General features: G+C 65.3%; 49 protein-coding genes and 1 pseudogene (2 of these 50 cut by a window edge). 16 read left to right on the top strand and 34 right to left on the bottom strand.

Translation table 11 applies throughout. The annotated features are described in order from the left end of the window. Nucleotides 1-701, top strand: partial view of a serine/threonine-protein phosphatase gene (locus tag JY451_13250; protein QZH74611.1) — the 3' portion only. 61 nt of this gene lie to the left of the window's left edge; only the last 701 of its 762 coding nucleotides appear in the window; its start codon lies off the left edge, out of view; it ends in the stop codon at nt 699-701. Next, nucleotides 698-2,956: a serine/threonine protein kinase gene (locus JY451_13245; GenBank protein QZH74610.1), complete on the top strand. Its 2,259-nt coding sequence runs from the start codon at nt 698-700 to the stop codon at nt 2,954-2,956. The genes JY451_13250 and JY451_13245 overlap by 4 nt, the downstream gene beginning before the upstream one ends. Nucleotides 2,957-3,027: 71 nt before the next feature. On the opposite strand, the gene JY451_13240 is transcribed toward JY451_13245, so the two are convergent. The 7 genes from JY451_13240 to JY451_13210 all read right to left on the bottom strand — a co-directional run bounded on the left by JY451_13240 (nt 3,028) and on the right by JY451_13210 (nt 11,213). Further along, nucleotides 3,028-4,041, bottom strand: a complete 1,014-nt coding sequence (locus JY451_13240; GenBank protein ID QZH74609.1) for a YncE family protein — start codon at nt 4,039-4,041, stop codon at nt 3,028-3,030. A gap of 41 nt (nt 4,042-4,082) precedes the next feature. Next, complete coding sequence (locus tag JY451_13235; GenBank protein QZH74608.1) at nt 4,083-4,901, bottom strand: alpha/beta fold hydrolase; 819 nt, start codon at nt 4,899-4,901, stop codon at nt 4,083-4,085. Further along, the gene (locus JY451_13230; protein QZH74607.1) at nt 4,852-5,400 is read right to left on the bottom strand and encodes a hypothetical protein; all 549 of its coding nucleotides are present in this window, start codon (nt 5,398-5,400) and stop codon (nt 4,852-4,854) included. Before JY451_13230 ends, JY451_13235 begins: the two co-directional genes overlap by 50 nt. Before the next feature lie 5 nt (nt 5,401-5,405). Further along, on the bottom strand, nt 5,406-6,431 hold the full coding sequence (locus JY451_13225; protein QZH74606.1) for an aspartate-semialdehyde dehydrogenase: 1,026 nt from the start codon (nt 6,429-6,431) through the stop codon (nt 5,406-5,408). Between the two features lie 117 nt (nt 6,432-6,548). Next, nucleotides 6,549-7,676, bottom strand: coding sequence for a peptide chain release factor 2 (gene prfB, locus JY451_13220; protein QZH74605.1), 1,128 nt, complete (start codon nt 7,674-7,676; stop codon nt 6,549-6,551). A 67-nt stretch (nt 7,677-7,743) separates the two neighbouring features. After that, nucleotides 7,744-10,302, bottom strand: a complete 2,559-nt coding sequence (locus tag JY451_13215; protein ID QZH74604.1) for a transglycosylase domain-containing protein — start codon at nt 10,300-10,302, stop codon at nt 7,744-7,746. A gap of 38 nt (nt 10,303-10,340) precedes the next feature. Then, nucleotides 10,341-11,213 carry an N-acetylmuramoyl-L-alanine amidase gene (locus JY451_13210; protein QZH74603.1) on the bottom strand — a complete coding sequence of 291 codons (873 nt, stop codon included), beginning with the start codon at nt 11,211-11,213 and terminating at the stop codon, nt 10,341-10,343. Nucleotides 11,214-11,685: 472 nt separating this feature from the next. Here JY451_13210 and JY451_13205 point away from each other — a divergent pair, with 472 nt between their 5' ends. Then, nucleotides 11,686-14,529, top strand: a complete 2,844-nt coding sequence (locus JY451_13205) for a ribonuclease E/G (GenBank protein QZH74602.1) — start codon at nt 11,686-11,688, stop codon at nt 14,527-14,529. A 29-nt stretch (nt 14,530-14,558) separates the two neighbouring features. Then, a complete protein-coding gene (locus tag JY451_13200; protein QZH74601.1) occupies nt 14,559-15,401 on the top strand; it encodes a nucleotidyltransferase family protein in 843 nt (280 codons plus the stop codon). Here the strand turns inward: JY451_13200 and JY451_13195 are convergent, their stop codons facing one another. After that, nucleotides 15,402-16,829 carry a hypothetical protein gene (locus JY451_13195; protein ID QZH74600.1) on the bottom strand — a complete coding sequence of 476 codons (1,428 nt, stop codon included), beginning with the start codon at nt 16,827-16,829 and terminating at the stop codon, nt 15,402-15,404. It abuts the gene before it with no gap. A 116-nt stretch (nt 16,830-16,945) separates the two neighbouring features. On the opposite strand from JY451_13195, the gene JY451_13190 reads away from it, so the two are divergent. Further along, entirely contained in the window at nt 16,946-17,947 is a 1,002-nt protein-coding gene (locus JY451_13190; GenBank protein QZH74599.1) for a phosphoribosylglycinamide synthetase, read from the top strand. A 111-nt stretch (nt 17,948-18,058) separates the two neighbouring features. Here JY451_13190 and JY451_13185 read toward each other — a convergent pair whose 3' ends face one another. From JY451_13185 to JY451_13175, 3 genes and pseudogenes are all read right to left on the bottom strand, one after another. Further along, nucleotides 18,059-18,445, bottom strand: a complete 387-nt coding sequence (locus JY451_13185) for a hypothetical protein (protein QZH74598.1) — start codon at nt 18,443-18,445, stop codon at nt 18,059-18,061. An 8-nt stretch (nt 18,446-18,453) separates the two neighbouring features. Beyond that, nucleotides 18,454-18,654 (bottom strand): annotated as a pseudogene (locus JY451_13180) (site-specific DNA-methyltransferase). 244 nt (nt 18,655-18,898) lie between these two features. Then, nucleotides 18,899-19,615 carry an SDR family NAD(P)-dependent oxidoreductase gene (locus tag JY451_13175; GenBank protein QZH74597.1) on the bottom strand — a complete coding sequence of 239 codons (717 nt, stop codon included), beginning with the start codon at nt 19,613-19,615 and terminating at the stop codon, nt 18,899-18,901. 276 nt (nt 19,616-19,891) lie between these two features. Here JY451_13175 and JY451_13170 point away from each other — a divergent pair, with 276 nt between their 5' ends. Together JY451_13170 and JY451_13165 are read left to right on the top strand one after the other, a co-directional pair. Beyond that, nucleotides 19,892-20,674: a succinate dehydrogenase iron-sulfur subunit gene (locus JY451_13170; protein QZH74596.1), complete on the top strand. Its 783-nt coding sequence runs from the start codon at nt 19,892-19,894 to the stop codon at nt 20,672-20,674. Further along, nucleotides 20,671-21,786, top strand: a complete 1,116-nt coding sequence (locus JY451_13165; protein QZH76730.1) for an AFG1 family ATPase — start codon at nt 20,671-20,673, stop codon at nt 21,784-21,786. The genes JY451_13170 and JY451_13165 overlap by 4 nt, the downstream gene beginning before the upstream one ends. Here the strand turns inward: JY451_13165 and JY451_13160 are convergent. The 12 genes from JY451_13160 to JY451_13105 all read right to left on the bottom strand — a co-directional run bounded on the left by JY451_13160 (nt 21,783) and on the right by JY451_13105 (nt 37,472). Continuing rightward, nucleotides 21,783-23,678 (bottom strand): amidotransferase 1, exosortase A system-associated, encoded by a 1,896-nt coding sequence (locus JY451_13160; protein QZH74595.1) that lies wholly within the window; start codon nt 23,676-23,678, stop codon nt 21,783-21,785. The two genes, JY451_13165 and JY451_13160, sit on opposite strands and share 4 nt — an antisense overlap. A 9-nt stretch (nt 23,679-23,687) precedes the next feature. Further along, nucleotides 23,688-25,244 carry an exosortase A gene (gene xrtA / locus JY451_13155; GenBank protein QZH74594.1) on the bottom strand — a complete coding sequence of 519 codons (1,557 nt, stop codon included), beginning with the start codon at nt 25,242-25,244 and terminating at the stop codon, nt 23,688-23,690. After that, nucleotides 25,234-26,457, bottom strand: coding sequence for a TIGR03087 family PEP-CTERM/XrtA system glycosyltransferase (locus tag JY451_13150; protein ID QZH74593.1), 1,224 nt, complete (start codon nt 26,455-26,457; stop codon nt 25,234-25,236). Before JY451_13150 ends, xrtA begins: the two co-directional genes overlap by 11 nt. Beyond that, the gene (locus JY451_13145; protein ID QZH74592.1) at nt 26,454-27,524 is read right to left on the bottom strand and encodes a FemAB family PEP-CTERM system-associated protein; all 1,071 of its coding nucleotides are present in this window, start codon (nt 27,522-27,524) and stop codon (nt 26,454-26,456) included. Before JY451_13145 ends, JY451_13150 begins: the two co-directional genes overlap by 4 nt. Next, entirely contained in the window at nt 27,521-28,465 is a 945-nt protein-coding gene (locus tag JY451_13140) for a DUF3473 domain-containing protein (GenBank protein QZH76729.1), read from the bottom strand. Before JY451_13140 ends, JY451_13145 begins: the two co-directional genes overlap by 4 nt. Nucleotides 28,466-28,512: 47 nt before the next feature. Further along, nucleotides 28,513-29,667 (bottom strand): AAA family ATPase, encoded by a 1,155-nt coding sequence (locus JY451_13135; protein ID QZH74591.1) that lies wholly within the window; start codon nt 29,665-29,667, stop codon nt 28,513-28,515. Between the two features lie 21 nt (nt 29,668-29,688). Continuing rightward, nucleotides 29,689-31,326, bottom strand: coding sequence for a preprotein translocase subunit YajC (locus tag JY451_13130; GenBank protein QZH74590.1), 1,638 nt, complete (start codon nt 31,324-31,326; stop codon nt 29,689-29,691). Nucleotides 31,327-31,331: 5 nt separating this feature from the next. After that, nucleotides 31,332-32,348, bottom strand: a complete 1,017-nt coding sequence (locus JY451_13125; GenBank protein ID QZH74589.1) for a capsular biosynthesis protein — start codon at nt 32,346-32,348, stop codon at nt 31,332-31,334. An 11-nt stretch (nt 32,349-32,359) separates the two neighbouring features. Further along, nucleotides 32,360-33,883, bottom strand: coding sequence for a chain-length determining protein (locus JY451_13120; protein QZH74588.1), 1,524 nt, complete (start codon nt 33,881-33,883; stop codon nt 32,360-32,362). Nucleotides 33,884-33,896: 13 nt separating this feature from the next. After that, nucleotides 33,897-34,553, bottom strand: coding sequence for a polysaccharide export protein (locus JY451_13115; GenBank protein QZH74587.1), 657 nt, complete (start codon nt 34,551-34,553; stop codon nt 33,897-33,899). A 193-nt stretch (nt 34,554-34,746) separates the two neighbouring features. Beyond that, complete coding sequence (locus tag JY451_13110; protein QZH74586.1) at nt 34,747-35,973, bottom strand: pyridoxal-dependent decarboxylase, exosortase A system-associated; 1,227 nt, start codon at nt 35,971-35,973, stop codon at nt 34,747-34,749. After that, the gene (locus JY451_13105) at nt 35,970-37,472 is read right to left on the bottom strand and encodes an acyl-CoA ligase (AMP-forming), exosortase A system-associated (protein QZH74585.1); all 1,503 of its coding nucleotides are present in this window, start codon (nt 37,470-37,472) and stop codon (nt 35,970-35,972) included. The genes JY451_13110 and JY451_13105 overlap by 4 nt, the downstream gene beginning before the upstream one ends. A 113-nt stretch (nt 37,473-37,585) precedes the next feature. On the opposite strand from JY451_13105, the gene JY451_13100 reads away from it, so the two are divergent. The 4 genes from JY451_13100 to JY451_13085 are packed head-to-tail and all read left to right on the top strand — an operon-like array spanning nt 37,586 to nt 40,266. Next, nucleotides 37,586-38,515: a GNAT family N-acetyltransferase gene (locus JY451_13100; protein QZH76728.1), complete on the top strand. Its 930-nt coding sequence runs from the start codon at nt 37,586-37,588 to the stop codon at nt 38,513-38,515. Between the two features lie 12 nt (nt 38,516-38,527). Next, entirely contained in the window at nt 38,528-38,821 is a 294-nt protein-coding gene (locus JY451_13095) for an acyl carrier protein (GenBank protein QZH74584.1), read from the top strand. A 6-nt stretch (nt 38,822-38,827) separates the two neighbouring features. Further along, nucleotides 38,828-39,487 (top strand): hypothetical protein, encoded by a 660-nt coding sequence (locus JY451_13090; GenBank protein QZH74583.1) that lies wholly within the window; start codon nt 38,828-38,830, stop codon nt 39,485-39,487. Beyond that, nucleotides 39,484-40,266, top strand: a complete 783-nt coding sequence (locus tag JY451_13085) for a hydrolase 1, exosortase A system-associated (GenBank protein ID QZH74582.1) — start codon at nt 39,484-39,486, stop codon at nt 40,264-40,266. Before JY451_13090 ends, JY451_13085 begins: the two co-directional genes overlap by 4 nt. A gap of 173 nt (nt 40,267-40,439) precedes the next feature. Here JY451_13085 and JY451_13080 read toward each other — a convergent pair whose 3' ends face one another. The 8 genes from JY451_13080 to JY451_13045 all read right to left on the bottom strand — a co-directional run bounded on the left by JY451_13080 (nt 40,440) and on the right by JY451_13045 (nt 48,794). Continuing rightward, on the bottom strand, nt 40,440-41,642 hold the full coding sequence (locus tag JY451_13080; protein ID QZH74581.1) for a class I SAM-dependent RNA methyltransferase: 1,203 nt from the start codon (nt 41,640-41,642) through the stop codon (nt 40,440-40,442). Then, entirely contained in the window at nt 41,639-43,033 is a 1,395-nt protein-coding gene (locus tag JY451_13075) for an NAD(P)H-hydrate dehydratase (protein QZH74580.1), read from the bottom strand. The genes JY451_13080 and JY451_13075 overlap by 4 nt, the downstream gene beginning before the upstream one ends. A 4-nt stretch (nt 43,034-43,037) precedes the next feature. Continuing rightward, the gene (locus tag JY451_13070; GenBank protein QZH74579.1) at nt 43,038-43,364 is read right to left on the bottom strand and encodes a hypothetical protein; all 327 of its coding nucleotides are present in this window, start codon (nt 43,362-43,364) and stop codon (nt 43,038-43,040) included. Continuing rightward, entirely contained in the window at nt 43,361-45,217 is a 1,857-nt protein-coding gene (gene ilvD / locus JY451_13065) for a dihydroxy-acid dehydratase (protein ID QZH74578.1), read from the bottom strand. Before ilvD ends, JY451_13070 begins: the two co-directional genes overlap by 4 nt. Nucleotides 45,218-45,279: 62 nt before the next feature. Next, on the bottom strand, nt 45,280-45,984 hold the full coding sequence (locus tag JY451_13060; GenBank protein QZH76727.1) for an N-formylglutamate amidohydrolase: 705 nt from the start codon (nt 45,982-45,984) through the stop codon (nt 45,280-45,282). Continuing rightward, nucleotides 45,984-46,793: a 4-(cytidine 5'-diphospho)-2-C-methyl-D-erythritol kinase gene (locus JY451_13055; protein ID QZH74577.1), complete on the bottom strand. Its 810-nt coding sequence runs from the start codon at nt 46,791-46,793 to the stop codon at nt 45,984-45,986. The genes JY451_13060 and JY451_13055 overlap by 1 nt, the downstream gene beginning before the upstream one ends. 39 nt (nt 46,794-46,832) lie before the next feature. Continuing rightward, entirely contained in the window at nt 46,833-47,081 is a 249-nt protein-coding gene (locus JY451_13050; GenBank protein ID QZH74576.1) for a hypothetical protein, read from the bottom strand. Between the two features lie 66 nt (nt 47,082-47,147). Then, a complete protein-coding gene (locus JY451_13045) occupies nt 47,148-48,794 on the bottom strand; it encodes an electron transfer flavoprotein-ubiquinone oxidoreductase (protein QZH74575.1) in 1,647 nt (548 codons plus the stop codon). Nucleotides 48,795-48,876: 82 nt separating this feature from the next. Here JY451_13045 and JY451_13040 point away from each other — a divergent pair, with 82 nt between their 5' ends. The 3 genes from JY451_13040 to moaB are packed head-to-tail and all read left to right on the top strand — an operon-like array spanning nt 48,877 to nt 51,907. Continuing rightward, complete coding sequence (locus tag JY451_13040; protein ID QZH74574.1) at nt 48,877-49,611, top strand: hypothetical protein; 735 nt, start codon at nt 48,877-48,879, stop codon at nt 49,609-49,611. Then, a complete protein-coding gene (locus JY451_13035) occupies nt 49,599-51,368 on the top strand; it encodes a lytic transglycosylase domain-containing protein (protein QZH74573.1) in 1,770 nt (589 codons plus the stop codon). Before JY451_13040 ends, JY451_13035 begins: the two co-directional genes overlap by 13 nt. Next, entirely contained in the window at nt 51,368-51,907 is a 540-nt protein-coding gene (gene moaB, locus JY451_13030; protein QZH74572.1) for a molybdenum cofactor biosynthesis protein B, read from the top strand. The genes JY451_13035 and moaB overlap by 1 nt, the downstream gene beginning before the upstream one ends. Here the strand turns inward: moaB and JY451_13025 are convergent. Further along, the gene (locus JY451_13025; protein QZH74571.1) at nt 51,904-52,248 is read right to left on the bottom strand and encodes a VOC family protein; all 345 of its coding nucleotides are present in this window, start codon (nt 52,246-52,248) and stop codon (nt 51,904-51,906) included. The genes moaB and JY451_13025 overlap by 4 nt on opposite strands. Nucleotides 52,249-52,298: 50 nt before the next feature. Here JY451_13025 and JY451_13020 point away from each other — a divergent pair, with 50 nt between their 5' ends. Continuing rightward, nucleotides 52,299-53,381 carry a PA0069 family radical SAM protein gene (locus tag JY451_13020; protein QZH74570.1) on the top strand — a complete coding sequence of 361 codons (1,083 nt, stop codon included), beginning with the start codon at nt 52,299-52,301 and terminating at the stop codon, nt 53,379-53,381. 103 nt (nt 53,382-53,484) lie between these two features. Next, nucleotides 53,485-54,618 carry an OmpA family protein gene (locus tag JY451_13015; protein ID QZH74569.1) on the top strand — a complete coding sequence of 378 codons (1,134 nt, stop codon included), beginning with the start codon at nt 53,485-53,487 and terminating at the stop codon, nt 54,616-54,618. A gap of 105 nt (nt 54,619-54,723) precedes the next feature. Here JY451_13015 and JY451_13010 read toward each other — a convergent pair whose 3' ends face one another. Both JY451_13010 and tssM read right to left on the bottom strand, forming a co-directional pair. Next, nucleotides 54,724-55,575 (bottom strand): FHA domain-containing protein, encoded by an 852-nt coding sequence (locus JY451_13010; protein QZH74568.1) that lies wholly within the window; start codon nt 55,573-55,575, stop codon nt 54,724-54,726. A 27-nt stretch (nt 55,576-55,602) separates the two neighbouring features. After that, nucleotides 55,603-57,671: the 3' portion of a type VI secretion system membrane subunit TssM gene (gene tssM / locus JY451_13005; protein QZH74567.1), read on the bottom strand. It continues 1,465 nt past the right edge of the window; the window shows 2,069 of its 3,534 coding nt (coding positions 1,466-3,534); the start codon falls outside the window, past its right edge; it ends in the stop codon at nt 55,603-55,605.

Here is a 57,671-nt window from a genome sequence, read left to right as displayed (position 1 = left end):
AGGACCGGTATTTTTCGGATGACGAGCAGCGCCTGTGGGCGGTGGCAGACGGCATGGGTGGCATGGCGCGCGGCGACTGGGCCGCAGAGAAAATCGCCGAAACCCTGCGCTCGCTGACCTTACAGGGCGACCTGGAACAAGCCGTCACCCAGTTGGGCCAGGCCATTGAGTCGGCCAATTCCGCCATTGCCCGCCAGTCCGAGCAAACCGGCGAGCAAATGGGCAGTACGATTGTTTCCCTCCTGGTCCGGGACGGCATTTTTGGTGTGCTATGGGTGGGGGACAGCCGCGCCTACCTGTGGCGGGACGGCAGCTTGCACCGCCTGAGCAAGGATCACAGCCAAGTGCAGGAAATGGTCGATAGCGGCCTGCTGAGCGAGGCCGATGCCGAGACCCATAAACTGCGCAACGTGCTGACCCGCGCGGTCGGGATCGAGAACAATTTCGGAATCGGCATGGTGCAAGACCAGGTGCAGAGCGACGATGTCTTCCTGCTGTGCAGCGATGGACTTTACGGCCCGGTCAAGGAACCCGAAATAGCCCGGTGTCTCGAAGAGGCCGACGACCTCGAAGAAGCCGCCGAGACACTGGTGAAAATGTGCCTTGAACGCGGCGCGCCGGATAACGTTACGCTAGTGCTTGTGCAGGCGCAGGAGACGACCATCCTGAAGATCGGCGACAAGCCGGGAGACTGGCTGTGAACGCTGGCGAAAAGGATACCGATGACGAGAAGGAGCATATCGAAGCGCCGGATGACGATCCAGCGGTTGAGATTCCTGACAAAATCGAGCCCGAAACCGTAGATGCCATTCCCGAGCAGTCCTTCGGCGAGATTGAGAGCGAAAATGAGGGCACGCCAGAGGAAGCAGTCGGTGCGGATGACGATGACGATGACGATGGTCGTACTGTAATTCGCCCCGGTCCCGCTGCAGCAGTTACATCGCAAGACGACGATGAGGGGGACGAAGAGGACGAGCGCACCGTGTTCGCGCCGATCGCCGCGCCCGCATCAGACCGGGCTGACGACGATACTGAAGACGAGCGCACCGTCATTGCCCCCGGCCCGCAAATCTCGGCCTCGGATGGTGAAGGGTTCGACCGTACCATCATCGATCCCGGTGCTGGCCTTGCCAAGCCCGCCCCGCCCCCGCCCCCACCTTCACCTGCGCCCAGCGAACCGCCGCCCAAGCTCCTGTCGGGCATCAGCATCGGGCAAGTCCTGAACCATACCTATGAAATCAAACGCTTCATTGCGCGCGGCGGCATGGGTGAGGTGTTCGAAGGCTTCAACGTCACCAATGCACAGCGCGTGGCGGTGAAGGTTATCCTGCCATCGCTTGCCAGCGATCCGAACGTTATCGAGATGTTCGTCAAGGAAGCCACCGTACTCGAACGGCTCGTGCATCCTGCGCTTGTCAATTACCGCACCCAAGCGCGCGATCCCGAAGCGGGCGTGTTCTACATCGTCACCAATTTCATCGACGGCAATAGCCTCGAAAGCGTGATCGGCAAGGTGCAGCCGACCGATGCGCAGATCATCTCGATGGCCCGCCGCCTTGCCGAGGGCCTTGGCGCAGCCCATGCGCTGGGCGCGATCCACCGGGACATCGCGCCGGACAACATCCTGCTCGAAGGCGGCGATCTGGATCGCGCGCAGATCATCGATTTCGGCATCGCCCGCGATATCGATCCCGGTTCGAAAACCGTGATCGGCACCGGCTTCGCGGGCAAGCTGAGCTTTGTCGCGCCGGAACAACTGGGCGCATTCGAAGGCGATGTCGGGCCGTGGACCGATGTCTACAGCCTTGGCCTCGTGTTGCTCGGACTGGCACAGGGCGAGACGCTGAAACTTGGCAAGTCGATGTTCGAAGCGATGGAGAAGCGCAAGGAGGGGGTCGACACCTCGCGTTCTCCACCGGGACTAAGGCCGCTGTTCGATGCCATGCTTACCTACGATCCGGCCAAGCGCCTGCGATCGATGAAGGACGTGGTGGCCATGCTCGACACGATGAGTGCCGGGGGCAGAATTGCCGCGAAAAACCAGCGCGGCGGAGACAAGCAGGATACCAGTAAAGCCGGCGGCGGCCTGGCCGGGATGCTCGACGGTATCGGCGGCGGATCGATCCCGCGCCCCGCACTCATAGGCGGCGGTGCGCTGCTGGGGGTGCTGTTGCTGGCGGGCCTTGGCTACATCGCCTTCGGCGGTGGTGGGGCGCCCGGTAGCGGCGAAAACGAAAGTAATGGTGCAGTGGCAGCGAGTGCGCTCGATGCTGCGACTGCCCTTCAGCGCGCCGAAGCCGCTCTTTCCGGTCTGGATTGCCATTGGCTCGATCTCTCCACCACCGGCGCTCCGGGAGCACTGGTCCTGAATGCGAGCGGGATTGCAGGGCAACCAGCCGTGATTGAACCAGCGGTGTTCGAAGCATTGCAAGGCGGAGGGGTGAGCACCAGCTTCTCTGGCGTCGAACCGGTGTCGCAAGGCAATTGCCCTTACATCAACGCCCTGCACCCCCTTCGCGTAACCGACAGCACCGTGCTGACTCAGACACTTCGCCAATCGGAATTGCAGCGCTTTCCTGCTGACGATCCCGAAACCACCCTGGCAGGGCAAATCGGCGCACGGTTCACTTTCGAGATCCGCCTCGACGATACAGCGCAAATAGGTCTGATGTTTCTCGGCGAGGAGGAAGTGACCTTCCAGGCGGCGGATCAGCTCCAGGCCGTTCTCCCGCCGCGATTCCGTCAGTCTCCCGGCTATTATAAGGTCGATGCCGGGTGGCAACTGGATCGCGAGAGTTGGGTGGCCATCGTCCTTCTCGAAGGGGAAGGTGACATCGCCGGAGCAACCGCGGCCTTCTCAGCTGGCGACTACGCGCGCTTCAGCGAAATCACCAGCTCCTCGGGCATCCGGGCGCATGTGGTCTGGCATCACTTCGTGGACGAAGAGCCGAATTAGTTCCGCACCCCAATATTACGGGTACCAATCGAGCCCTGCGACTTCCTTCTGGGCCGGCTTTGCCGCTATGTTCAGTCCACGACCGCCAGCCCGTCCCCTCCGGGACCTGTCGGCAGGCGGCGGAGCACTGCTCCTGATGCGAAGTCCACCTCGGCAATCGTATCGGTAGCGGTTTCGGCGGCGTAGAGACGGGAGCCGTCCTCGCTGAACACCAGCGTCACCTGCGCGGTATCGCGGCTGCCGGAAACGGGAATGGTGCGAGCCACGGTGTTGATCGCGGTATCGATCACCGTCAGATCGCCGCCGCCAAAATTGGAACTGACCACCCAGCGACCGGAAGGGTGCATGGCAAGGCGGATCGGCACTTGCCCGGTGGGCACTTCCGCCTGCACTTCCAGCGTCATTGGATCGAGTCTGTAGGCCACACTGGCAGCGTTGGAGGAGACCCACAGGCTCTGCCCGTCAGGAGAAATCGCGACGGCCTCAATCATTTCCCCGATCTGGCGGCGCGCGGCTTCCTCGCCGCGCTCCAGATCGTAGCGCACCACTTCGCCTGCTTCGATGAAAGTGCCCCAGGCAGTGCGTGCATCGGGCGAGACGGCGAGAAGGTGCGGGCCGCGCGCTGCCCCTTCCCCGCCGCCGATTTCCCGCCAGGGGAACAGCGGAGGCACGCGCCCGTCCTGCATTTGCACCTCGAAACTGTAGAGCGAACCACGCCCTTCCGCACCCGCGATGACACGATTGTCGGCCAACCACAAAGCGCTGTGAACCCGCGCATTCTCGCCAAGGAAGAGCGTTCCGGCCTCGGCAAGACTGTCAGTCGAAAAGACCTCCACCGACCGGCCCGAATAGCATGCCACCATGACAAAGCGTTCGTCGGGAGATACGGTCAGCTCGTGCGGGTTCTCGCAGGTCTCAGCCCGGTGCGTTTCCTCGCCAGTGCCCAGATCGATCCGCGACAGGCTCGCCCCGCGCTTGTTGGCGACGAACACGGTGCCGGATGTATCTGCGATCTGGTCGGGCACCTCCGAAGTGGCGCAAGCCGAGAGTAGAAACGATGCGGCAAGGATGAGTGAGCGGCGCATTCTGTTCTCCAACCAGTTGCGAAGCCCAGTCTGACGCAACCTCAGGCCGAAAGGAAGCCCACGATGGCCCGGCCGAATTCCGGCCTGGTCACGCAGGTCATATGGTTGCCCGGAATTTCCTCTACCCGCGCATCGGGCAGCGCATCGGCGAGCCGCCAGGGGGAACCGTTGTCGCGGTCCTCGTCGCCGATCAGCACCAGCGTGGGCATGGTGAGGCGGTCCAGTTCCGCCACCTCGATCGAATCCACCCCCTGCGTCAGCAGCAGCCTTGCCGCCACCCGGTCGATCCCCTGTGTCGCCATGAAGCTCTTGGCGAAGAAGGCGGGATCGCCGCGTTCGATGCTGTTGTAACGGTCGATCATGTCGATGAAGAAGGCGGTCCGCTTGCGCCAGTTGGTCAGCCCTTCGAGCCCCATGCCCGAAAGCACCAGCCGTCGCGGTGCCAACCCCGCGATCACCGCGCTGATCGCGGTGCGGCTGCCGAGCGAGAAGCCGACCAGATCGTAATCCACCAGCTCCAGCGCCTCCACGATCGCCAGCGCATCCCGCACCAGCACGCTCGCCGGGAAGGCGGCGGGATCGGTAGGGGAATCGCTGTGGCCATGCACCCGCCAGTCAAGCATGATCGCCTCGAACCCCGCATCGGCCAGCATCTGCGCGGTGCCGAACTTGATCCAATTGACCTCTGCATTGGAAAACAGCCCATGCAGCAGCAGCACCGGGCGGCCTGCACCGAGGCGGTGGACGGCCATGCGCGTGCCGTCGAAGCTGTCGATGAAGGTGGTGCCCGGCTCTGTCACAACGACGACCTTAGCGGAAGGTGCAGACTTCGCCCGCCCACAGCGACTCCACCGCAGCATCGTCGCCCTCGCCAGCGAAGATGCCGGAAATGATCGCTTCACCGCTGCCGATGGTAAATTCCTCGCCCAGCGTGCTGTCTTCCACCAGCGCCACACCGGGATCGGCCAGCATTTCGGACCGGGAGAGTTCCGGCACATAGGGTGCCTCGGCCGAATAGCCGACAAACAGATCGTCCTTGAACTGGAGCGATAGGCCTTCGTACTGGGTCGATTCCAGCCAGCAGTCGCCTTGGCCATCGTAGCTGCCGGTGACTTCGCCCAGGACATTGCCCAACGTCGCCTCGGTCGCCGCGCGCATCGAGCCAAACGGGACGGTGAGTTCCTCGAACCCGCCCTGCGGCGGCACGACGATCCCGGTTGCCTGCAGGTCCAGTGTGGCATTCTCGGCCGGAGCAGCGGCTTCCTCGACCGGCGCTTCCGCCTCATCGGCAGCTTCCTGCGAACAGGCGGCAAGCAACAGCGGCAGGGCAGAAATCGCGGCGAGGACAGCAAGGCGCATCAGGATCATCCCTTCTTCAGGTGGCGGCGTCCGAGCAGTTCGGCGATCTGCACCGCGTTCAGTGCTGCACCCTTACGCAAATTGTCCGCAACGCACCACAGGGTGATCCCGTAATCGACAGTCGGATCGTCACGCACCCGGCTGATGTAGGTCGCCCCGTCCCCGGCGGCTTCGACGGGAGTGACGTATCCGCCGTCCTCGCGCTTATCGATCAGCATGATCCCCGGGGCTTCGCGCAGGATATCCATCGCGTCGGCCGCAGAAAGCTCGTTCTCGAATTCGATGTTCACCGCTTCGGAATGGCCGACGAACACCGGCACCCGCACGCAGGTGGCGTTGAGCTTGATCCTGGGATCGAGGATCTTCTTCGTCTCGACCACCATCTTCCACTCTTCCTTGGTGGAACCGTCATCCATAAAGCTGTCGATGTGGGGGATGACATTGAAGGCGATCGGCTTGGTGAACACGCGCGGCTCCACCGGATCACCGACGAAGATCGCCCGGCTCTGTTCGAACAGCTCGTCCATCCCCGCCTTGCCCGCGCCGGAGACCGACTGGTATGTGGAAACCACCACCCGCTTGATCGTGGCGACATCGTGGAGCGGCTTCAGCGCCACCACCAATTGCGCGGTGGAACAGTTGGGGTTGGCGATGATGTTGCGCTTGGTATAGCCGTCAATCGCTTCCGGGTTCACTTCCGGCACGATCAGCGGAACGTCCGGGTCCATCCGGTAGAGGCTGGAGTTGTCGATCACCACGCAGCCCGCCGCTGCGGCAATGGGCGCGTAGATCTTGGTCGCTGCGCTGCCGCAGGCGAACAGGGCGATGTCCCAGCCGGCGAAATCGAAATGCTCGATGTTCTTGCACTTTACTACCTTGCCAGAGTCGCCCACGTCGACATCCATGTTGGTCGAGCGCGAGGAGGCGACCGCCGCCACCTCGTCCATCGGGAATTCGCGCTCTGCCAGAATGGCGAGCATTTCGCGCCCGACATTCCCCGTCGCCCCGACCACTGCCACCCGGTAACCCATGATACTTTCGCTCCGTCAGAAGATGAGCGCGCTGCCTAACGCCCCTGTTCGCACTTGCAACAGCAAAGGCGGTTTCAGGCGATACCGAGGGCGGCGCAGGAAGCAGTCCGCCTGCCGCTACTCCACATCTTCCACAACCACCTTCTCGCCGGTCACCTTCTGCGCCAGCGCGGCGGCAATAAAGGCGTCGAGGTCGCCGTCGAGCACGTCGTCGGGCGTGGGGCTGGTATGGCCGGTGCGCAGGTCCTTCACCATCTGGTAGGGCTGCAAGACATAGCTGCGGATCTGGTGGCCCCAGCCGATTTCGGTCTTCTCGGCATATTCGCCCGCCGCCGCCGCTTCGCGCATTGCCATTTCGCGTTCGAAGAGACGCGCCTTCAGCATGTTCATCGCGGTGGCGCGGTTCTTGTGCTGGCTGCGATCGTGCTGGCTCGCCACCACCACCCCGGTGGGCATATGGGTGATGCGCACCGCGGAATCGGTGGTGTTGATGTGCTGCCCGCCCGCGCCCGATGCGCGATAGGTGTCGATCTTGAGGTCGCCTTCGTTGATCTCGATATCGATGTTGTCGTCGATCACCGGATAGACCCAGACCGAGCTGAACGAAGTGTGCCGCCGCGCCGAGCTGTCATAGGGGCTGATCCGCACCAAACGGTGCACGCCGCTTTCGGTCTTGGCATAGCCGTAGGCGTTCTCGCCCTTGATCAGCAGCGTGGCGCTCTTGATCCCGGCCTGCTCGCCCGCCTGGTATTCCACCGTCTCCACCTTGTAGCCGCGCCGTTCGGCCCAGCGGCCGTACATGCGGAAGAGCATTTCTGCCCAGTCCTGGCTCTCGGTGCCGCCCGCGCCTGCATTGATCTGGAGATAGGTGTCATAGCCATCGGCCTCGCCCGAAAGCAGCGCCTTGACCTTGTCACGGTCCGCGCGGGTGGCGAGCGCGGCGAGGCTGGCCAAGCCATCTGCCACTACCTCGTCATCGCCCTCGGCCTCGCCCATCTCGACGAATTCGACGGCATCAGCCATTTCGGCGGTGATTTCCTGCACCGTTTCCACCGCGTCCTTCAACTGCCGGTGTTCACGGCTGGTCGCCTGCGCGGCCTTGGGATCGTTCCACAGGTTCGGATCCTGCACCCGCGCTTCCAGCTCATCGAGCTTGCGCAGCGCGCGCTCCCAGTCGAGCGACTTCTTCACCAGCGCGAGCGCTGCCCCGATCCGGTCGATATAGGCCTGCCCTTCGGCACGCATGACGGTCTTCTCCGATTAGTGTGAGCGGCGCGCCTAGCGCAGCGCTGCGATGAACGGAAGGGCGGGGTCAGTAAATCCCGCCCTGGTCCTCGGCGAAATCGACCGGTTCATCCGGCCCCGTCGCGCTGCCACTATCACCGCCCGACTGAACCGGTCCACGCTCCCGACGGCGCAATTGGGCAAGGATCATCTCGCGCATCGCATCGATCTCGTCCTGCCGCTGGGTGCGGCGTGGTTCGGTATCGGGCTTGAATGCTTCCCAGATGATCGAAGCGGTCGGCTCATCTGTCGGCCAGCCATCGAACACGCGGCTTCCGGTACGCCGGTCCACACGGACCATTCGCACGCCCGCAGGGGCGGTGAACGGTCGTCCGGTCCAGTGCCCTTCGCTCTCGGTCACGAACTGGCGGAAGATCGGCACGGCTGTGTTGCCGCCCTGCACGTAGCCGCCCATATTGCGCGGCTGATCGAAGCCGAGATACATGCCCGCAACGATATCGGGCGACCCGCCGACGAACCACGCATTGGTGGGACCGGAGCTGGTGCCGGTCTTGCCGAACAGCGGGAAATCGAGATCGCGCAGCCGGGTGGCGGTGCCGCGCTGGATCACGCCGGTGAGCATGTGGACGGTCTGGAATGCGGTGCGCGCATCCATCACCTGTCGCCCGGTGCGACCGAAGCGCGGCATCGGGCCGCCGTCCCATTCGGCCATGTTGCAGCCGGTACATTCGCGTTCGTCCGCGCGGTAGATCACCTTGCCGTCCCGGTCCTGCACGTAATCGATCACCGTCGGTTGGTTGAGCCGGCCGTGATTGACCATCATCGCATAACCGGCGGTGATCCGTTCCACCGTCGTGTCGCCCGCACCCAGCGCGAAGGCGGGATAGGGCTCATATTCGATCCCCGGCGGCTCGAGACCGGAATCGCGGAAGGTCTGGATGACATTTTCAATCCCCGAATCCATCGCGATATGCACGGTCATCAGGTTTTTCGACTGTTCGAGCCCGTAGCGCATCGGATATTCGCCACCGCCGCGCCCGCCGCCGAAGTTGGTGAAGCACTTCTCGCCCAGGTTGGCACCCTGATAATAGCAATACTGCGCATCGGGGACCATCGTGGCGGGGGTCATCCCGTTATCCAGCCCGGTGGCGTAGACAAAAGGTTTCACCGTCGATCCCGGTTGGCGATTGGCCTGCGTTGCACGGTTGAAGGCGCCCAGGCGGCTGTCGAACCCGCCCTGCATCGCCAGAATCCGTCCGGTTTCAGGCTGCATGGCCAGGAAGCCGCCCGACACTTCTGGCACGTTGCGCAGCACCCACGAATTTCCGCTCGGCGCAACGGCGATGACATTGCCAAGTGCCAGCGCATCGGGGAAGCTCGTCAGCGGTGCTTCTTCGCCGGTAGCAAAGCCGATGGTGGCCGAATCGCCATCGCGCGCGGTGACGACGGCGATACGCCAGTTTTCGTACGATATCCCGAGATAGGAGCTACGCAATTGCTCGGTCAGGTCGCCATTGTCAGGATCGAGCAATGCAAGCGGCCCGGCCCAACCGCGATTGCCGTGATAGCGCAGCATCGCATCGCGCAGCGAGTTGCGGGCGGCTTCCTGCAATTCGGTGTCGAGCGAGGTGCGCACCCACAGGCCACCGGCATAGACACTGTTGCGCCCGTCCTCTGCTTCCTCACCGAAGCGTTCGATCAGCTGGCGGCGCACTTCCTCGAAGAAATAGCCCGCATCGGCAGAGCGTTCTTCGCGCTGCCCTTCGACAATGCCCAGCGGAAGCGCCTGCGCGGCGGACATTTCGGCCGCGGTGATGAAGCCGTTGTCCTCCATCCTCGCGAGCACCAGATTGCGCCGCTGGCGGGTAGCATCGGCGTTGGCGGCGCGGCTGTAATACTCGGGCGCTTGCGGCAGGCTGGCGAGGAAGGCCATTTCGTGCAGCGCCAGATCGTCCACATCCTTGTCGAAATAGGCCCGCGCCGCCGCCTGCACACCGAAACTGCGGCGACCGAGCGGGATTTCGTTGAGATAGAGCGTGATGATGTCCTGCTTTTCCAGCACCCCTTCGATGCGGGTCGCGAGGATCATTTCACGCAGCTTGCGGGTTACCGAATATTCGTTGCCGACAAGGATGTTCTTGGCCACCTGCTGGGTGATGGTGGAACCACCCACCGCCCGCTCGTCCGATCCCATCTTGGACAGGTAATCGAACACCGCGTTGACGAAGCCGCCCGCATCCACGCCGCCGTGGGTCCAGAAGGTTTCGTCCTCGATCGCGATATAGGCGTTGAGCAACTGCGGCGGCAGGTCGCGGAATTGCAGTTCCACACGCCGCTCGCGTTCATACCGGTGGACGATTTCGCCGTCGATCCCGCGGACCACGGTGGGCAGATTCGGCTCGTAATCGAGCAGCGTTTCCGCGTCGGGAAGGTCGCTTGCCAGCCAGAACCATCCGGCAATCGCCAGCAGTAGCCCGCCCCCAAGCGCATAAAACACGACCCGGAACCAGCGCCGGGTCTGCCAGGCGTTACGCACATTGTCCCAGGCGCCCTGCCCGCCTCGCGAAATACGCCGGGTGAAGCCGTTGTTGCCGGTATCGGCTTCGGCGGAAAAATCGTCACTCATGCGCTGCGCTCTAAACCCAGTTTGGGCGAGTTGGAAGCCTATTGCGCCCCGGACTGCCGAGCGAAGTAGATGCGGATGGCGCGGGCCATCACTTCGGCAAATTGCTCCTGCCCCTCTGGCGATGCCAGCGCGCGAGCCTCCTCAGGATTGGAAATGAAGCCCGCCTCGTAAAGTACCGCAGGCACGTCGGGCGCGCGCAAGACCGCCAGCGCGGCAGAGCGGCGCGCCTGCGGGTGAAAGCGCAGCACGCCCTCCCCCTCGCGCTCGATCAGCGCGGCAAATGCGGCCGAGTTGCCCGATGTCTGTCGCTGTGACAGCTCAACCAGAATGGCATTAACCGCCGCGTCGTTGCCCGACAGGTCCACTCCGTTGACCACATCGGCGCTATTTTCGCGCTCAGCGAAGCGTGCGGCGGCTTCGGAGGATGCGGTTTCGGACAGAGTATAGATGCTCGCGCCTTCTACCCCCGACCGGTCTCCCGCCGAATCGGCATGGATAGAAATGAACAGGTCAGCTCCCAGCGCCCTCGCGATCTCGGCGCGCTCGCCCAACACGATCAGCGAATCGTCATCCCGCGTCATCGCCACGCGGATGCCGCCCTCGGCCAGCAACCGGTCTCGCAGAGCGCGCGCGAGCCCAAGCACCACGGTCTTCTCCCGATAGTCCTCCCCCGATGCGCCGGGATCAGGGCCGCCGTGCCCGGCATCGATCACTACCAGGGGCCGCGTTGGATCCTGTGGGCCCTGTATCTCCGGCAGGCCGCGCGGCGCTGCCACTTCGGGTATCGGCATGGAAATGACATAGGATCGACCAAGAACCGGCACCGGAATTGACAGGCCCCACGCATAGAGCGCGCCGAGCAGCAGCACCGGGAAGGCGAACAGCAAGGCAATCTGGATACGTATCGACACAGGCTTGGCGAACTCCCCCTTCCCGCAGAAAAGTGTCGGTATTCCTTAGTCTGAACACAAGGGATATTTACCCAAACGCGCAACAAGGTTGCCGAGCCTTTCCCCGGCTGCTAGCAATTGAGTGCCGGTGCAACTATCTCCCGGCCAACCGGAACGGCGCTTCGCCCTGACCGGATCAGATTACAGGTTGATGCCCCGATGCAAAGCAAATGCCAGTCAGCAAACCCGCACCCGCAAGGGCGCGTGGATGCTGCGGCATCGATTGCGCAGACGCAATTCCTGCGCCTTTGCATTGCGGCAAACACGTTTCGCAAGCCCGCTTTCCACGCCCCGGTTCGGGTGCATGGCAGCGGCGCGATAATTCCCTCCCGGCGCCGTGGCGCGGGGTTTCACACATATCGGCAGCAACCCGCCAGCGGACCGGCTTCAACCGGCCTGTCCGCCGCATCGGGGCCTGCCCGGAGAATATTAAATGGCAACCCGCATGTTGATCGATGCGCGCCACCCGGAAGAAACACGGGTGGCAGTACTCAAGGGCAACCGGATTGAGGAGTTCGACTTTGAATCGGCTGAACACAAGCAGATCAAGGGCAATATCTATCTCGCCAAAGTAACGCGGGTCGAACCTTCGCTGCAGGCGGCATTCGTCGATTTCGGCGGCAACCGGCACGGCTTCCTCGCTTTCAGCGAAATTCACCCCGACTATTACCAGATCCCCGCCGCAGACCGCGCCCGCTTGCTGGCCGATGAAGCGGCTGCTGCCGAGGAAGAAGCTGCATTGCGCGCCGAGGAAGACGGCGAGGACGACAGTGCGGACTGGGGCGAAAGCGCGCAGGACCGCATGGCCGACGACGATGATGACGACGATCATCATCATGGCGAGAACGGCGGCAACGGCGGCGTGACCGAAATCGACACGTTCGAGAAAGACGAAGTCGCGACCATCGAGGAGGGTCAGATCGAAGACGGCGACGATGAAGACGACGCCGACGACGATAATGACGAAGATGAAACCGAAGGCAGCGAAAACGATGGCGAGAACCGCCGTAGTCGCGGTCGCGGTCGGCAACAGGGTCGCGGTCGGCGGCAAGGCCAAGGCAATGGCCGTGGCGGACAGCGCGGTGGAAGCCGCGCCAAGGAAATCGACGAGGCCCGCGCCCGTCGGCAGGCGCTCCGCCGTCGCTACAAGATCCAGGACGTTATCCAGCGCCGCCAGGTGCTGCTAGTGCAAGTCGTGAAGGAAGAACGCGGCAACAAGGGTGCCGCGCTCACCACTTATCTCAGCCTCGCGGGTCGCTATTGCGTGCTGATGCCCAATTCCAGCCACGGCGGCGGGATTTCGCGCAAGATTTCCAGCGGCACCGATCGCAAGCGGTTGAAGACCATCGTTTCCGATCTCGCGCTACCCAAGAGCATGGGCCTGATCGTCCGCACCGCCGGGCTCTCGCGCACCAAGCCGGAAATCAAGCGCGACTTCGACTACCTAGCCCGGCTGTGGGACGAAATCCGCGAACGCACGATGGCGTCCAGTGCACCGAGCGTGATCCATTCCGATTCGGACCTGATCAAGCGCGCCATCCGTGACATCTACAATCGCGAAATCGAGGAAGTGGTGGTCGAAGGCGAGCAGGGCTTCAAGGCCGCTCGCGAGTTCATGAAGCTGCTGATGCCCAGCCACGCCCGGCGGGTGAAGGCCTATTCCGATCCGGTGCCGCTGTTCCAGCGCTACGGCGCGGAAGACCAGCTTTCGGCGATGTACGAACCCGTAGTGCAGCTCAAATCGGGCGGCTACCTGGTCATCAATCCGACCGAGGCGCTGGTTTCCATCGACATCAACTCAGGGAGGTCCACCAAGGAACACGGCATCGAGGCGACCGCGTTGCACACCAATCTGGAAGCCGCGCGCGAAATCGCCCGCCAGTTGCGCCTGCGCGACATGGCCGGGCTGGTGGTGATCGATTTCATCGACATGGATCACAGCTCCAACATCCGCAAGGTCGAGCGGGCGATGAAGGACGCGCTCAAGAACGACCGGGCGCGGATCCAGGTCGGCCGGATTTCCGGCTTCGGGCTGATGGAAATGAGCCGCCAGCGGCTGCGCACCGGGGTGCTCGAAGCCTCCACCCGCGAATGCCCGCATTGCGACGGCACGGGCCTCGTTCGCACCGCTTCCAGCGCCGGGCTTTCCGCGCTGCGACTGATCGAGGACGAAGCGGCCAAGGGCAAGGGCACGATCATTACGCTCTATGCTTCCACCGAAGCGGCAGTGTACCTGCTCAATGCCAAGCGCGCCGATCTCTCGGAAATCGAAAGCCGCTATGGTGTCACCGTGGAAGTGCGGCCCGAAGGTGAGGACGAAGGCGCGAAGATGCGCGTCGGCTCCTCCGGTCCCAAACCCACTGTCGCGCCAAGGTTCGAACCGATCGTGTTTGACGAAGAGGAGGAAGACCTTCCCGAGGAAGAGGACGACTTCGACGACGAGGCGGAAGAAGCCGAGGAAAGCCGTCCTGAACCGCGTGCCGCGCGCAAGGAACCGCGCGAAGAGCGTGGCGAGGCTGGTGACGATAGCGACGACGCACGCAAGAAGCGCCGCCGCCGCCGCCGTGGTGGCCGTGGCCGCAACAAGCTGCGTCAGGAAGGCGACGAGCAGGATGAAAGCGGCTCAGCTTCCGACGACGAGGATGGTGAAGCTGGCGAAGTCGAGGTTTCGACCGAGGAACGCACCGAGGACGAAGGCGAGCGCAAGCCGCGCCGGGGTCGCCGCGGCGGCCGTGGTCGCAATCGCAAGCGCGATGACGAGGGCACAGCGGAGGACGCTGAGGCGGTAGCGGATGATTCGGCTACGGAAGAGTTGACTGCGGAGCCTGCCGTCGAAGCCGAGGCCGAAGAAGCGCCCAAGCCGAAGCGCCGTTCGCGGAGCAAGAAGGTGGTCGAGGAAGCTGCTGTCGAGGCTGCGCCCGAAGCCGAAGCCGAAGCCGAAGCTGCTCCGGAAGCCGAGGAAGCGCCCAAGCCCAAGGCCAGGCGCGCTCCGCGCAAGAAGGCGATTGCCGAAGAGGCGCCTGTCGAAACTGCACCGGAAACCGAAGCTGCACCCGAAGCCGAGGAAACGCCCAAGCCCAAGGCCAAGCGCGCGCCTCGCAAAAAGGCCGAGCCAGCGCCTGAAGTTGCAGCGGAATCCGATGCCGAGGTCACCTCGGCCGTCGCAAATGATGCCAATGGTACCCCGGCAACAACCGACAGCGGGGACGAAGGCGAGACCGAAGCCGATGGTTCGCCCCGGCGCAGCGGCTGGTGGCAGCGCACTTTCGGCGCCTGAACACCGGCTAACGAAGCGGAGCCGCAGCCATGTCTGAAGTGCCGGTCACGGTCATCGTCCTCGCGGCGCAGCGGGCCGGCGTGGTCAACCCCCTCGCCGAGCGGGCCGGGGTCAGCCACAAGTGCTTGGTACCGATCTGCGGCAAGCCGCTAATCGAACATGTCATCGAAACCCTCACCACCCTGCCTGCGCCCATGACTTCTGTCGCCGCAATCAGGGTGGTGCTGGAGCCCGATGGCCAGCCCGAAGTGGGCGCGGTGCTCGAACCGTTCCGCGCGCGCGGGGTGCCGATCGAACTGATCGATTCGGACACGAACATTGTCGAAAGCGTACTCGCAGCGGCGCGGGATGGTGATGGGCCCTTCGTCATTACCACCGCGGACAATGTGCTGCTGACCCACGATGCTCTCACCCGCGTGCGCGAGGCCATGCGCAGCGCCGATGCCGTGCTCGCCGTCACCACGCGGGAGAGGGTCTGGGCGCTGCACCGGCAGGGCCAGCGCAATTTCTACGAGCTGAAAGACGCCGGCTACGCCAACTGCAATCTCTACGGCCTCGCCAATCGCAAGGGATTGCAGGCGGCGGAAGTGTTCCGCGAAGGCGGGCAGTTCCAGAAGAACGCCGGGCGCATGGTCCGCGCTTTCGGGCTGTTCAACATCGTGCTGATGCGGTTCGGCTGGGTCACGCTGGCGCAAGGGCTGGCGCGGGTGGGCAAGCGGTTCGGCACCCGGATCGTGCCGGTGGTGCTGGAAGACGGCGCGGCCGCCATCGATGTCGACAACGCGCGCACCTATGCGATCTGCGAATGGGTGCTCGGCCAGCGGCTAGGGATCGAAATTCCCAAGCCCGAATTCCCCGCCGATACGAAATAGTCAGCCCGCGCGCGAAATCGCGCTCGCAATCGCCTGCATCTCCGCATCGAGCCGCGCCCGCGCTTCGTCGAGCGGCAGCTTGGCCAGCGCGCTCACCTGCGGCATCGACAAGCCGACGCGCAAGGTCCCGCCCCAGCCGCCATCGGCGAGCCGCACGCATTTGACCGGCTGGCCCAGCCGGATGCCCTCCCCGATCAGCCGCCGGTGCAGCTCCGCCGACTGCTCGAAGGTCTCACCCCCCGGAACGCTGGTGACCGCCAGCGTCAGCAGCGACATCATCGCGGTGGGGTGGGCATAGCCGCGCTCCGGCTCATCGGGATGGTGCGGCAGGATCTGCGCCAGCCCCAGCGGTTCGAGCAGGTTGGCGATCACTGCATCGTGGAAGGCAATGGTCAGCGCGGTGCGCACTTCAGGAGCCAGCGCGTGATACCGCTCCAGCTCGAAAATCGCCGCTTCCAGCCGCAGCGCGAGGCCGGGGTTGTCCTCGTCCGGCAATAGCTCCGATCCCGCCCAGCCCGCGGGAAACTCGGCGCGGCGGAACACCGTCGCCAACCCCGCAGGCAACGGTGCCGCGCTCGCCACCAGCGCGGCGGGCACCACGGCCATGCCGCTGAACGGCGGCCCGCCCATGAATTTCGATCCGGTGATGAAGAGGATGCAGCCGCTCGCCAGATAGTCCTGCGCCGCACTTTCGCTCAGGCGGGCCTGGCAGGCGTCGACCACGAAAGTCGCCCGGCCCTGCCATTTCGCTGCCAGTGCCTTCAGCTCCGCGCCGCCTGGCAGGATCAGCCCGGTCTTGGAGCCATGCACAACGTGCACCAGCGCGTGCCGGTCCGCCGCCAGCGCCGCTTCGATCTCGCGCTCGATCGCCACGGCAATCTGCGCGCTGGTCTGCGCCACGCCCTGTTCGTCGCGGACGGGAATGTCGGTGAGACTCACTGCCTCCAGCCCCGGCACCTGCTGCGCAGGCGAAACCGCCACCCCGCGCGCGGTGGTGTCCGCAAAGTAGCGCCCGTGCCCCGAATGGATACAGCCCGAGCCGACCTCGTTCGCGCCGAGCAGGATATTGTGCACCCCGCCCGCTGCGCAGCCCGCCACCGCCGCCAGCGCGACATATTCGAGATCGGTGCCCGACGCGGCGAAGACGATCTCGCAATCGCTCCCCAGTCCATAGGCGCGCCGGAGTCGTCCGCGCATCGCTTCCAGCCGCGTCGCATAATCGGGCAGCGGCCCGCTCAGCAGTCCGCAGACATGGGCAAAGGCCGGCCGCGAAATATCGTTCGCGGTGGAAGAGGCATAGGCCAGCACATCGCGCGGGTACGGCGAGGAGAAATAGCGGTTCAGGCCGCTCTCGGGCGCAAGCGTGATCCGCGCATCGCCGCCGCTGCTCAGCAGCGCGATAGCCAGTTCGGCAGTGGGCAGGTCCACGTCCGCCGCCAGTTCGTCTCGATCAATGATGGGAGCAACCCTTCGGCTGAAATTTCTTTCGCAATCGCATAGGCAGCTTTACAGGGCCGGAAAACCCCTAAACGAAAGCGCTCGCCTTGCCCGCAACCCTGTCGCCGCTGTCCATCCCTGCCGAAGCCAAGGAGCGCCTTCGGGTGCTGTTCCTCGCCAAGAACGCGCTGTGGGACGGCAGCGGATCGGCGGAGGACGGCAACCACGCGCGCTACCACGTGGAAATGCGCGAGACGCTGAAGGCGATCGGCCTCAACCTCACGGTCGACAACAGCTTCGACCGGCTGTGGAACAGGGAACTGTTCGATTTCGTCTTCCCGCTGCTCAACCGCGCCGGGTTCTACAATTCCGAAATGCTCTGCCCCCTGCTGTGCGAGCGGGCGGGGATTCCCTACCTCGGTGCCAGCCCGATCCTGCGCGGCCTGTCGGACGACAAGCACCTGGCCAAGCGCGCCTGCGTGGCGGCAGGCGTCCCCACAGCGCCCTGGGCGGTGTTCCGCCGCGGCGCGCCGGTCGATCTGACCACAGTGCCGGAAGCGACACGCTGGGTTATCAAGCCGAACAATTCCTCCGCCAGCTGGGGCCTGCACGATGCGCACGATCTCGCGGGCGTGGCCGAAGCCGTGGCGGCGGTGCACGGGCTGGGTCATGACGCCATTGTCGAGCCGTTCCTGATCGGCAGCGACGTGGAAGTGCCGGTAGTGACGTTGGACGATCCGGTGATCCTGCCGATGATGATCTTCCGCCAGGCCGACCCGAGCCACCTGCGCACCTATCAGGAAAAGCGCGACCTGGTGGACCGCAGCCAGAAGTACTCGCTCGATCCGTTCGAAGACGCCGGCATCACCGCCACCATCGCCGAATACACCCGCCGCCTGTGGGGCGAATACCGGCCGTTCGACTACGGCCGCTTCGAATTCCGCGTCAACGAGGAGACGAGCGAAGTGGTGTTCCTCGAACTCAACCTCAACTGCAACCTGTGGTCCGAAAAGGTCTTCGGGCGGGCAGCCGGGCTGTTCGGGTGGAGCCAGGAGGAACTGATCGAGACGATCGTGGCGGGGTCGATGAAGCGGTATGGATTGATCTGAGCGCTCGCCAGTCCGCGCCGAAAGTTGACACGAAGGCGACACCCAAATCCAACGGCAAATCGACGCGGTGAAAGAGCCTGCCTCTGTTGCATGAGAAGATGCGGGACGAGGCTAGGCACGGGGATGGCGCGTAGGAAAGGGAAAAAGCGGGACCCGGCTCGGACGCCGGGGTGACGAATAGGAGAGCGAATTGATTGCTTCATCGTCACCCCGGACTTGATCCGGGGTCCCGCCGACTCCCACATTCGATACTATCAAATCAGCGTATCGTAGAGATCGATCGCGCTTGGCCTGCTTCACCATGCTGGCATCGACCCACGGAATATCCGGGCGCTTGTTCTGGAACAGCTCGGCGAGGGTGAGGATTTGCAGGCGCGGGTGTTTGCGGCCGGTCAGCTCGTTCTCCCATACGCCCACTGCCGCCGCGCCGCGCTCCATTCCGCGGGTGGGCGGCTGGGCGGTGACGAACAGGCCGAGCGGAGCGTTCTCGCGGGCCATCACCTGCGCGCGCTGGCGTTCCAGTGCCAGGTATCCTCGAACGCCTCGATTTGCGCATCCGAATCCTGCCCTTCGGGGGACTTGAACAGGATGTTGTAATTGGCGTTCGAGTTGAACGGCGGATCGAGATAGATCAGGTCCACGCTTTCGCTGGCAATATGTTCGCGCAGCACATGCAGGTTGTCACCGTAATAGAGCGTGTTGGTCATGGTGTGGTGTGTGCCCGCAAGCGGCTTGCGCTGCAAGTTGGCGGGGCTAGACTACCCACCGACGCAACCATCGGGCTGCCCGCGCATACCGGGAAACCGTTTCGGACGTGGTGCCGGGGGGTGCGTTCGCCCTCTCCTGCCCCCCTCCCCGTGGGGAGGGGTTGGGGGTGGGGTACTGCCGTCCGATAATCGCGCGTCGTACACCCCCCTCCCGACCTCCCCCCTCAAGGGGGGAGGAGTTCTCCTACTCCGCCACCCGCTCCCCCCGCCAGTCGAACACCCCTCCGCTGTCCGTCACCCCCAGCCCCGCCAGCACTGCCAGCAGGTTCGCCGCCGCCGCGTCTGCCGCGGTCAGTTGCCCCTCCGGCAGGTTCGCCTGGAACGGCGCGGATAGCCTCGTGTCCACTGTCCCCGGATGCAGGCCGACCACCACCCCCTGCCGGTGCGTCCGACCCAGTTCGATGGCGAAATTGCGGATCAGCATGTTGAGCGCGGCCTTGCTCGCGCGGTAGGAGTGCCAGCCGCCCACGCGGTTGTCGCCGGTCGAGCCGACGCGGGCGGAGAGCGCGGCGAAGGTCGCCGGGCGGTGGCGCGGGAGCAGCGGCAGGACGTGCTTGGCCACCAGCGCGGGGCCGATGGTGTTGAGCGCGAACATCTGCGCCATTGCTGCGCCGTCGATCTGGCGCAGGGAGCGTTCCGGTCCCGTGCCGTCAGCCAAGGTTAAAACCCCGCTCGCCACGATCACCAGATCGGGCGGATCGCCCTGCCAACCCGATACCGCAGCGGCGATGCTGTCCTCGTCGGTCAGGTCGAAGGAGAAGGGAGTGACGCCGGGCAGGTCTGGCGCGCAACCGCTGCGCGATCCTGCCAGCACCTCCACGCCCTGCCCCGCCAAGGCCCGCACCAGCGCGCCGCCGATGCCGCCGCTCGCGCCGAATATCGCCGCCTTTTGCCAGGCCATGCCGGTCCTTTCCTACTTGCTCTTTCGGGGACTAGGGAATGGCAATGCTCACCGGAACCCGCCCTCTTTACCGTAACCGTGCGAGTGGCCCCGTGAGGCCCCGGATTTCTCCTGCCTTGAACCGTGTAACACCCGGTCCATGTCTCCTGACGCGGAGGCGCTGCATCACCTTCGCGGAATCGTGCAGATTGTCGCCTTTCGCCCCAAGGTCCGGCTTGCCCTTGCGCGCGCGATGGCTAGATAGGCCCGACGAAGCTGAAACGACCGGATAAGATCATGGCAACCTTCACCCTCCCCAAGAACAGCACGATCCGCAAGGACGGCGCGGTGCACAAGGCCGATGGCGCCAAGCGGGTGAAGAGTTTCCGCATCTATCGCTATGATCCGGACAGCGGGAAGAACCCCAGCTACGATACCTTCGAAGTCGATCTCGACAATTGCGGGCCGATGGTGCTGGACGCGCTGTTCAAGATCAAGAACGAGATCGACCCGACGCTGACCTTCCGCCGTTCGTGCCGCGAAGGCATCTGCGGTTCGTGTTCGATGAACATGAACGGCAAGAACGGCCTCGCCTGCACCACCGCGATCGAGGACCTGAAGGGCGATATCCGCATCACTCCGCTGCCGCACATGGAAGTGGTGAAGGACCTGGTGCCCGATTTCACTCACTTCTACGCGCAATATGCCTCGATCCGCCCGTGGCTGCAGACCGTCTCGACCTCGCCGAGCGGCAAGGAGCGGCTGCAATCGCCGGAGCAGCGCGAGAAGCTCGACGGGCTTTACGAGTGCATCCTGTGCGCCTGCTGCTCGACCGCCTGCCCCAGCTACTGGTGGAACAGCGACAAGTTCCTGGGCCCGGCGATCCTGCTCCAGGCCTATCGCTGGCTTGCGGACAGCCGTGACGAGATGACCGGCGAGCGGCTCGATGCGCTGGAGGACCCGTTCCGGCTCTACCGCTGCCACACCATCATGAACTGCGCCAATGTCTGCCCCAAGGGCCTCAATCCGGCGCGGGCGATTGCCGAGATCAAGAAGTTGCAGGTGGAGCGCGCGATCTGAGCGGGCTTGCCGCGCGGTACCAGCGGCTGGTCGCCGCCGGGGAATTGCAGCCCGATGCCGACCAGCGCGCGGCGGTGCTTCGGCTGGACCGGTTGCAGAAGGAACTGGAGGCAGAGCGGCCCGGTGGCCTGCTGGCGCAGTTCTTCGGCAGCCGGAAGGCCAGTCCGCAGGGCGTCTACATGTGGGGCGGCGTCGGGCGCGGCAAGTCGATGCTGATGGACCTGTTCGTGGCCACGCTGGACATCGCCGAGAAGCGCCGGGTGCATTTCCACGAGTTCATGCTCGAAGTGGATGGCCTGATCCGCGAGGAGCGCGAGAAAGAGGCCGAAGGGCCGATTGCCCGCGTGGCGAAACGGATCGCCGCCGATGTCCGCTGCCTCGCCTTTGACGAGATGGTGGTCAACAACACCGCCGATGCCGCGATCATGGCCCGCCTGTTCACCGCGCTGATGGTGGACGAAGGGGTGACGGTGGTGACCACCAGCAACCGGCCCCCCGCCGATCTGTACAAGGACGGGCTCAACCGCTCGCTGTTCCTGCCCTTCATCGACCTGGTGGAGCGCGAAATGGACGTGGTGCCGCTGAACGGCCCGACCGATTACCGGATAGACCGGCTGCGCGGATTGGCCACATGGCACACGCCGATCGGCGATGAAGCGACCGCGCAGGTGCGCGAAGCGTTCTTCCGTCTGACCGACTATGCGCCGGAGGATGCCGCCAACGTTCCTACCGGCGAACTGGCACTGGGCGGCGGGCGAACCCTGTTCGTGCCCAAGAGCCTCAAAGGCGTCGCGGTGTTCAGCTTCAAGCGGCTATGCGGCGAGAACCGCGGCGCGGCGGATTACCTCGCGATTGCCCGCACCTATCACACCGTAGTGCTGGTCGGCATTCCGCGCATGGGGCCGGAAAACCGCAACGAGGCGATCCGCTTCACCAAGCTGGTCGATGCGCTCTACGAACACGGGGTGAAGCTGTTCGCCACCGCTGCTGCGGAGCCGGAAGACCTCTATGTGGAGGGTGACGGTGCGTTCGAATTCGCCCGCACCGTCAGCCGCCTGATGGAAATGCAGAGCGCCGATTACATGGCGCGGGGGCACGGGAGCGCGGGCTAGGTGATGCCTAGCCGCGCGAGCGAGCGGTCGAGCATGATCAGTTGCCACAACAGCCGCGAATGGTCGGATCGGCCCGCGATATGCGCCTCGGCAATCTCGGAGAGACGTGCGTTGTCGAACCAGCCGGTGCGCGCCAGCATCGCGCTCTTGGCAATCCCGCGCGCCTTGCCCGCAAGCGGCCCGCGCAACCATTGCGCAATCGGGGTGACGAAGCCCTGCTTCGGGCGATAGAGGATGTCTTGCGGCAGATAGCGTTCCATCGACTTCTTGAGCAGCCACTTGCCCTGCCCGCGCTTCACCCGCAGGCCTTCCGGCAAGGCCGCGGCGAATTCGACCAGCCGGTGATCGAGCAGCGGCTCGCGCGCCTCAAGGCTCACCGCCATGCTGGTCCGATCAATCTTGGTGAGGATGTCGCCGGGCATCCAGAAGGTGAGATCGGCATATTGCGCCGCATCGAGGCCGGAGCGCCCAGGCGCATTGGCCATCAATTCGATCAGTGGCCGCTCCGCCCGATAGCCGCTGATCTGCGCCGCGAGGTCTGCGCCGTAGAGCCCCAGCCGCACTTCGGGCGGAACCACCGAAAGCGCCCGCGCATAGCCTTCTGCCCCCGATCCGGCGAGCGACTGCAGCGTGGACTTTGCGCGCAGCGGGCGCGGGGCCCAGTCGAGCTTGGGAAAAGCCTCACCCAGCGGCCCCAGCACCCCGCGCCGCACCCCGGCGGGCAGGAAACCGCGTAGCCGCTCCTCGTGCGCATGGAACACCTGGCGGCGGTAGCCGGCAAAGGCCTCGTCCGCGCCATCGCCCGAAAGCGCCACCGTCACCGACTCGCGCGCAAGCTGGCAAACGCGCCATGTCGGCAAGGCGGAGGCATCGGCGAAAGGCTCATCGAACATGCCGGCAATCGTGTCGATGGCATCGAACTGGTCGGCAGACACGGTGCGCGCCTGATGATCGGTATCGAACAGCCGGGCGACCTGCTCGGCATAGGTGGTCTCGTCCGCCGCCGCGACATCGAAGCCGATCGAGCAGGTCTTGACCTTGCCCCGCCCCGACTGCGCCATGAAGGCGACTACGGTGGACGAATCCACGCCACCCGAAAGGAAAGCCCCCAGCGGCACATCGGCCACCATCCGGCTTTCCACCGCCTGCTGGAGATGGTGCAGCAGTTCGGCTTCAAGATCCCGCGCCTTGCCCGGATGGCGGCGTTCGAAGCTGATATCCCAGTAACGGCGCGGTTCGGGCACCGGCGTATCGTGGCGGAGCAGCAGGGTATGCGCGGCGGGCAGCTTCCTCACCCCGCGCAGGATCGAGCGATGATCGGGGACATAGCCCCAAGTCATGTAATCCTCGATTGCCAGCGGATCGGCTTCGCGCCGCAGCAATGGGTGCGCGAGCAGGCCCTTCAGCTCGGAAGCGAAGGCCAGCGAACCGTCGGACAGCTCGGCCATGAACAGCGGCTTCACCCCGAACCGGTCCCGCGCGAGGAAAACCGTCCGCTCCGCGTGGTCGTAAAGCGCAAAGGCGAACATCCCGTGGAGGTGCTGCACGCAGTCCTCCCCCCAGCGGGCCCAGGCGGCGAGGATTACCTCGGTATCGCCATCGGTACGAAACTGGGTTCCGCTCGCTTCCAGCTCGCGGCGCAATTCGCGGAAGTTGTAGACCTCACCATTGAAGACAATGGTGTAGCGATCATCGACCGAATGCATCGGCTGCGGCGATCCGGCGAGATCGATGATCGACAGGCGCCGATGCCCCAGCGCCACGCCGGGCGCGCTCCACACCCCTGAACCATCCGGCCCGCGATGCGCCAGTACGTCGCACATCCGCTCGACCCGCAGCGGATCAACCGGCTTGATCGTGCCCGTATGGAAAATGCCCGCAATCCCGCACATGGGGGCGCGTTAATCCACGCGGCCCGCGCGGTCCATCCATTCGCCGAGATCGACGGTGGAGGAGCGGAAATGCGCGATAGTTGCTGCCGGGTCGCTGCCGGGGCGTTCTTCGACGGAGAGGATCAGCATCGCTGTGGGCCGCGCGGTGAGCAGCAGTCGATCCTGCATGGTAATGAGCTTGAGGCGCATGTTGCTCCCCCCGGTCCAGTTCCCGGTGCGGAACCAGGTTTCGGCGACGCGGCGATGCGTGCCGAGCGCCTGCAAGCGTTCGCCTGCAATGCCGTCGGGCGCGGTGCTGGCGGAGAGCCAGCGCCATTCGGTATCCGGCGGCAGCGCGCCTTCGCCGAATGCTCCGGCCTCACGCCCGTTACCTTGCGCGGCGTAGAGTGCGTAAACGACATCGACGACATTGCCCGCACCGTCGCGATAACTGCCGCGCAGTACGCGGTCCGCCCCGCCTACGCGCGGGTCCCATGGATAGGCACTTACCTCCTCGGTGAGGGTCCAGCCATCGACCTGCGGCAGGGCAATGTCCACCGCGATATCGGCCTCCAGCGCCCGTGCTGCACCGGCCCAGGCAAGCACGGCGAGCAACAGGCTGACAATTGCCGCGAACAAGGGCCAGCTCTTCGCCGCGCGCCGTTCGAAACGGTTGAACAGCGGCATGGCGGCGATCCGGGCAGATTCGATGAAGGGCTCTTCCACTTTCCGGTCGAAGAATTTCCACCCGATGGCGAGCAGCAGCGCCATCACCAGCGCAAAGAAGATCCAGCCGTAGAAGATGTGATCGAATCCGGCAGCGAACTCAATGCCCTGCGATTGGGCGATATAGATCGTCCCCCAGGCGCGCACGCCGTTGGCGAGGATCGGCACCGCCACCGCCAGCGCCATGAACCCTGCTCGCCGCCACCACGAGCGGAAGCAAACGTGCGAAATCAGCGCGCCCAGGGTCACCATCGCGACGAGGAATTTCACTCCCGAACAAGCCTCCGCCACTTCGAACAGACCGGCAGGCGTATCGATGAAGACGCCTTCGATATGCGCAGGGATACCGCTGGCTATGGTCAGCGCGATGGTGATGTCCGCCGTGATCATTTGTAGCGCGGGAACGAGCTCGTCGCCAATGGGAACGAGAAATAGGGCGTAACCTATTGGGAATACTAACGCCCAGCAAACGCGGGGTCCGAGCACTGTCAGCGTGGCAGCCTGCAACGCCGCCACTGCGCCGAGGTGCGTTGCCGTGTTCAGCCCCGAAATGTCACCCAGCAGCCAGACGAACAGCGCGCCAGCCAGCGGCACCAGTCCCGGCCACCATGCGCGCGGGGTCAGCTTGGCCAGTTCTCCGGCGCGTTGCCAGACCAGCCAGCCGAGGATGAAGGGCACCAGCAGCACGTGATTGTAGGTCGAACTGTCCCACCAGAGCAGCACCATTTCGGCCCAGTCCGCTGAAAACAGGACGAAAATGGCTCCCCACGCCAGTGCCAGTTGCGCCAGCGGCACGCGCCAGTGGGCGGTGATCCGGTCGGTCAGCGGGGCGCGGTGGGGGGTGATGACGTCAAGCCGCATCGCGCTTCGCACTTTCGCCCATGCCCATCAGGGCGGGCAGATCGGCCAGCATCGCGGGCCAGCTCATCGTGTCGAGGACGAAGCGGCGGGCCTCTTCTCCGAGTTCCTTGGCGGTGGCAGAGTCCTGAGACAATCGCACAATATCAGTCACAAAGGCAGCATCATTGCGAGCAATGACGAAGTGCCCGTTGCTCCGCGCGTCGATCCCGGTGGCGGCATCGGGGGAAACGACCACCGGCCGCGCCATGGCCATCGCTTCGAGCACCTTGTTCTGCACTCCGCGAGCGATGGTGAGGGGAGCGACGACAATGTCCGCACCGGCCAGCCAGGGGCGGGTGTCGGGCACTTCGCCGACCACGCTGGTGCCATTTAACCCATGCAGAGCAAGCACTTCGCGCGATGGCGCGCGGCCAACAATGTGGAAGCGGGCGGTGGGCAGAAAGTGGCGCACCTCGGGCATGACTGCTTGCGCCATCCGCTGCACGGCGGCGACATTGGGGGCGTAATCCATCTGCCCGGTGAAGACGAGGTGCGGGCCGGGTTCGGCCAGCGCGGGGTGCGACTTCACCTTTGCAGGGTCAAAGAAAGTGCAGTCTATTCCGTTGCCTAGCGCACGAATATCATGCTTACCCGAAACGCGCGAGCGCAGCATCGCAGCTTCGGCCTCGCTCACCAGCAGCGTGGTATCGGCGCGGGCAATGAGGTCCGCCTCGACCTGCCGCAGCAACCGTCCCTCGCGCGCGTCGATCCATGCGCGCGGGGTGGATTTGCCCTCCGCATAGGCCTCGAACTTGGCCGAATCGACGTCCACCAGGTCCACGACGAGGCGCACAGTTGGTTCAACTGGAACATATTGCCCCATCTGCCCGGAGAACACATAGATCGCGCCGATATTCTGTTCGGCCAGAGTCCGGCGGACCCAGTTGTGCAGTCCGATTGATCGAAACGCGGCAAGGCTCACCGGCTCGCGCCGCAGCATCGCTTCGACCCCTGCCAGCGCCAACGGCTTGGAGCGCAGCGGCAGGCAATGGCTGGCCGCTATCGCCGCCAGTTCGTGCCCGTGGGCAGAATCCCACTCGCTTTCGGCAAGGCACCCGACATGCACAGGCGCAAGCTCAGCCAGCGCCTTCAGCACATGATGCGAACGGATCTTGTCGCCACGGTCCGGGGGAAACGGCAGGCGGTGGGCGAGGAAGAGGATATCACCTTTCACCCCAGCCCCCGCGCGATTATCGGGCCGAGCCTGTTAGCAACGGGAAGCGGCAGGCGTTTCCACAGGGCAATCCGCGCCTGATGCTTCTCGCTGGTCGGATCGGCATCGCGCGCCTCATGGCCGGGTGCAGTCCAACTAGCGTAGGAGAGCGGCTGCGGTTCGAAACCCCAGTTCTTCTTGAAGCTCCAAGCTCCGCTGCCGGTCTTGCTGCGGCCGAAATCGAAGCGATCACAACCCCGCCGCCGGGCGTGGAGCATCAGCTCGTAATACATCCGGTCGTTGGCGCGCAGCGGCCGGGCGGCGGCGGTTCCCCCGCCCCAGTAGGGCATCACCGCGCCTGCATGATAGAACGAGAGCACGCTCGCCACCGGCACCCCCTGATGGCGGACGGTGAGAATATCGGCATCGAGACTGTCGAGCACGGCATCGAACAGGCTGCGCGGAAACACCGGGGTGCCGAGATTGCGCACGCTTTCGGCATAGACGGAATAATGCGCCGCCCGGTCAGCGGCATCGCGGCCCACCGTAACATCCAGATCGAAGGTCAGCGAGCGGCGCACCTCGGCGCGCTGCTTGCGCGGGATCGCGGTGAGCTGCGCCTTGTCGTCACCCGCCAGTGGCTGCACAAAGCCGCAGTGGCTGTCTGTCCGCACCCGCCAGCCTGCTCCCGCCGCGCCGCCGCGCAATTCCACCGTGGGGCAGGACAGGCGCAGCGCGTAGTCGCATGCCGCAGCGCACAGCATTTCGGCAGTCGCAGTGCCCTCCCCCAGCACCCCGCCCTCAACCGCAAAGCCGCTGGAGGCGAGCATCCGCCCGAACACCGGCGAATGCACTTCGGTCAGCGGCAGCCAGCCGGTTATCGCCCCGCCGCGTTCCGCCAGCAATCCCCGCGCTTTCTGCCCGGTGCCCGTTTCGACCGCGCGCAGCCACGCGGGGCGATGGAACACCGAGCCGCCATGATCGGCGACAAACCCTTCGATCCGCCCCGCTTCATCCGGCTGGCGCACATCCACCGCCCGCACCGCTTCGCGCGCCGTTATCCGCATCGGGGCGAAAGGCGCGTTCATCCCCCGATACCACCAGCCAGCGAACGCGCGCCGACCAGATCCGCCTCCGCCTTCTCCGCCGCGATCCGCGCGCTCTCGCGGTGCGCGATCAGATCGATCCGGCCCCAGGCAAAATCGCCGATCAACTGGCGCAGCTTGTCTGCCATCACATACAGATTGGTGTAATGCCGCAGGCGCGACCGCAGCGGTGCTCCCGCCACGCGCGGCTGGCCGGGGTCGATCTCCCACGGGTGGAAATAGAAGATCGCCGGGCGCCCCTCGTCGCGGTTGACCTGCCGGATCGCCCAGCGGCTGAAGGCATAGGGCAGCACCCGGAAGAACCCGCCGCCGCCAGCCGCCAGCCGCTTGCCGCGGAATTGGGCGGTGGTGACTGGCAGTTCGATCAGGCTGTGCCACGGCAAGGGATGGAAGGCGAAGCGCGGCGCGTCGGCCCAGCCGTAATGATCGTGGCGGATCGGCGCCACGCTGGAGGAGTAGAGATAGCCCTGTTCGGCCAGTTCCATGAAGGCCCAGGGTGTGCGCTGGTCGATCGAGAAACTCGGCGCGCGATAGCCGGTCACCCGCACCCCACAGCAATCCTCGATTGTCTTGCGGGTGCGCTCGATATCCTTGCCGAAGGTCGCCCGGTCCATTCGGAACACCCGTTCATGGTCCCAGCCGTGGCTGGCGACTTCGTGCCCGCGCCGCGCAATCTCGCGCAGCAGCGATCCGTGCCGCGCCGCGACCCATCCCAGCGTGAAGAAGGTCGCGCTGGCATTGGCGGCATCGAACAGGTCGAGGATCGCGTGGACATTGCGTTCCACGCGATCATCAAGCGTGCCCCAGCTGCCCCGTTCGATCACGTCCTCGAACGCGCCGACCTGGAACCAGTCTTCGACATCGACCGAGAGGCCGTTGACGACCGGTGCGGGCGCGGCCGGTTCTTCGCTGTCAAAAGCGATGGCATTCACCGCGCAATACTCCCCGATCCGACTCTCAATACCGCCGGTCAGGCGGCCTTGCTCGAATCCATTTCGCCTTCGATCCACTCGATCAGCATGGTCAGCGTCTGCCGGATCGAGCGTTCCTGTTCGAAGCAGCGCGCCTCAACCAGCGCGATCTGTTCGCGCATAACTTCGATTTCGGGTTTCACCGCGGCGGCAGTCTTTTCATCGGCCGAATTGGCCAGTTCGACCACGGCCTGCTGCAATTCGGCAATCTGCAGGTCGCGTTCGGCCAGCGCGCTTTCGAACATTTCGATATCGACGCGCGGGGTGGTGGGCATGGCCTTGACCGGTTCGAACTCGGGCGCCTTCTGCTTCATCGCGGAAGGTGCGGCTTCGGGGAAAGCGCGTTCGGCTTCCATTTCGGCCAGCACCGATTGCAGCATGGCGGCATCGATCCGGTTGCGTTCCTCCACCGCGCCCAGCAGCAGCAGGCGGTTGGCGATCTGGTTGACCCGGCGCGGAATGCCGCCCGAGGCTTCGAACAGTTCGGCGAACACCCGCTGGTCGAAGGCCGGGTTGCCTTCCCAGCCGACCTTTTGCAACCGGTGGATGATGTAGGGCTCGATCTCGCTCTTCTGCATCGGCTCGAGATGATGCGCGGCAATTACCCGCTGGCGCAATTGCTCCAGCCCCGGATCGTTCTGCAAGGTGCCGCGGAATTCGGGCTGACCCAGCAGCAGCGTCTGCAACAGCGGATGGCTGCCGAGCTGGAAGTTGGAGAACATCCGCAGTTCCTCGAGCGCGGCGACCGAAAGGTTCTGCGATTCGTCCACCACCAGCAGGCAGCGGCGGCCGGCGCGCGCCTCCTCGTGGAGGAAGCCCTCGATCTCGGTCAGCGCGGTGGCCTTGTCATGCCCTTCGACATCGAGCCCCATCGAGGCCGCGACAACGTGGACGATCTCGCTCTCGTCCAGCTTGCTGGTGACGATCTGCGCCACCGTGACCTGCCGCGAATCGAGGCTTTCCATCATGTGCGCAACCAGCGTTGACTTGCCCGAGCCGATCTCGCCGGTGATGACGATGAAGCCTTCCCCCTGCGCCAGCCCGTAGCCGAGGTACGACAGCGCCTTCCTGTGCGTGATCGAACGGAAATAGAATTCCGGATCGGGGGTAAGCTGGAAAGGCTTGCCGGTCAGGCCGTAGAAATTGTCGAACATGTCTTTTCCTCTTCGTGCCCGTCAGAAGGTGTAGCGCAGGCCAAGCAGCGCCGATGCGGCCTGGTAATCGGGCAGGTCTTCGCGGGTGATGCCATCAAGCCCCACGGCGGCGGTGCCGGTCAGCCCGGCGATGAAATTGCGGTCGTAAGCGGCGGTCATGCTGTAGCCGACATTGGTGCCGGAATTGTCCAGCCCGCTGTCGAACAGGTTGGCCGATCCGCCGACCGAGAGCTGCGACTGCCGGTCAAGCTGGCGCGAGGCGTAGGCGGCGAGCCAGTAGTTTTCGTCCGCCACGCCGTCGATCCCGGCGAGCACGGTGTTTTCCCCGGCGATGAAGGTACGGCGATCATAGCCTGCGCCGATCCCGTAGGAAGTGCGCCCGCTGCTCGATCCGTAGCCAAGCGACACGCCCCGGCTGCGGAACACGCCCGAACGGATCGAGCCGAGCCGCGCGAGCGCGCAATTGTCGCCCTCGGTGCCGAGCACGCAGCCGCCCAGGTCACCCGTCACCGGGTTGCGGAAGGCATCGAAATCGGTGCCCAGATCGCCCAGCGCGCCAATCACCTGGCCGCCGAAGCTGTTGATGTTGTCATAGACCGACACGCTGAGCGAGGAGTTGGCGTTTGGGGCATAGGAGAGGTTGCCGTAGTAGGTCATCGACCCGTAGCGGCGCCCCACCGTGGCGGACAGCGAGGTGCGGCTGCTGGGCCGCCACATCACGCCGACATCCCAGATCAGGCCATCGGTTTCGTAGGCGATCTGGCGCGGCTGTGAACGGTCGGTCACCAGCCGCCCATCGGGGCCGATCACCGGATCGCCATCGGCATCGCGCAGCGCATCGCGGCTGGAAATCTCCACATCCTCGTAGCCCACTCCGCCCACCAGCGCGACATTGGGGGATACCGGCACGGTGACATCGGCGCGCACGTGGCGATCATCGATGCGCTGATCGAGGTTGGACACGTCCTGCCGGTTCCACCCCGCTCCCACGCCCAGCCCGACGGGCAGCACGGTGTCTGGCGCGATCCCGGCGCGCACGGCGGCGAGATGGGTGGTCGCATCGTCGAAAATGTCTACCGGCTCGGCTCCCGGCGCGGCGAATACGGCATCGGGCGATTCCACGCGGGTATATCCGAACTGGTAGGCCCCGGTGACTTCGGCCACGCCCACTTCGGTCTGGAACGCGGGCCCGGCGTAGACCGAATAGACTTGGCTGGTCGAATCATCGTTGCCGCCGAAGCCGCCGATGGAGGTGCCGCCATTGCCCTCGACACGGGTGCGCGAGGCGAGCGCCCCCGCTTCCAGCGTCAGAGCCGGTCCGGCGACGGCCAGCGAAGTGCGGGCGATGCCGGAGAAAGTATCGGTATCGGCAACATCGTCGTCATAACCGATCCTCCGTTCATACCGCAGCGAAACCGCGCCCTGTGAATAGCGGCTGCCGAACCCCGCATCTACGCCCGCTGCCACGCGGGTGTATGTGACGACATCGTCACCCGGCGAAAGCTCGGCGGTGACGACCTGCCCGGCCTCGATATAGGGCGCAATTTCGATGCCGCGATCCGAACTGCGCGATTGCTCGCCGCCTTCCTCGCGCTCCTGCGCCAGCGCTGCGCCTGGCAGCAATGCCACCGCCAGCAGGGTAGTGAGGGTGACACGCATAAGGACTATGCCTCCTGCCCGTAGTAGACACCGAACTGGCGCCCGCTGGGGCTGAAATGCGCCGCGTTCAGCAGCAGCTTGAGATCGGGACAGGACGAGAGCAGCGTCAGCGCGTCTTCCAGCGCGCTCTGCCCGGTCCGGTCCGCGCGGGCGACGACGATCGCCTGACCGACATGGTTTGCCAGCTCGGCCGCGGGCGAGGCCGCCAGCGCCGGTGGGGAATCGAAGATGATGATGCGGTTGGGTGCGGCGCGGGTCAGCCGGTCGAGCACTTCGGCGGTGCGGGTGCTGGAGAGATATTCGCTGTCCGCCGTGGTGTGGTTGCCCGCCGGAAGGACGAACAGCCCCGCCACGTCGGTCGCCATCACGCAATCCTCGACGCGGATATCGTCGCGCGCCAGCACGTCCATGAACCCCGGTCCGCGCGGCAGGCCAAGCATGGCCAGCACCGAAGGCTTGGCGAAATCGGCATCGACCAGCAGCACTTCGCTGTCCTTCTCCGCCGCCATCGCCAGCGCCAGATTGACCGCGCAGAAGCTCTTGCCTTCGTTGGGATGCGGCGAACAGACCAGCACCCGCTGCGCCAGCGCGCCGGAACCGGCCTCCCGCGCCTTGCGGACCGAGGCTAGCACCTGCCGCTTCACGATGCGGAATTCCTCCAGCAGCGCGGTGACCTGGCCCTCGGGCTGGATCAGCCCGTGGGTGGCGAGCGCGGCGCGATCGAGCTTGTGGACCACGCCGGAGAATTCGACATCTTCGTAGACCGGCTCCGGCAGAGGAGCCGACGCGGGAGCGGCCACTGCGACGGGACCATCCACGCGCGGAGGCATCGCATTCGCAGCGGCCTGCGCCAGCGACACTTCGGGCTCCGGCGCGGGCTTCTTCACCCGTCGGCGGTTGACCGGATCGGACAGCTTGCGTGGCACCGGCGCGGGGGTGAAATCACCGCCGAGGCCGAAAAAGCCTTCGGCCCGCTCGAACAGCGATTTGGGCGGCGTGGGGATCTTGCGATGCTCGGTCATGTCCGTTCCCCTCACGCCATGTTGCCAAGCTGGATGATGTTGACGCCCAGCAGCACGACGAACAGCAAGCCCAGTCCGCCCAGCCCGGCAGCGAAATACTTGAACCGCTTGCGCCGCAGCTCTCGCCCGGCCTCGGTGAAGGTGTGGCTTATGGTGCCGATGACGGGGAGGCCGAAGGTCCGCTCCAGCTGGCTGGCGGTGGCGAATGTGGAGCCGAGCTTGCTCAGCGTGAAGGCTATCCCTGCCCCGGCGCCGACGCCCAGCACCAGCACGCCGAACAGCAGCAGCGCCCGGTTGGGCGCGGCGGGGACGCGCGGGGTGGTGGGCGGATCGACCACTTCGAACTGCACCGCGCTGCGTTCATTCGCCACCTGCCCGCGCAGGCGCAATTCCTCGCGGTCCTGGAGCAATTCGTCATAGCGCTCGCGCAGCACTTCATAGTCGCGGCTGATCCGGGTGGCTTCGGCAGCGGCACCCGGCTCGCGCGCAGCGCTGGCGTTGATCGAGGCGATTTCGGAGCGCAAGGCGGCAGCGCGCGATTGCAGGCTCATCACGTTGGACTGGCGTTCGACCTGCATCGACTGGAGCGAGGAGTATGCCGGATTGGGCATTCCGCCCCCGCCTCCGCCGCCCGAACCGGCGCTACGCTCGCGCAGGGCTGCAACTGTGCGGCTGGCGGCGACGACATCGGGATGTTCACTGGTCAGCCCGCGCGCACGCATGGCGGCGAGGTTGGCTTCGGCCTGCGCCAGAGTGCTCGGCGCGCCGCCGCCGCCCGGCATGGAGAGCGTACGCGGAGTGGCGGCAAGCTGCCCCTCGATCGCAGCGAGCGCGCTTTGCGCAGCCGCGAGATCGGCTTCGACACTGCGCAGTTCGGCGCGGCTGGCGCTCATTTGTGCGGCAATGGTCTGCGCGCCGCCGACCAGATCAGGGTTCTGCGCTTCGAAAGCCAGACGGCGTTCCTCGGCCGCAGCAAGTTCCTCTTCGCGCTGGGCGAGCTGCTGGTTGAGGAACTCGATCGAATCCTCCACTTCCCCGCGCGATCCGCCAAGGTTCTCCTCGCGGAAGATGTCGATCATGCTCTGGGCGATGGTCTGCGCCAGTTGCGCGTTTTCGCTGTCGGACAGGTTGCCTCTACCGCTCTGCGCGGTGATTTCGAAGATGTTGTCACCTTCTCCGACGACCTTGATGTCCTTCTCCAGCTCCGCGATGGCAGCTTCCATCTCGGCAGGCGTCGAAACGGCGTCCCCGATGCGGGTGGAACGGACGACTTTCTCGAGGTTGACCGAGCTCACCAGTGTCTGGCGGAGGCGGTCGATATCGCGTTCGCGGGCATTGGCGGCGATGCCGATCTGTTCGGCCAGCACATCGTCCAGCTGCACGAAGATGCGCGCTTCGCTCTCGTAGCTGTTGGGAATCAGCGCCACGACCAGCCAGCCAAGCAGGCAGACAGCCCAGGCAATGCCCAGCGCCAGCCAGCGGCGGTTCCAGACGGCCCATAGCCCTGCGCGCAATTCCTCCAGAAGCTGGTTCAAGCTGCCAACTCCCTCAGAACATGCTCTCAGGGATGATGATGACATCGCCCGGCATCAGCATCACGTTTGCTTCGCTGTCGCCGCGCCGCAACAGGTCGGTCAGCCGCAGATCGTATTCGCGCTGGTCGCCGCTTTCCCGATCGAAGCGGATCAGCCGCGCGCGGTTGCCCGCCGCATATTCGCTGAGGCCGCCGACCGAGATCATCGCATCGAGCAGGGTCATATTGGCGCGGAAGGGGATCGAGGCAGGCTCTGCCGTCGCCCCGACAACCCGCACCTGCTGGCTGAAGGTTCCGGCAAATTCGTTGACGATCACCGTTACGATGGGTTCTTCGATATATTGCGAGAGCTGGAGGCGGATATCTTCCGAAAGCATCGTCGGGGTCTTGCCGACAGCGGGCATGTCCGCGACCAGCGGTGTGGTGATGCGGCCATCGGGGCGCACCTGCACCTCGGCGCCAAGCTCGTCGTTGCGCCAGACATGGATGGTCAGCTTGTCGAGCGGGCCGATCACATATTCCTCGCCCGGGCCTTCCTGCATCGAGACAAAGCGGGCCGGTTCGAGCTGGTTGCCGGTGGAGCCGGTCGCGCAGCCGGTCAGGGCTAGCGCGAGGCCGGTGGTCGCGGCGATAGCTTTGGAGAGGGCTTTTGCCGTGAATGTCGTTCGCATCGAATGCGTCCTTAGAAGTGCTATGGCGGTCAGCTGACGCGGCCTCATCTGCCGCGCACGCATTGCGCTCTGGATCCAGCCCCGGCTTCTCGCCAAAAAGGGTGAACATTGCGTTAGCCTTGGAGGGTAAAAGCGCTGGAAAGCGGGACTTTTCGGGCGCTGTCCCGCATTGGGACGCAGGCTTGCGAAGGCGTTAAACGAGCATTTCGCGCGCCGCACCCTGGCCAAGGAAAGCCGCCGGACTGGCGCTGGCTCCGTAGGCCCCCGCACAGAAAACCGCGACAATATCGCCAACTTCGGCGCGCGGCAGGTGGGCCTGATCGGCTAGGCGATCCAGCGGGGTGCAGAGGCAACCTACCACATTGGCCTCTTCTTCCGGTGCTGCATCGAACCTGTTGGCAATCGCAACGGGATAGTTGCGGCGAACGACCGTGCCGAAATTGCCCGAAGCGGCCAACTGGTGGTGCAGCCCGCCATCGGTGACGAGATAGGTCACCCCGTGGCTTACCTTGCGGTCGAGGATTCGGGTCAGGTAGACCCCCGCCTCGCCCACCAGATAGCGACCCAGTTCGATGGCGAAATGCGTCTCGCGCAGGGTTGGCGGAAGATCGGCGAAGCGTTCGCCCATTGCCGCGCCGACTGCGTGAAGGTCCAGCGGCACATCCCGGTCGAAATAGGGAATGCCGAACCCGCCGCCCATGTTTAGGTGCGGCACCGCTACGCCCGATTCCTCGCCGAGCCGTGCCGCGAGGCTGAGGACATTGGCCTGCGTCTCGACAATCGCGTGCGCATCAAGCGCCTGACTGCCGGTGTAGATATGGAACCCGCGCCAGTCCGCGCCCCCATCCACCAGCCGCCGCGCGAGGTCAGGCACCCGCTCCTCATCCACGCCGAACGGCTTGGCCCCGCCGCCCATCTTCATTCCCGATCCCCGCAGTTCGAACGAGGGATTGACCCGGATCGCCATGCGCGGGGCAATGCCGAGCGCTTTGCCGAAAGCGAGCGTCCGCTCTGCCTCGCCTTCGGATTCGCAATTCAGCGTCACCCCGGCGCGGATTGCTGCGAGCAGTTCCGCGTCGCGTTTGCCCGGCCCGGCAAAGCTGATCTCGCGCGGCAGATACCCGGCCTTGCGCGCCTGCTCCAGTTCGCCGCCCGACGCGATGTCCAGCCCGTCGACAAGATCTGCCATGAATTCGAGGAGTGGTGGGTAAGGGTTTGCCTTCATGGCATAATGCAGGCGCAAGCGTTCGGGCATGGCGGCCCGCAGTTCGCGGACACGGCGGGTGATCGCCTCGCGCGAATAGACGAACAGCGGCGTATCGCCCGCCTCCTTCACCAGCGCGCTGGCCTTGCGCCCGCCGATGGCGAGTTCGCCGTCTTTCACCGCGAAATAGGGTGGAATGGGGCCGAGCGGCTTCATGCGGCGTCTTCCTTCAGCTTGGCCCGGTCAATCTTGCCGTTGGGATTGAGCGGCATTGCCTCCACCCAGCGGATCGCGGCGGGCTGCATGAAATTGGGCAGTTCGCGCTTCAATGCCGCGCGCAGCGATTCCTCGTCGCCCCGCCCGCGCACCACCAGATGGATCGCCTGCCCCAACCGCTCGTCCGCCACGCCATAGGCCACCGCTTCCTCGGCAAAGCCGGTAGAGACTGCCGCGTCCTCCACTTCCTGCGGGCTGATGCGGTTTCCCGCGCTCTTTATCATCGCATCGTCGCGCCCGACGAAATAGAGCAGGCCCTCGGCATCGCGGCGCACCGTGTCACCCGACCAGACGGCCATGCCGCCATAGCTGGAAGCAGCAGGCGCAGGGCGGAACCGTTGTGCGGTCCGCTCGGCATCCTGCCAGTAGCCCTGCGCGACCAGCGGGCCGCAATGGACCAGTTCACCTTCGTCGGCAGGTTGCCCCTCGCTGTCGACGACAAGGATTTCGGCAAAGGGAATCGCCTTGCCCATCGAGGTAGGATGCGTGTCCACCAGCGCTGGATCGAGAAAGGTCGAACGGAAGGCCTCGGTCAGCCCGTACATCGGGAACAGCCGTGCCTGCGGGAACAGTGTGCGCAGGTCGCGCACCAGTTCCAAGGTCAAAGCCCCGCCGCTGTTGGTGAGGCGGCGCAACGGCATGACGGCATCGGCGGGCCATTCCTGCTCGACCAGTTGCAGCCACAGCGGCGGCACCGCGGCCAACGTAGTGACGCCGTGCCGCGCGCAGGCCTTGATGACATCGCGCGGGGTCAGGTAATCGAGCGGCACCACGCTTCCGCCCGCATACCAGGTGGAAAGCAACTGGTTCTGGCCGTAGTCAAAACTGAGCGGCAGCACCGCCAGCGTCACATCCTCGCGCGCCAGACCAAGATAATGCGCCACGCTCACAGCGCCGAGCCAGAGGTTCGCATGGCTCAGCATCACCCCCTTGGGCCGCCCGGTGGAGCCGCTCGTGTAGAGGATCGCTGCCAGTTGCTGTGGATCGGATTGCGATGGTTCCAGCGCCCCGTCGAGACCCTCCAGCTCCGAATAGAGCGCCGCCTCTTCCCACACCGCACAGCCATCCGGCACATCGCCCGCCTCCAGCGCGGAAAGCCGCGCGGCGTTCGCGATAAACAGGCTGGCGCCGCAATCGTGGAGGATATGCTGCACCTGCGCCCGCTTGAGCAGCGGATTGACCGGAACATGCACCAGCCCCGCGCGCGCAGCGGCGAGCGGCATCAGGCAGGTCAATTCGCCCTTCGCCGCCCATGTCGCCACCCGCGCCCCCTTCTCGGGCACCCGTCGCGCGAGCCATGCCGCCAGCCGTGCGACACGGCTTCTTAAAGTGTTCCAGCTAAGCGTCTCCCCGCGCAGGACCAGCGCCGCGTCGTCATCCGCCCCGCACAGGGCGAGATGGTCGAGCGGGCGCGGTACGGGATCGGGCGTGGTGGACACAAGGGCTCCAGAGGACGGAAAACAGGCTATTGATCGCGGTCGGTTATCACGATGATCTTAAGGAAGTGCAAGGCGATGCCCCGCTCGCCGCGCTGCTATCCGCACCTGCTGCCATGACGCCGTTCGACCGGCTGGATTGGTGGCAGGGGCTGGTGGAAGAGTGCGGCATGTTTCCGGTGATCGCGGTTGCCCGGCAAGGCGATCAGCGCGCTGCCCTGCCCTTCTACCGGGTGAAGCGGAGCATGGTGGGGCTGGCCAACTGGTACAACTTCACTCTCCGCCCGATTGTCTCGCCTGAAGCTGACGGCGATGCATTGCTGAACGCGCTGGCCGCCGATCTGGCGGGACAGGCACCGCACATCGTGCTGGACAAGCTGCCCGACGAAAATGGCGAAACCACTCGCCTCGCTTCCGCCTTCCGCAAGGGCGGATGGACCGTCTTCCGCTTCCAGTCCGACGTCAACCACGTCCTGCACCTAAACGGGCGCAGCTATGCCGAGTACATGGCGAGCCGCCCCGGCCCCTTGCGCACCACTCTCAAACGCAAGGGCAAGAAAGTGCAGGTCACGCTCGAAACGCAGTTCAACCCCGAAAGCTGGGCCGCCTACGAAGCGATCTATGCCCAGAGCTGGAAGCCGGAAGAAGGTTCGCCCGCTTTCCTGCGCCGCTTCGCCGAGGTGGAAGGCCGCGCCGGTCGCCTGCGGCTGGCCGTGGCCCGCGCCGATGGCGAACCCGTCGCCGCGCAGTTCTGGACCGTGGAGAATGGCACCGCCTTCATCCACAAGCTGGCGCATACCGAAGCTTCGAAACCGCTTTCCCCCGGCACCACGCTGAGCGCGGCGCTATTCGAGCAAGTGATCGATCGCGACAAGGTGTCGACGGTCGACTTCGGCACCGGGGACGATCCCTACAAGCGCGACTGGATGGAGGAGGTGCGCCCGCGTTACCGTCTGGACATGTACCGTGCCCTCTATCCCGGCAACTGGCCCGCCATCGCCAAGGCGTCGGCGCGGCAACTTGTCAGCCGCCTGCACACTGTCTAGGGCGGCAATCCTATGGCGAGCAATCTTCCCGTCCCATTCGATACCGAGACCGAAACCGATCTCGTGCTGCGGCAGGTGCTCAGCGACGTGCTGGGCCTTTCGGCGGAGCGCGTGGCGGAGCTGGACGGCGAGTCCGGCCTGTTCGGCCACCTGCCCGAACTCGATTCGATGGCGGTGGCAGGGCTGCTGACCGAGATCGAGGACAGGCTCGACGTGGTGATCGAGGACGACGATGTCGACGGCGAAATGCTGGAGACCTACGGCGGCCTGCTCGCCTTCCTCGTCGCCAAGCGCAGCGGCGCCTGACCGGCAATGCTGCCGGGCACCTGGCCCAATCCCCCCGGTGCAGACGAATATGCGGTGCGCCTCGACAGCGGGCGCGCGCTGCGGCTGCTGATCGTTCCGGCGCTGTTCGATGAAGCGAACAAGCTGCGGCATTTCACCGTGGAGACGATGCGATCGCTCGATGCGGCGGGGGTCGATTGCCTGCTGCCGGACTTGCCGGGGACAAACGAGAGCCTCGCTGACCTTCAAATCCAGACACTTGCTTCATGGCGCGCGGCGATGGCGGCGGCGGCGGCGCATTTCGCCGCAACCCATTTGCTGACCGTTCGTGCGGGAGCATTGTGCGCGCCGGAGGGCTTGCCGTGCCTGCACTATGCGCCCGTCGCGGGAGCAAGCGTACTGCGCGCCCTTCTGCGTGCACGAGTGATCGCCGACCGCGAGGCGGGGCTGGAAAGTTCACGCGAGGCACTGCTCGATCAGGGCAAGCGCGGGGGTCTGGTGCTGGCGGGCTACTCGCTCGGCGCGGCACTCATCAGCGAACTGGAAAAGGCCGAACTCGCTCCGGGTTCCGCCGAAATCGCGCAAGCCGAACTGGGTGGCCCCGGCCTCTGGCTGCGCGCCGAGCCGGATCACGATCCCGCGCAGACCGAGGCGCTGGCGCGGATAGTGCGGGAGCGGATCGGATGAGCCGCCGCCACTTGTCCTTTGCCTGCGAGGGCGAGACCCTGATCGGCACGCTTGATGAAGGAGCGGCAAGCAGCGGCCTCCTGATCGTCAGCGGCGGCAACGAACTGCGAAGCGGGGCTTTTGCCGGGCAGGCGCGGTTTGCTGCGAGGCTGGCCGCACAAGGTTTCCCTGTGTTCCGCTTCGACAGGCGCGGCTTGGGGGACAGCAGCGGCGAGAACGACGGTTTTCGCGGTAGCCGCGAGGATATTCTCGCCGCGCTCGCGGCCTTCCGCAGCGAGTGCCCGCAGGTGCAGCGGGTCGTCGCCTTCGGCAATTGCGATGCTGCCAGCGCCCTGATGCTGATGCGCGGCGATATGTGCGATGCGCTGGTGCTGTCCAATCCGTGGACCTACGATGACGACACCGGCGGGCAGGACCTGCCCCCGCCAGATGCCATCCGGGCGCGCTATGCCAGCCGGTTGCGCGATCCGGCGCAAGTGCTCCGGCTGCTGCGTGGCGGCGTCAATATCTCGTCTCTTTTCCGTGGCTTGAAGGCTTCGCTTGCCAGGTCCAAACCCGCCGGAACGCTCTACGCGGAAATCGCCGAAGGCCTTGATGCCGCGACCAAGCCCTATGTCATCCTGATCGCTGACAACGACCGGACCGGGCAGGAATTTGTCGCGCGCTGGGATGGGACCAACGGCGAAGTGCGCCGCTGCGCCGGGGCGAGCCATGCTTACGTGGAACCCCATGCCCGCAAGTGGCTGGAAGCACAGTTGCTTGAGATGTTGCGGGGGTAGGACGGAGGCCTCCTGCTCGGCATCCCGCATCAAAACCCGCTCATGCTGAGCCTGTCGAAGCACAGCCACTAGGCTCACCCAACCGTGGGGCTGGCATCGTGGCTACCCTTCGACAAGCTCAGGGTGAGCGGGAGTTGTTTCAGAGTAAGTAGGAGTTGCTCAAGAATTTGAATTCAAGCCGACTTTACGAACAAGCTCGCCAACTCGACATGGGTTGACCAGCGGAATTGCCCCACCGGACGCAGTTCCGCCAATTCGTATCCTGCCGCCGCCAATGTGGCGGAATCTCGCGACCAGCTCGACGGATTGCAGCTGATATAGACCACCCGGCCCACGCCACTCGCGGCAATCTGTTCGATCTGCTCGCGCGCACCGGCACGCGGCGGATCGAGCAGCACGCCGTCGAAGCCCGCCAGCTCCTCGGCGCGCATCGGGTTGCGGAACAGATCACGGTGGACGGCTTCCACCGGCAGGCGGGCGGAATTGGCAGCGCTGCGGCAGGCGAGATGCGCCGTCCGGTCCGCTTCCGCAGCCAGCACCTTGCCTCCGCCAGCCAATGCCAAAGCAAAGGTGCCGAGGCCGGAGAACAGGTCCGCCACCTGAGTACAGTCCGCCAGCCATTCGTGCGCCGCCCCTACCAGCGCCGCCTCGCCATGATGGGTGGCTTGCAGGAAAGCCCCGGTCGGATAGGCCACCGCAATGCCTCCTAACGTCACAGTCACAGGCTCCGGCTCCCAGAACCCTTCAGCACCATAACCATGATCCAGCGTCAGCCGCGCCAGCCCATGATCACGGCAGAAATCGAGCAGGTTCTCGGTCTGCGCCAGCCCTTCGGGCATGAAGCCCTTGAGCCCACAGTCGACTCCCTGATCGACCCGCGCCAGCTCGATCTCGATCGCATGCCGCCCCTTGAGCGCGGCGAAATAACGGCGCAGCGGGGCAATCAGCGCGAACAATTCGGGCAGCAGCACATGGCATTCGGCCAGGTCGATCACCTTGTGCGATGCTGCCGCGTTGAACCCGACCAGCGGCTTGCCGCCCGAACTGATCGCCTTCAGGCTCGCCCGGCGGCGCGAACGCGGCGGGGACATGGCGGGCTCGGCAACCAGGCGCGGGTCCAGTCCCTGCGATTGCGCGGCGAACACCACCCGCTCGCGCACGAACTGCGCGAGCGAAGGTTCGTCGCAATGCTGCAACTGGCACCCGCCGCAGGTGCCGAAATGGCGGCACGGCGGGGTAGCGTGGTGCGGCCCCGGCTGCACCGAACCATCGGCCAGCAGCGTGTCACCCGGCGCTGCATAGGCAGCGTGGCGACCGCTGGCGGTAGCCCCATCGCCCTTCGCCGCAATGCGCAGGATCTCTTCGGCTTCGCTCACAGGAATGCCCCGTAAGCATCTGGAACATGGTAGATCAGTTCACCCGCCGAGAACGCGGGCCCCGCCTTCCGCGCGGCTTCGGCATGCAGCCAGCAGCCCTGCTCGGCGGCCTTGCGCGGGCCGACTCCGGTGGCAAGACGACTGGCGATCAGCCCTGCCAGCACATCGCCGGTTCCCGCCGTGCTCAGCCAACTTGTGGCGGGCGGCATCACCGACAGCGGTGATCCCTCGGCGGCGATCAGCGTATCCGGCCCCTTGGCCACCAGCACGCCTTCAATGCCTTCGGCCAGTTCCTGCGCCTGCTCGGCCCGGTCCAGCCCGACCGTGCCGAAAGCATTGGCCATCGCATCCAGTTCACCCGCGTGCGGCGTGGCAATGATCGGCTGGCTGCGCCCGTCGAGCATCGAGGGTTCGAGCAGCGACAGCGCATCGGCATCGCAGACTGTGGGCAAGTCGCAGGCCAGCACCCAGTCGAGCCGCGCCTGCGCCTCGTTGCTGCGTCCCAGACCCGGCCCGACGAGGAAGGCAGCGATCCGTTCATCGCGCACCAGATCAAACAGCGATCCGTGATCGACCACCAGATCGGGCGGCCCTTCGAGATCGTCGTCCTCCTCGCCCGCGAACAGCTTCACATAGCCCGCACCGCCGTGCTGCGCCGCCTGCGCCGCGAGGATTGCCGCACCCGGCATCACGCCCGCCACCACCGCCAGCAGCCCGCGCGAATACTTGTGCGCACTGCGCGGCGGCAGGCCGAGCACCGGCGGCGTCGAAAGCCGTGCCGCCCCCGCCACCTTGCCGACACCGATATCCACCAGCCGCTTTTCGCCCATCGTGTCCATCGCCGGCATCAGCCAGTGGGCGAATTTCCATGCGCCGAGCGCCAGCGTCAGGTCATAGCGCGGCAGGCCGGGATTGAGGCATTCGCCATTATCGCTGTCCACCCCGCTGGGCAGGTCCACCGCCACGGCGTGCTGGTGGGTTGACGACAGCTTGCGCAGCAGGCCGAGCAGATCGTCATCGAGCGGCCGGCCGAGGCCGGTGCCGAACAGGCAATCGACCAGCACCGCGCCATGCGCCGTCGCGACCGGCTCCCCGCCCCAGGCCCGGCGCGCGGCAATCGCCGCTTCGGTCTTGGGTTCAAGCGGAGCGACGATCCGTACGGCCAGCCCGCGATCACGCAAAACGCGTGCAATAACATAGCCATCGCCACCATTGTTGCCGGGACCGCAGAGCACCGTAACCGCGCGACCCGCAGCGATCCGCCACACCCATTCCGCCGCGCCCGCGCCCGCGCGCTCCATCAGGCTGGAGACGCTGGCCCCATTGGTAATCAGGCCTTGCTCCGCCTCCTGCATCTGCGCGGCGGTGAGGATCTGTTGTGGTTCGCGCATGGGCCTAGTCAGCGACAGGCAGGCGGTAACGGTCCGCCCCCACGCGCAGCTCGATAATTCCTTCGCTGCGGGTGACATCGGCCTGCTCCATGCCGTCGGCGGTGATGATCCCGCGCTCGGGCACGCCCAGTTCGAAGCGGCGGAACCCGCCATCGGGATGGCGCACGATCACGGTGCGCTGGCCGTCCACTTCGGCGCGTTCCATCGTGCAATCGGGCGCGAAGGCCGCCGATCCGCCCAAAGCGCATTCAACCGGCGTGGTGTCGGCCCCCGCCTCGGCTTCACCGCAGGCTGCGACGCCAAGAGCAAGAAGCAGGACCAGCAACCTCACTTGCCCAGCACCTGCGAGACATCGCGCACCGCGCCGCGCGCGGCGCTGGTGGTCATCGCGGCATAGGCCTGCAAAGCGGGCGTTATCTTGCGCGGGCGATGTTCGGTGGGCTGCCACGCGGAGGCGCCGCGCGCTTCCATCGCCGCGCGGCGGTGGGCGAATTCCTCGTCCGAAATCATCAGGTTGATGCTGCGATTGGGAATGTCGATTTCGATCAGATCGCCCGGCTCCACCAGCGCGATTTCCCCGCCCTCGCCCGCTTCGGGAGAGACATGGCCGATCGACAATCCGGAGGTGCCGCCGGAAAAGCGTCCGTCGGTCAGCAGCGCGCATTGCGCCCCCAGCCCCTTCGACTTGAGGTAGCTGGTGGGGTAGAGCATTTCCTGCATCCCGGGGCCGCCCTTCGGCCCTTCGTAGCGGATCACCACTACGTCACCCGCCACTACCTCATCGGCAAGGATCGCTTCCACTGCCGCGTCCTGGCTTTCGTAGACCTTGGCGGGGCCGGAAAACTTGAGGATGCTTTCATCGACGCCCGCCGTCTTCACGATGCAGCCGTCGCGGGCGATATTGCCATAGAGCACTGCCAGCCCGCCATCCTGGCTGAAGGCGTGTTCGCGGTTGCGGATCACCCCGTTTGCGCGATCCAGATCGAGCGCGTCCCAGCGGCGCGACTGGCTGAAGGCGGTCTGCGTCGGCACCCCGCCGGGGGCGGCCTTGTAGAATTCGTGCACTTTGGGATTGCCGGTGCGGACAATATCCCAATCGTCCAGCGCATCGCCCATCGTCGGGCTGTGGACGGTGGGCAGCGCCGTGTGCAGCAGCCCCGCGCGGTCCAGCTCGCCGAGGATCGCCATGATCCCGCCCGCGCGGTGGACGTCTTCCATGTGGACGTCGCTCTTGGCCGGGGCGACTTTCGACAGGCACGGCACCTTGCGGCTCAACCGGTCGATATCGGCCATGGTGAACTCGACTTCCGCCTCGTGCGCGGCGGCGAGCAGGTGGAGCACGGTGTTGGTCGATCCGCCCATCGCAATATCGAGGCTCACCGCATTCTCGAACGCCTGGAAGCTGGCAATCGAGCGCGGCAGGACAGAGGCATCGTCCTCTTCGTAATACCGCTTGGCCAGTGCCACCACCAGCCGCCCCGCCCGCTCAAACAGGCCCTGCCGGTCCGAATGGGTTGCGAGCTGCGAGCCATTGCCGGGGAGTGACAGGCCCAGCGCCTCGGTCAGGCAATTCATCGAATTGGCGGTGAACATGCCCGAGCACGAACCGCAGGTAGGGCAGGCCGAGCGTTCGATCTCGGCCACTTCCTCGTCCGAATAGTGCTCGTCCGCCGCAGCCACCATCGCGTCGACCAGATCTAGCGCGACTTCCTTGCCCTTCAGCACGATCTTGCCCGCTTCCATCGGCCCGCCGGAAACGAACACCACCGGCACGTTCAGCCGCATCGCCGCCATCAGCATTCCCGGCGTGATCTTGTCGCAATTGGAAATGCACACCATCGCATCGGCGCAGTGGGCGTTGACCATATACTCCACGCTGTCGGCGATCAGGTCGCGGCTGGGGAGCGAATAGAGCATCCCGTCATGCCCCATCGCGATGCCATCATCGACGGCGATGGTGTTGAATTCCTTGGCCACGCCGCCCGCCGCCTCGACCTGCCGGGCGACCAGCTGGCCGAGATCCTTCAGGTGCACATGGCCGGGCACGAACTGGGTGAAGGAGTTGACGATCGCGACGATCGGCTTGCCGAAATCGCCGTCCTTCATGCCGGTGGCACGCCAAAGCCCGCGCGCGCCCGCCATGTTGCGGCCGTGGGTGGAAGTGCGGGAACGGTAGGCGGGCATGGGCTTGGTCCTGTTGGCTTGCTCGTTTTTCCCTAACGCAAGGGCGGGCGAAGCCAAGACACTTATTCTATTTGCCGAGAGACCTGCTCTGCAATCCGCCCCAATCGCTCGGCCCAGCCTGCCGCGTCGCCGGTCAGGTCCTGCCGCAGTTCGATGCCGAGATAGGGAAAGCGCCCCTCGGCGTGGCGGTTCATCGTAGCGTTGAGCAGCTTGCCCGAATAGGGCTGCTGGTCGCCGACGGTGAGGCCCTCGGCCTCGAGCAAGGGAATGGCGAGCCGCGCGGCGCGGTCGTCCTCATTGTAGAGCACCCCGACATGCCACGGGCGCGGCTTGTCGCAGGTGGCGAGCGCGGGTGTGAAGCTGTGCAGCGAAAGGACCAGCGCGGGCGGTGCCTGCTCCAGCAGTTCGGCCAGCGCCTTGTGGTAGGGATCGAAGAACCGCGCAATCCGGGCCTCACGCTGGCCCGCATTCCCGGGAAAGGCGTGGCCGTCGCTGACCAGCGGGACGAGACCGGGGCTGTCAGGATCGCGGTTGAAATCGCAGACGAGGCGGCTGACGTTGCCCTGGAATGCGGCAACGCCCCTCTGCTGCGCCATCAGCGCGCCGATCTCTGCCACGCCGATGTCTATGGCGACGTGCTGGGTGAGCAGTTCGGGGGCAATGCCGAGGTCGATATCGGGCGGAACGGCGTTGCTGGCATGGTCCGAGACGATCAGAATACCCCCCGGCGCTGGCGTGCCGAGAATGCGGTAGGCTTCGTGCTCGATCACCGCAGCCGCCCCGCCAGTTTCCACCACTCTCCCGGCATCGCAGCCGCCGCCGCATCGCGCTCCGCCTCGCTGGCGTAAAGCGCAAAGCACGTCGCGCCGGAGCCCGACATGCGGGCGAGCAGCGGATTGGTGGCAGCAAGCGCCGCCAGCACCTCGCCGATTAACGGGCACAGGGAAAGCGCAGGCCCTTCCAGATCGTTGCGCCCCGCCAGCGTGATCTCACGCGCGGTGCCCTCCGGCAGTGCCCCGCGATCCACACCGCCCCCCGTTTCGGTCCAAGCCGTGAACACCGGCCCGGTGCTTAGGGGCACGCGCGGGTTGACCAGCAGCACGGGCATTCCGGCCAGATCGTTTTCGACCGGCTCCAACTCGGTCCCCGTCCCGCGCCCCACGCAGGTGACGCTCTCGACACAGGCCGGCACATCCGCGCCCAATCTGGCCGCGCGCTCGCGCCAGTCATCGGGCAGGCCATAGGCATCGCGCACGATCCGGAACACCGCCCCCGCGTCCGCCGAACCCCCGCCCAGCCCTGCGGCGACGGGGAGGTTCTTTTCGAGCGTGATCGCAAGGCCATCGCGGCGCGGCAGCGCGGTGAGCGCGCGCAGGACGATATTGTCGAACGGATTATCGAGTGCGGTGGCGAATTCGCCGACCGTCGTCAGCCGGTCTGCCTCGGCAGAACACGCCACCAGCACATCCCCCGCATCGACGAAAGCGAACAGCGTTTCGAGTTCGTGATACCCATCCTCCCGCCGCCGCCGCACGTGGAGCGCGAGGTTGATCTTGGCGTAAGCAGTCTCGCGCACTCGGGAATTTCCTTCCGGTACGATCTTCAAACTCGCCAACTAATCATCTGAGGTCAGCGCGCGCTTCAACCGCTCTTCTTGATACGGCTCCAGCGATCCGTCGGGAGCCAGCGCCGCTATTTGGATCAGTGCCGTACTCTGAATCCGCTCTTTCTGGTAAGCTTCCAGGTTCGAGTACGCGCCCCAGGAACCAAGCAGAAGAACGGCGAGTCCTGACGATACACCTCGACTCAGCCGGGCAGCGATCGTCCATCCTCCACGGCTTTCAATACCCTCACTCCGCGCCATTCAACTATGCTCCTTCAAACCGATCACATTGCACAAGGGGCGAAATGCCAAGCGTCGCTACTCAACTCACATATTCGGATAGTTCGGCCCACCGCCGCCCTCCGGGGTAGTCCAATTGATGTTCTGGTTCGGGTCCTTGATATCGCAGGTCTTGCAGTGGACGCAGTTCTGCGAGTTGATTACGAACTTCGGCTCGCGGCCCTCCTCGATCAGCCATTCGTACACCCCAGCCGGGCAATAGCGCGTCGAAGGCCCGCCAAACACACCCAGTTCGCTCTCCCGCTGCAAGTCCATGTCCGCCACCTGCAAGTGACAGGGCTGATCCTCGGCGTGGTTGGTGAAGGAATAGGAGACCGAGGTCAGCCGGTCGAAGCTGATCTTGCCGTCGGGCTTGGGGTAGTCGATCGGCTTGTACAGGTCCGCCCGCTGGGTTTCGGCGTAATCGCGGTGATGCTTCATGGCGGGGAGCAGGCCGATCTTGAGCTGCCGCATCCACATGTCCGCGCCCGCGAGGATGGTGCCGATATCGCCGCCGAACTTCGCCACCAGCGGTTGCGCGTTCTGCACCTTCTTGAGTTCGGTCGCGATCCAGCTGGCGCGCAGGTTCGCCTCGTAATCGCACAGTTCGCTATGCTCGCTGCCCGCCGCAATCGCCGCCGCGACGGCTTCTGCCGCCAGCATCCCGCTCTTCATTGCGGTGTGGCTGCCCTTGATCCGGGGCACGTTGACGAAGCCCGCCGCGCAGCCGACCAGCGCGCCGCCGGGAAAGGCGAGCTTGGGCACCGATTGCCAGCCGCCTTCGTTGATCGCCCGCGCGCCATAGGCCACGCGGGTGCCGCCCTCCAGATATTCGCGGATCGCCGGGTGCTGCTTCCAGCGCTGGAATTCGTGGAAAGGCGAAACGTAGGGGTTCTTGTAATCGAGCGCGGTGACGAAGCCGATTGCGACCTGCCCGTTCGCCTGATGATAGAGGAACCCGCCGCCCCAGGTGTCGCTCTCACTCAAGGGCCAGCCCTGCGTGTGGATTACCCGGCCCGGCACGTACTTGGCGGGATCGATATCCCACAGTTCCTTGATGCCGAGGCCATAGACCTGCGGCTGGCAGTTCGCTTCCAGATCGAAGCGCGCCTTCATCTGCTTGGTGAGGTTGCCGCGCGCGCCCTCTGCAAACAGCGTGTACCTGGCGTGGATTTCCATGCCCGGCTGGTAATCGTGCTTGTGGCTGCCATCGGCCGCCACGCCCATGTCCTGCGTCACCACGCCGGTGACCGCGCCCGCATCGTTGAACATCACTTCGGCGGCGGGGAAGCCGGGGAATACCATTACGCCCAGCGCTTCGGCCTGTTCGCCCAGCCAGCGGGTGAGATTGCCGAGCGAGCCGGTGTAGCAGCCATCGTTCGACATGAACGGCGGCATGATTGCGTGGGGAATGGAGGTCTTGCCGGTCTTGCCGAGCAGCCAGTGCCAGTTGTCGGTGACAGGGGTCTGCGCCATCGGGCAATCCATCGTGCGCCAATCGGGCAGCAGCTCGTCCAGCGCCTTCGGATCGACCACCGCTCCCGACAGCACATGCGCGCCGAGTTCGGAGCCCTTTTCGAGCACCACCACTTCCAGCGCGTCATTCACCTGCTTCAACCGGATCGCCGCCGCGAGCCCGGCCACGCCGCCGCCCACGATTACCACATCCACGGGCATCGATTCCCGTACACTCATCGCTTTGTCCCGATTACCTGTCATTTGCTGCAAAGGGGCTTGATAGCTGGCCAGCGGCAGGTCAAGACCGGCCTTGGCCCCAATGATGGAAAATCGCCCCGATATCACCCTGGCAGACCAATACGCCGCCGCGCTCGACTGGTGGCGCGATGCGGGCGTGGACTGCGATTTTGTCGAGAAGGCGCAGAACTGGCTGGCGGAGCCGGAGCCGGTTGCTGCGCCCACGCCATCGGACAAACCCGCCGCACCGGTGAAGGCGGTCGAGGCCGCGCCCGAACCGGCGATTGTGGTCAAGCACCTGCCTCCCGATCTTGAGGCGTTTCGAAGCTGGTGGCTCGATGCAGCCAGTCCGCTTCCCGGCGCGCCTGCCCAGCGGGTTGCTCCGCGCGGCGAGATTGGCGCGCCAGTGCTGATGCTGGTGCCTATGCCTGAAGCCGAGGATCGCGAGCGCCTGCTGGCAGGTCCGCAGGGCAAGCTGCTCGCCAATATCACCCACGCTTTGGGACATGCGCCCGATGCGCCCTATTTTGCTTCCGCCCTGCCCTGCGCCATGCCGCTGCCTGATTGGGACGCGCTGGCGCTCGACGGGCTGGGTGCGGCGGTGCTCCGGCATATCGAACTGGCGCAGCCGCAGCGGGTGATCCTGTTCGGCAGCAAATTGCCCGCGCTGCTCGGTCAAGATCCCGCCGCCCCGCCCGAGAGCTTCACCACCGTGGCGGGTATTCCCGCGCTCACCACTTTCGCCCCCGAACGCCTGATCGACCACCCGCGCCAGCGCGCGCGGCTGTGGTATCGCCTGCTGGAATGGACTGCATGACCAAAGCCCTTTTCGCCACCACTGCCCTGCTGGCGGCGTTGATCGCCGCGCCCGCTTCCGCACAGCAGCAGGACACGCGCACCTATTTCACGGCCCGTATCGCCGCGCAGGAAGTGCCGCAGCAGCTTTCCGCCGAGGAGCGCGAGCATTATGCGCAGCTGTTCCGCGCCATTGACGGGCAGCGGTGGTCCGAAGTCGAAAGCCTGCTCGCGCGCCGCCCGGATGGCCTGCTCACCGATGTGGCGCGGGCGGAGTACTACCTGCACGCCAATTCCCCGCGCGTGGAACTACCGGCGCTGCTCGACTGGCTGGAAAGCGGCACCGACTTGCCGCAGGCACCGCAAATCGGACGGCTGGCCGTGACACGCGGAGCCTCGCAGGAACCGAACCTGCCCTATGTCCGCGAGCTGCAATCGCAATCGACCATGCCGCGCCGGGTGCTGCCGCGCGCTGTTAGCGACGGGACGATGCCTGGCGACATCCGGGCCAATATCCTGGAACGCATTTCCAACGATGACCCTGACGGGGCTCGACTGCTGCTCGACGGGATCGATGGCGCGCTGAGTTCCGAAGCCCGCGCCGAATGGCGGCAGCGGGTGGCGTGGAGCTATTTCATCGAGAACCGCGATGCCGAAGCATTGGCGATGGCGCAGACCGTCGGCGTCGGCAGCGGGGCCTGGGTGGCGGAAGGCGACTGGACCGCGGGTCTGGCGGCCTGGCGGCTCAACGATTGCCAGACTGCCAGCGAGTCCTTCCAGCGCTCCGCCGCCGGGGCCGTGAATGCCGACCTGCGCACCGCCGCGCTCTACTGGGCCTCACGCGCGGCGCTGCGCTGCCGCCAGCCCGATCTGGCGACGCGATTCCTCAACGATGCGGCGGGTGACGATCGCACGCTCTACGGGATGCTCGCCGCCGAACAGCTCGGCCGCCGCCTGCCGGACCGGGTGGAGAGCGCCGACTTCACGCCTCAGGACTGGCAGACGCTGGGCAATGTCGAGAATGTCCGCATCGCCGTAGCGCTCAAGGAGATTGGTCAGGATGTGCTCGGCAGCACCGTGCTGCTGCACCAGGCGCGGATCGGCAATCCGCAGGACTATGCCGCCTATTCACGCCTCGCCCGCACGCTCGGTTTTCCGCAGACTCAGCTCTACATGGCCTACAACGCCCCTTCGGGGGCAGAGGCGGACCCGGCCTCGCACTTCCCCGCCCCCAAGATCGCGCCCTACAATGGCTGGCAGGTCGATCCCGCCCTCGCCTTCGCGCATATCCTGCAGGAAAGCGCCTTCCGCGCCGATGCCACCAGCCCGGCCAATGCGCAGGGGCTGATGCAGATCACCCCGATCACCGTGCGCCAGCACGCGCCGACGCTGGGGCTGAGCGCGAGCGGGGTGAACATCTACGATCCGAACACCAATCTCGCTTTCGGGCAGCAGAACCTGATCATGCTGCGCGACGATCCCGCCACGCGCGGCCGCCTGCCGATCATCATGGCCGCCTACAACGCCGGGATGACCCCGATCCGCCGCTGGGAAAGCGAGATCAACGATGCCGAGGATCCACTGCTGTACATGGAAGCGATCCCCTATTGGGAAACGCGCGGCTATGTCGCCATCGTGATGCGCAATTACTGGATGTACGAGCGGCAGGCGAACGCCGCATCGCCCAGCCGTCGCGCGCTGGCGCAGAACGGCTGGCCGCTGTTCCCCACCGGATCGGGCAATGACGGGCGCGCCTATATGTCCGCCGGGGGCAACTGATGGCGATCGACGAAAGCCGCGCCTTCCGGCCGATCAACATTGCCCTGCTCACCGTGTCCGACACGCGCGGGCCGGAGGAGGACACCTCGGGCGACCTGCTTGCCGAGCGGATCGCGGCCAAAGGGCACCATCTGGTGCGGCGGGCGCTGCTGAAGGACGATGCCACGCTGATCGCCACGCAATTGCGCGAATGGATCGCCGATCCGGAGGTGGACGCGGTCGTCTCCACCGGCGGCACCGGGCTGACCGGGCGCGATGTCACTCCCGAAGCGCTGGAACGGGTACGTCAGGGACTGGGCGGGCGCGATATTCCCGGTTTCGGCGAACTGTTCCGCTGGATCAGCTACGAAACCATTGGCACCTCAACCATCCAGTCACGCGCCTGCGCGGTGGTGGCGGATGGCACCTATATCTTCGCCCTGCCCGGATCGAACGGCGCAGTAAAAGACGGCTGGGACAGCATCCTTGCCGAACAACTCGACAGCCGCAATCGCCCCTGCAACTTCGTCGAACTGATGCCCCGCCTGAAAGAAATCTAGCTTTCTTCCGGCTGGTAACAGGCCAGTTCCAGCCCCTCGGGATCGGCGAAGTGAAACCGCCTCCCACCGGGGAAAGCGAAGATGTCCAGCGTCAGCCGCCCACCCGCTGCCAGCACCGCCGCGCGCGCCGCTTCGATGTCCTCGACCCGGATTACCGGCAGGATCGCCGCGCTCCGCTCGGCATCCTGTGCGCCGTTAAGCCCCAACTGACACGGCCCGCCCTCATGCGCCGCATAGTCCGGCCCGTAACCGGTGAAGCGCCCGCCGAACGCCGCGCCGTAGAATTCCTGTGCCTTCGCCACCGATTGTACCGGCAGCTCAAGATAATCGAGCACCGCCATTGTCCATCTCCTCGCTTGCCCACGTTGCGCTTTTGTTCTATTTATGTTCCATGCGCAAGCCAGAAAGTGCTGTTCGGGGCCGGGGTGCCCAATCGGCCATGGTGCCGCAGCGGTTCGGGCTGGCTGAACGCGCGGTGGACGACGACTGGCGCGACGCCATGGAGGCACTCGACGGCGCACCGCCCAAGTTGCGCACCACGGTAACCGAGGAACATCCCAAAACGATCCTCAGTTTCAACCAATCTCCCGATATTCCCTTCGACCGTTCAGTAAACGCCTATCGCGGTTGCGAGCATGGCTGCGTCTACTGCTTCGCGCGCCCTACGCACGCCTATCATGACCTGTCGCCCGGGCTGGATTTCGAAACCAAGTTGTTCGCCAAACCCGATGCCGCGCGGCTGCTGCGCAAAACCTTCGCCAAGCCTAGGTACGTGCCGCAGCCGCTGGCGATGGGCACCAACACCGATCCCTACCAGCCGATCGAGAACCGCTACCGCATCACTAGGCAGCTGTTGGAGGTGTGTCTGGAAACCCGCCATCCGGTCACCATCACCACCAAGTCGGACAGGGTGCTGCGCGATCTCGATCTCCTGGCCGAGATGGCCCGGCACAAGCTGGTCGCGGTGGCAATTTCGGTCACCTCACTCGACCCGATCCTCTCGGGCAAGCTGGAACCGCGCGCCGCCGCCCCGGCCAAGCGGCTTGCCGCGCTGGGCGAACTGGCGCGCGCAGGGGTGCCAGTGCATTGCTCGATCTCGCCGATCATCCCCGCCATCACCGATGAATTCATGGAGGAGATCGTCACCCGAGCCGCAGCGATGGACGTGCAAAGTTGCGGCTGGATACCTCTGCGCCTACCGCACGAAGTTGCGCCGCTGTTCCGCGAATGGCTGGCAGTGCATTTCCCCGAACGCGCGGGGAAGGTGATGGCCATCGTTCAATCGATCCGTGGTGGGCGGGACAACGATCCGGATTTCCACACACGGATGAGGCCCACCGGGGTCTGGGCCGACCTGTTCCGCGCCCGCTTCCGCCTCGCCTGCCGCCGCGCGGGGCTGGGCAAGGCGGACTTCACGCTCGATTGCTCCCAGTTCCGCAGGCCCGAAAGCACCGGACAGCTGCGGTTGCTGTAATTCCAAGTCCCTAGTATGCGTCTCGGCACTGTCGCATTTTCTGGCTAATTGCCGGAAATGCAGCGCGATGATTCGCGGATAATTGACGGAAAGGGACGACCCGATGAGGAAAATCACCACAGCATTGCTGACCGGCACCGCGCTGGCGGCAACTCCAGCGCTGGCGCAGGACACCGGCTTCTACCTCGGCATTGGCGCAGGTGTTGTCGATGCTGGCGAGATCGATTTCGAGAACACGGCCGGGGAAGTGACTGCCGATACCGACTATGGCTGGGAAGGCGAAGCGCTGCTGGGCTATGATGCGGGGCCGGTTCGCTTCGAAGTCGAAGGTTCGTACAAGAATTTCAACCTTGATTCGCTCGATGCCGGAGCAGCCGGAGTGCCCGCCAATGCCACCGATCTGGCATTCGGCCCGCAGACTGCGGTGAACGGTGAAGGCGAGATCTGGAGCGGGATGCTCAACGCGCTGCTCGACATCGGCGGCAATGGCGGAATTGGCCTTGCCATCGGCGGCGGCGTCGGCATTTCGAATGCGCGCTTCGTCGATGTGCGCAGCTTTGGCACCGGCCCCGGTTTTCTCGACGATAACGACGCGCGGTTTGCCTGGCAGGGTGTGGCGCAGGTCTATGCGCCCCTCACCGACAGCATCGATGCCTCGGTAAAGTACAAGTATCACAACGTGGACGGCCCGGAATTCCGTGACGGCTTCGGGCGGACGTTCGACGGCGATCTGGCCACCCATTCGCTTCTGGGAACGATCATTTTCAACTTCGGTGGCTCTGAACCGGCAATGATTCCGCCCCCGCCGATGCCGACACAGCCGGTCGCACCTCCGCCCCCGCCGCCTCCGCCCCCCCCGCCGCCGCCGCCGCCGCCGCAGGCGCAGTGCAACACCGGGCCTTACATCGTATTCTTCGACTGGGATCAGTCGGCGATCACTCCGGAAGCGGCTACCGTGCTCAACTCGGCCACCACTGCCTATCGCGACTGCGGCACCGCCCGCGTCATGCTGGCAGGCCACGCCGACCGTTCGGGTGCAGCCAGCTACAACGTCGGCCTGTCCGAGCGTCGTAACGCTGCGGTGCGTGACTACCTCACCGGTCGTGGCATTCCTGCCGCGCGGATCAGCAGCGAAGCCTTCGGCGAATCGATGCCCCGCGTCGCCACTGCCGACGGTGTCCGCGAACTGCAGAACCGCCGCGTGGAAGTTACCTACGGCCCCGGCTCCGGTAACTAAGGGCGTTCGGACTAAGCCCTAATCTGCCACAACGGCACACAAACAAAGGGCCGGGAGAGCAATCTCCCGGCCCTTTGCGTTGGGGTCATCGAAGCACTACATATGCTAGCCCGACTGCTTGCGGTATTCCTCTTCGAAGCTGCGCGCGAACAGTTCGACGAAGCCGACGTCCTGGTCCTCAAAAGCTGCGCGATAGGCCTGCCACGCCTGTGCATCGTTCTTGCCACCGCGCTGGATCTGGCTGGGGGCAAACTGGTCGAGCACGGCATGCAGCGCGGCCTGCATCGCGGCCAGCAATGCAGCATCATGCGCAGTCAACTCGGTTCCCGCCTGACGAACCGCCTGCTCCGCTTCGTCCGGGCGCATGGCAGAAAGCGTAGCAAGTGCCTGCCCCTTGCGGGCGTCGGCGAGCGGGGAATTCTTCCGCGCTTGCGAAGCACTGCTGCCCGGTTTGTCGCCGAACAGTTCGCTGCGCGCCTGCTTGCGGGTGCGCGCAATTTCGGCCAGCACTTCCAACGCCGGGCCAAGTAAGCGATCGTTCACTCCACCAGCAGCCCTTGCCGTCGCAGGTGTTGATGAGCGCTGCGAAGCCATCGCTCGCGTGTGCTCCACCGGGGTCTCCGGCGGGGTGACGGCGCGCACATAGGTGACTCCGCCATCATCGGTGGCAGCATCTATCACCGCCTGCCATTCGTTCTGGGCGATGCGGATGCGGTCTCCATTGCGCAGGTTTTGGCGTACGGTGAGTTTCTCGCCGTTTACGAAAGTGCCGTTGCGACTGAAGTCCTGGATTTGCCAGTCGCCGCCCTGCCCCGAAATCACGCAATGACGGCCCGAAGCAGTCGGATCGTCGATCCGCAATTGCGCGCGCGGATCGCGCCCGATCAGCAGCGATCCGCTGCCGATGCGGCGCCCGCTTTCTGCGGACCCGGCGATGGGAGTGAGGGCGAGACTCATGTCGGCGCTGCAATAGCCAAGGTCGGCCTAGCCGTGAAGGACCGGCGGCATATCCGCATAGGCGAGCGCCGTCGCATCGATATCGGGGCAGGCCACCTGCACGAAGGGATCACTGACAAACGGATTGTTCGCCCCGAAGGTGCGAATGCGGAAATCGAACCGTGCGCCTGAATGGGTCAGGCTGCCCACCCCGATCAGCGGAGACGGACCGCTGCGCACCGCTGCCAGCTTCATCATCCGGAATAACGCCCACGGCCCGGAAAAGGCGCGGGGGGAAACTGCGCTCGAATCTTCGCGGGTGAACTGCAATGTCGCCCCGCCCGCGCCCGGCCAATCGAAAGTTACAGGGATCGGAGTGCTGCCATTGTAGCTCAGTTGCTGCCCGTCGATCTCCAGCACCACCGATTCTGCTCCGCTGAGCGAAACCGGCTCTATCTGGTAGGACAGCCGGGGCGAAGTCGGGTCACCGGCGAAGAATGTTCGCGTTACCCGGTTCGCAGCCTGGAATGCCCGCACGCTGCCCTGTGTCAGCCCGACTTCCCCGGCGTTGGGCTTGAGCGCCCACTCCGGCTGCGTGGTATCGATGTAATTGTTGAGCTGGGTGTTCACGAAGCTGGCAAAGGTGCCGTTGGGGCCGAAAATCTGCGCAAAAGATTCGATAGGCAGATCGGCTGAAGAGGCTGCCTGGATCGGATAGGCGGTCGCCATCGTTTCCCCGCAATTGGCGAAATTGGCATCCATCGCCGCGCCCATCTGCGCTCCGCGCGCCATGCCCAGCGCGCTTTCGGCATCACCCGCCATGTCGAGCGCCCAGCCGCTTATCGGCAGCGGCAGACTGTTGCCGTTCTGGCGCAATTGCAGGATCGCCGCGCGCGCTTCCATGCTCTGCTGCGCACCGGTGCTGCCATCGCCACCGCCGAGCACGGCGATGCCATTCAGCGCATTGGCGACCTGGGTGAAGGTGGCGAGCACCCCGTCCATCGGCCCCCCGCCTTCTGCCGGACCGACAAACTGGCGCAACGGCAGGAAGGCCTGGATCACCGCCTGGCGCCCACCATCCGCATCCTGCGCTCCGCCCCCCGTCGCGCTGGCCCCGCCAACGCGATTGGCAACACTCGCGGCCCGGTTTGCCGTGCTGGACCGCATGGTGGCCATGTCGACCGCAACTTCGCCCGCGGCCGCACCGCTTCCGCCACCTGCTTCTGGCTGTGCCGGGGTAAGGTCGGTGACTTCGGCAATCGCCCGCAGCAATGGAGCCAGCGGCGACAATGGCCCGCCCGCATCGCGGAGCCGCTGCACATTGTCCTCCAGCCCGTTCACCGGACGCAGTTCGATCAACCCAAGGTACGTGTTCCAGTGATCGAGGAAGTCATTGAAGTAGAGCCGCTCCAGATCGCTGCGCAATTGCGCAATCTGGTTCGGCGTCAGTTCCTCGCTGGCGGAATCGCCGACCACCCAGACTTCGTCCTCCAGCAGTTCCGGACCGCGTTCGACGATGGGAAGGAAGATGTTGTCGTAACCATTGCGGGTGAACAGCGCGGGGACACCGGCGCTGGGCGCAAAGGCTCCGCTCTGCGCGAACAGCAATTCCGGGCGTGGCCCAGCGTTCTCGCGAGCGATCCATTGCCGTTCGCCAGAAGCGAGCGCCTCGCTCTTCAACCGGCCATAGACGCGCACCGCCGGAGGCTGCGCGCGCAGGATCCGCCGCGCGTTTTCCTTGCGCGCCACGTCGATGCCTTGCGGCGTAAACCCGATATCGAACAGCGCGGCGGTATGCGTGGCGAGCGCGCCCGCTTCGCTTTCGTTGCCGCCTGCGCGGCCCAGCCAGGCACGCGGCACCCAAGCCATCACGTGCTCGGCCTGCTCCGGCCCCTCACCGCCGAGGATGAGGTAGCTCTTGAGCGCGTCATAGACTTCGCCCGGATTGTCCGAGGTCATCCGTTCCTCGGCGAGCGACATGAGGATCGGCATCAGCCGCCGTTGCAGATCGCGCCCGTAGATGCCGCGCATCTCGGCGTTGAGCCGTCCTCCCTGCCCGAGCCCGAGTGCGAAATCGCTCGCTTCCGCCATTTCGGTCGTGCCGTTGCCCAGCACCC

This window comes from Erythrobacter sp. (assembly GCA_019739335.1).
Taxonomy (GTDB): Bacteria; Pseudomonadota; Alphaproteobacteria; order Sphingomonadales; family Sphingomonadaceae; genus Alteraurantiacibacter.
Note: the sequence above shows the minus strand (reverse complement) of the source record. Positions and strands in the feature narration are given on the sequence as shown.

Excerpts from the sequence above, each read along its gene's own strand:
- JY451_13240 (QZH74609.1), bottom strand. The coding sequence starts at position 4,041 with ATGCGCCGCTCACTCATCCTTGCCGCATCGTTTCTACTCTCGGCTTGC.
- JY451_13235 (QZH74608.1), bottom strand. The coding sequence starts at position 4,901 with ATGCTGCGGTGGAGTCGCTGTGGGCGGGCGAAGTCTGCACCTTCCGCT.
- JY451_13230 (QZH74607.1), bottom strand. The coding sequence starts at position 5,400 with ATGCGCCTTGCTGTCCTCGCCGCGATTTCTGCCCTGCCGCTGTTGCTT.
- JY451_13225 (QZH74606.1), bottom strand. The coding sequence starts at position 6,431 with ATGGGTTACCGGGTGGCAGTGGTCGGGGCGACGGGGAATGTCGGGCGC.
- prfB (QZH74605.1), bottom strand. The coding sequence starts at position 7,676 with ATGCGTGCCGAAGGGCAGGCCTATATCGACCGGATCGGGGCAGCGCTC.
- JY451_13215 (QZH74604.1), bottom strand. The coding sequence starts at position 10,302 with ATGAGTGACGATTTTTCCGCCGAAGCCGATACCGGCAACAACGGCTTC.
- JY451_13205 (QZH74602.1), top strand. The coding sequence starts at position 11,686 with ATGGCAACCCGCATGTTGATCGATGCGCGCCACCCGGAAGAAACACGG.
- JY451_13200 (QZH74601.1), top strand. The coding sequence starts at position 14,559 with ATGTCTGAAGTGCCGGTCACGGTCATCGTCCTCGCGGCGCAGCGGGCC.
- JY451_13185 (QZH74598.1), bottom strand. The coding sequence starts at position 18,445 with ATGGCCCGCGAGAACGCTCCGCTCGGCCTGTTCGTCACCGCCCAGCCG.
- JY451_13175 (QZH74597.1), bottom strand. The coding sequence starts at position 19,615 with ATGGCCTGGCAAAAGGCGGCGATATTCGGCGCGAGCGGCGGCATCGGC.
- JY451_13170 (QZH74596.1), top strand. The coding sequence starts at position 19,892 with ATGGCAACCTTCACCCTCCCCAAGAACAGCACGATCCGCAAGGACGGC.
- JY451_13160 (QZH74595.1), bottom strand. The coding sequence starts at position 23,678 with ATGTGCGGGATTGCGGGCATTTTCCATACGGGCACGATCAAGCCGGTT.
- xrtA (QZH74594.1), bottom strand. The coding sequence starts at position 25,244 with ATGCGGCTTGACGTCATCACCCCCCACCGCGCCCCGCTGACCGACCGG.
- JY451_13145 (QZH74592.1), bottom strand. The coding sequence starts at position 27,524 with ATGAACGCGCCTTTCGCCCCGATGCGGATAACGGCGCGCGAAGCGGTG.
- JY451_13135 (QZH74591.1), bottom strand. The coding sequence starts at position 29,667 with ATGTTCGACAATTTCTACGGCCTGACCGGCAAGCCTTTCCAGCTTACC.
- JY451_13130 (QZH74590.1), bottom strand. The coding sequence starts at position 31,326 with ATGCGTGTCACCCTCACTACCCTGCTGGCGGTGGCATTGCTGCCAGGC.
- JY451_13125 (QZH74589.1), bottom strand. The coding sequence starts at position 32,348 with ATGACCGAGCATCGCAAGATCCCCACGCCGCCCAAATCGCTGTTCGAG.
- JY451_13115 (QZH74587.1), bottom strand. The coding sequence starts at position 34,553 with ATGCGAACGACATTCACGGCAAAAGCCCTCTCCAAAGCTATCGCCGCG.
- JY451_13110 (QZH74586.1), bottom strand. The coding sequence starts at position 35,973 with ATGAAGCCGCTCGGCCCCATTCCACCCTATTTCGCGGTGAAAGACGGC.
- JY451_13100 (QZH76728.1), top strand. The coding sequence starts at position 37,586 with ATGACGCCGTTCGACCGGCTGGATTGGTGGCAGGGGCTGGTGGAAGAG.
- JY451_13095 (QZH74584.1), top strand. The coding sequence starts at position 38,528 with ATGGCGAGCAATCTTCCCGTCCCATTCGATACCGAGACCGAAACCGAT.
- JY451_13090 (QZH74583.1), top strand. The coding sequence starts at position 38,828 with ATGCTGCCGGGCACCTGGCCCAATCCCCCCGGTGCAGACGAATATGCG.
- JY451_13085 (QZH74582.1), top strand. The coding sequence starts at position 39,484 with ATGAGCCGCCGCCACTTGTCCTTTGCCTGCGAGGGCGAGACCCTGATC.
- JY451_13075 (QZH74580.1), bottom strand. The coding sequence starts at position 43,033 with ATGCGCGAACCACAACAGATCCTCACCGCCGCGCAGATGCAGGAGGCG.
- ilvD (QZH74578.1), bottom strand. The coding sequence starts at position 45,217 with ATGCCCGCCTACCGTTCCCGCACTTCCACCCACGGCCGCAACATGGCG.
- JY451_13050 (QZH74576.1), bottom strand. The coding sequence starts at position 47,081 with ATGGCGCGGAGTGAGGGTATTGAAAGCCGTGGAGGATGGACGATCGCT.
- JY451_13045 (QZH74575.1), bottom strand. The coding sequence starts at position 48,794 with ATGAGTGTACGGGAATCGATGCCCGTGGATGTGGTAATCGTGGGCGGC.
- JY451_13040 (QZH74574.1), top strand. The coding sequence starts at position 48,877 with ATGATGGAAAATCGCCCCGATATCACCCTGGCAGACCAATACGCCGCC.
- JY451_13035 (QZH74573.1), top strand. The coding sequence starts at position 49,599 with ATGGACTGCATGACCAAAGCCCTTTTCGCCACCACTGCCCTGCTGGCG.
- moaB (QZH74572.1), top strand. The coding sequence starts at position 51,368 with ATGGCGATCGACGAAAGCCGCGCCTTCCGGCCGATCAACATTGCCCTG.
- JY451_13025 (QZH74571.1), bottom strand. The coding sequence starts at position 52,248 with ATGGCGGTGCTCGATTATCTTGAGCTGCCGGTACAATCGGTGGCGAAG.
- JY451_13020 (QZH74570.1), top strand. The coding sequence starts at position 52,299 with ATGCGCAAGCCAGAAAGTGCTGTTCGGGGCCGGGGTGCCCAATCGGCC.
- JY451_13015 (QZH74569.1), top strand. The coding sequence starts at position 53,485 with ATGAGGAAAATCACCACAGCATTGCTGACCGGCACCGCGCTGGCGGCA.
- JY451_13010 (QZH74568.1), bottom strand. The coding sequence starts at position 55,575 with ATGAGTCTCGCCCTCACTCCCATCGCCGGGTCCGCAGAAAGCGGGCGC.